The organism is Streptomyces sp. NPDC088554, from assembly GCF_044752945.1.
Classification (GTDB): domain Bacteria; phylum Actinomycetota; class Actinomycetes; order Streptomycetales; family Streptomycetaceae; genus Streptomyces.
Window position 1 is genome coordinate 1 of the sequence record NZ_JBIVMF010000032.1, and the last position, 57,671, is coordinate 57,671.

At 71.1% G+C, this 57,671-nt stretch carries 43 protein-coding genes, 6 tRNA genes, 1 pseudogene and 1 riboswitch; of the genes and pseudogenes, 23 read left to right on the forward strand and 27 right to left on the reverse strand.

The genetic code is table 11. The annotated features are described in order from the left end of the window. Positions 1-465: 465 nt before the first annotated feature. On the reverse strand, positions 466-1,032 hold the full coding sequence (locus tag ACIP8W_RS27945; RefSeq protein ID WP_401957473.1) for a MarR family winged helix-turn-helix transcriptional regulator: 567 nt from the start codon (positions 1,030-1,032) through the stop codon (positions 466-468). A 112-nt stretch (positions 1,033-1,144) separates the two neighbouring features. On the opposite strand from ACIP8W_RS27945, the gene ACIP8W_RS27950 reads away from it, so the two are divergent. Then, positions 1,145-2,437: an MFS transporter gene (locus tag ACIP8W_RS27950; protein WP_402148572.1), complete on the forward strand. Its 1,293-nt coding sequence runs from the start codon at positions 1,145-1,147 to the stop codon at positions 2,435-2,437. 36 nt (positions 2,438-2,473) lie between these two features. On the opposite strand, the gene ACIP8W_RS27955 is transcribed toward ACIP8W_RS27950, so the two are convergent. After that, on the reverse strand, positions 2,474-4,276 hold the full coding sequence (locus tag ACIP8W_RS27955; protein WP_401957475.1) for a SpoIIE family protein phosphatase: 1,803 nt from the start codon (positions 4,274-4,276) through the stop codon (positions 2,474-2,476). 229 nt (positions 4,277-4,505) lie between these two features. Then, complete coding sequence (locus ACIP8W_RS27960; RefSeq protein ID WP_401957558.1) at positions 4,506-5,984, reverse strand: NAD(P)/FAD-dependent oxidoreductase; 1,479 nt, start codon at positions 5,982-5,984, stop codon at positions 4,506-4,508. 337 nt (positions 5,985-6,321) lie between these two features. Between ACIP8W_RS27960 and ACIP8W_RS27965 the strand changes: the two genes are divergently transcribed. Continuing rightward, complete coding sequence (locus ACIP8W_RS27965; protein ID WP_402205129.1) at positions 6,322-7,254, forward strand: TetR/AcrR family transcriptional regulator; 933 nt, start codon at positions 6,322-6,324, stop codon at positions 7,252-7,254. Between the two features lie 223 nt (positions 7,255-7,477). Further along, a complete protein-coding gene (locus ACIP8W_RS27970; RefSeq protein WP_402205131.1) occupies positions 7,478-9,718 on the forward strand; it encodes a sigma-70 family RNA polymerase sigma factor in 2,241 nt (746 codons plus the stop codon). 16 nt (positions 9,719-9,734) lie between these two features. On the opposite strand, the gene ACIP8W_RS27975 is transcribed toward ACIP8W_RS27970, so the two are convergent. After that, positions 9,735-11,843, reverse strand: a complete 2,109-nt coding sequence (locus ACIP8W_RS27975; protein WP_402205133.1) for an asparagine synthase-related protein — start codon at positions 11,841-11,843, stop codon at positions 9,735-9,737. A gap of 690 nt (positions 11,844-12,533) precedes the next feature. On the opposite strand from ACIP8W_RS27975, the gene ACIP8W_RS27980 reads away from it, so the two are divergent. The 4 genes from ACIP8W_RS27980 (at position 12,534) to ACIP8W_RS27995 (ending at position 17,767) form a co-directional block, all read left to right on the forward strand. After that, complete coding sequence (locus tag ACIP8W_RS27980; RefSeq protein WP_401957485.1) at positions 12,534-14,045, forward strand: sporulation protein; 1,512 nt, start codon at positions 12,534-12,536, stop codon at positions 14,043-14,045. A gap of 136 nt (positions 14,046-14,181) precedes the next feature. Then, positions 14,182-15,399 carry an L-2-hydroxyglutarate oxidase gene (lhgO, locus tag ACIP8W_RS27985; RefSeq protein WP_402205135.1) on the forward strand — a complete coding sequence of 406 codons (1,218 nt, stop codon included), beginning with the start codon at positions 14,182-14,184 and terminating at the stop codon, positions 15,397-15,399. A gap of 102 nt (positions 15,400-15,501) precedes the next feature. Further along, the gene (gene trmB, locus ACIP8W_RS27990) at positions 15,502-16,260 is read left to right on the forward strand and encodes a tRNA (guanosine(46)-N7)-methyltransferase TrmB (protein ID WP_401957561.1); all 759 of its coding nucleotides are present in this window, start codon (positions 15,502-15,504) and stop codon (positions 16,258-16,260) included. Positions 16,261-16,423: 163 nt separating this feature from the next. Then, entirely contained in the window at positions 16,424-17,767 is a 1,344-nt protein-coding gene (locus tag ACIP8W_RS27995) for a PrsW family intramembrane metalloprotease (RefSeq protein ID WP_401957489.1), read from the forward strand. A gap of 6 nt (positions 17,768-17,773) precedes the next feature. Here the strand turns inward: ACIP8W_RS27995 and ACIP8W_RS28000 are convergent, their stop codons facing one another. The 8 genes from ACIP8W_RS28000 to ACIP8W_RS28035 all read right to left on the reverse strand — a co-directional run bounded on the left by ACIP8W_RS28000 (position 17,774) and on the right by ACIP8W_RS28035 (position 26,992). Continuing rightward, on the reverse strand, positions 17,774-18,718 hold the full coding sequence (locus tag ACIP8W_RS28000) for an aldo/keto reductase (RefSeq protein WP_401957491.1): 945 nt from the start codon (positions 18,716-18,718) through the stop codon (positions 17,774-17,776). Positions 18,719-18,770: 52 nt separating this feature from the next. Then, a complete protein-coding gene (locus ACIP8W_RS28005) occupies positions 18,771-19,226 on the reverse strand; it encodes a macro domain-containing protein (RefSeq protein ID WP_402148546.1) in 456 nt (151 codons plus the stop codon). A 196-nt stretch (positions 19,227-19,422) separates the two neighbouring features. Then, positions 19,423-20,487, reverse strand: coding sequence for a M23 family metallopeptidase (locus ACIP8W_RS28010; RefSeq protein WP_401957494.1), 1,065 nt, complete (start codon positions 20,485-20,487; stop codon positions 19,423-19,425). A gap of 11 nt (positions 20,488-20,498) precedes the next feature. Next, a riboswitch (cyclic di-AMP (ydaO/yuaA leader) is annotated at positions 20,499-20,654 on the reverse strand. Between the two features lie 323 nt (positions 20,655-20,977). Continuing rightward, a complete protein-coding gene (locus ACIP8W_RS28015) occupies positions 20,978-22,219 on the reverse strand; it encodes a PP2C family protein-serine/threonine phosphatase (RefSeq protein ID WP_401957496.1) in 1,242 nt (413 codons plus the stop codon). Positions 22,220-22,460: 241 nt separating this feature from the next. Further along, positions 22,461-22,534, reverse strand: a tRNA-Met gene (locus ACIP8W_RS28020). A 61-nt stretch (positions 22,535-22,595) separates the two neighbouring features. Continuing rightward, a complete protein-coding gene (locus ACIP8W_RS28025; RefSeq protein WP_401957499.1) occupies positions 22,596-22,769 on the reverse strand; it encodes a hypothetical protein in 174 nt (57 codons plus the stop codon). Positions 22,770-23,032: 263 nt separating this feature from the next. Continuing rightward, positions 23,033-25,981, reverse strand: a complete 2,949-nt coding sequence (locus ACIP8W_RS28030) for a SpoIIE family protein phosphatase (protein WP_401957501.1) — start codon at positions 25,979-25,981, stop codon at positions 23,033-23,035. Between the two features lie 48 nt (positions 25,982-26,029). After that, the gene (locus ACIP8W_RS28035) at positions 26,030-26,992 is read right to left on the reverse strand and encodes an SMP-30/gluconolactonase/LRE family protein (RefSeq protein ID WP_401957503.1); all 963 of its coding nucleotides are present in this window, start codon (positions 26,990-26,992) and stop codon (positions 26,030-26,032) included. Positions 26,993-27,154: 162 nt separating this feature from the next. Here ACIP8W_RS28035 and ACIP8W_RS28040 point away from each other — a divergent pair, with 162 nt between their 5' ends. Continuing rightward, the gene (locus ACIP8W_RS28040) at positions 27,155-27,745 is read left to right on the forward strand and encodes a TetR/AcrR family transcriptional regulator (protein WP_401957505.1); all 591 of its coding nucleotides are present in this window, start codon (positions 27,155-27,157) and stop codon (positions 27,743-27,745) included. Positions 27,746-27,885: 140 nt separating this feature from the next. After that, on the forward strand, positions 27,886-29,115 hold the full coding sequence (locus tag ACIP8W_RS28045) for a hypothetical protein (RefSeq protein ID WP_401957507.1): 1,230 nt from the start codon (positions 27,886-27,888) through the stop codon (positions 29,113-29,115). Positions 29,116-29,495: 380 nt separating this feature from the next. On the opposite strand, the gene ACIP8W_RS28050 is transcribed toward ACIP8W_RS28045, so the two are convergent. Continuing rightward, positions 29,496-29,924: a hypothetical protein gene (locus tag ACIP8W_RS28050; RefSeq protein ID WP_402205139.1), complete on the reverse strand. Its 429-nt coding sequence runs from the start codon at positions 29,922-29,924 to the stop codon at positions 29,496-29,498. Next, positions 29,921-30,283, reverse strand: coding sequence for a hypothetical protein (locus ACIP8W_RS28055; RefSeq protein WP_402205141.1), 363 nt, complete (start codon positions 30,281-30,283; stop codon positions 29,921-29,923). The genes ACIP8W_RS28050 and ACIP8W_RS28055 overlap by 4 nt, the downstream gene beginning before the upstream one ends. A gap of 275 nt (positions 30,284-30,558) precedes the next feature. Between ACIP8W_RS28055 and ACIP8W_RS28060 the strand changes: the two genes are divergently transcribed. Both ACIP8W_RS28060 and ACIP8W_RS28065 read left to right on the forward strand, forming a co-directional pair. Then, complete coding sequence (locus tag ACIP8W_RS28060) at positions 30,559-31,227, forward strand: HAD-IA family hydrolase (RefSeq protein ID WP_402205143.1); 669 nt, start codon at positions 30,559-30,561, stop codon at positions 31,225-31,227. A 264-nt stretch (positions 31,228-31,491) separates the two neighbouring features. Further along, positions 31,492-31,884, forward strand: a complete 393-nt coding sequence (locus ACIP8W_RS28065) for a GNAT family N-acetyltransferase (protein ID WP_402205174.1) — start codon at positions 31,492-31,494, stop codon at positions 31,882-31,884. A 45-nt stretch (positions 31,885-31,929) separates the two neighbouring features. Here the strand turns inward: ACIP8W_RS28065 and alaS are convergent, their stop codons facing one another. The 6 genes from alaS to ACIP8W_RS28095 all read right to left on the reverse strand — a co-directional run bounded on the left by alaS (position 31,930) and on the right by ACIP8W_RS28095 (position 38,377). Further along, the gene (alaS, locus tag ACIP8W_RS28070; RefSeq protein ID WP_402205145.1) at positions 31,930-34,584 is read right to left on the reverse strand and encodes an alanine--tRNA ligase; all 2,655 of its coding nucleotides are present in this window, start codon (positions 34,582-34,584) and stop codon (positions 31,930-31,932) included. Positions 34,585-34,826: 242 nt separating this feature from the next. Further along, the gene (locus ACIP8W_RS28075) at positions 34,827-35,480 is read right to left on the reverse strand and encodes an HAD family hydrolase (RefSeq protein ID WP_402205146.1); all 654 of its coding nucleotides are present in this window, start codon (positions 35,478-35,480) and stop codon (positions 34,827-34,829) included. Then, a complete protein-coding gene (locus ACIP8W_RS28080; protein ID WP_402205148.1) occupies positions 35,477-36,031 on the reverse strand; it encodes an orotate phosphoribosyltransferase in 555 nt (184 codons plus the stop codon). Before ACIP8W_RS28080 ends, ACIP8W_RS28075 begins: the two co-directional genes overlap by 4 nt. Then, positions 36,028-36,636 (reverse strand): LOG family protein, encoded by a 609-nt coding sequence (locus ACIP8W_RS28085; protein WP_402205150.1) that lies wholly within the window; start codon positions 36,634-36,636, stop codon positions 36,028-36,030. The genes ACIP8W_RS28080 and ACIP8W_RS28085 overlap by 4 nt, the downstream gene beginning before the upstream one ends. Continuing rightward, complete coding sequence (locus ACIP8W_RS28090; protein WP_402205152.1) at positions 36,633-37,505, reverse strand: hypothetical protein; 873 nt, start codon at positions 37,503-37,505, stop codon at positions 36,633-36,635. Before ACIP8W_RS28090 ends, ACIP8W_RS28085 begins: the two co-directional genes overlap by 4 nt. Positions 37,506-37,546: 41 nt before the next feature. Beyond that, positions 37,547-38,377 carry an aspartyl/asparaginyl beta-hydroxylase domain-containing protein gene (locus tag ACIP8W_RS28095; RefSeq protein WP_402205154.1) on the reverse strand — a complete coding sequence of 277 codons (831 nt, stop codon included), beginning with the start codon at positions 38,375-38,377 and terminating at the stop codon, positions 37,547-37,549. Between the two features lie 395 nt (positions 38,378-38,772). Here ACIP8W_RS28095 and ACIP8W_RS28100 point away from each other — a divergent pair, with 395 nt between their 5' ends. Then, a complete protein-coding gene (locus ACIP8W_RS28100; protein ID WP_402205156.1) occupies positions 38,773-40,182 on the forward strand; it encodes a hypothetical protein in 1,410 nt (469 codons plus the stop codon). A gap of 23 nt (positions 40,183-40,205) precedes the next feature. Beyond that, positions 40,206-40,814, forward strand: a complete 609-nt coding sequence (locus ACIP8W_RS28105; RefSeq protein ID WP_402205158.1) for a GNAT family N-acetyltransferase — start codon at positions 40,206-40,208, stop codon at positions 40,812-40,814. Between the two features lie 248 nt (positions 40,815-41,062). On the opposite strand, the pseudogene ACIP8W_RS28110 reads toward ACIP8W_RS28105, so the two are convergent. The 4 genes and pseudogenes from ACIP8W_RS28110 to ACIP8W_RS28125 form a co-directional block, all read right to left on the reverse strand. Next, positions 41,063-41,410 (reverse strand): annotated as a pseudogene (locus ACIP8W_RS28110) (hypothetical protein); the annotation flags it as partial. Positions 41,411-41,447: 37 nt separating this feature from the next. After that, a tRNA-Lys gene (locus tag ACIP8W_RS28115) sits at positions 41,448-41,521 on the reverse strand. A gap of 166 nt (positions 41,522-41,687) precedes the next feature. After that, positions 41,688-43,925: a DEAD/DEAH box helicase gene (locus tag ACIP8W_RS28120; protein ID WP_402205159.1), complete on the reverse strand. Its 2,238-nt coding sequence runs from the start codon at positions 43,923-43,925 to the stop codon at positions 41,688-41,690. A gap of 204 nt (positions 43,926-44,129) precedes the next feature. Beyond that, complete coding sequence (locus ACIP8W_RS28125; protein ID WP_402205161.1) at positions 44,130-44,819, reverse strand: hypothetical protein; 690 nt, start codon at positions 44,817-44,819, stop codon at positions 44,130-44,132. Positions 44,820-44,985: 166 nt separating this feature from the next. Between ACIP8W_RS28125 and ACIP8W_RS28130 the strand changes: the two genes are divergently transcribed. The 8 genes from ACIP8W_RS28130 to ACIP8W_RS28165 all read left to right on the forward strand — a co-directional run bounded on the left by ACIP8W_RS28130 (position 44,986) and on the right by ACIP8W_RS28165 (position 52,409). Beyond that, positions 44,986-45,336 carry a metallopeptidase family protein gene (locus ACIP8W_RS28130; protein WP_401957527.1) on the forward strand — a complete coding sequence of 117 codons (351 nt, stop codon included), beginning with the start codon at positions 44,986-44,988 and terminating at the stop codon, positions 45,334-45,336. 107 nt (positions 45,337-45,443) lie between these two features. Further along, positions 45,444-47,108 (forward strand): metallophosphoesterase, encoded by a 1,665-nt coding sequence (locus tag ACIP8W_RS28135; RefSeq protein ID WP_402205163.1) that lies wholly within the window; start codon positions 45,444-45,446, stop codon positions 47,106-47,108. A gap of 80 nt (positions 47,109-47,188) precedes the next feature. Beyond that, positions 47,189-47,261, forward strand: a tRNA-Glu gene (locus ACIP8W_RS28140). 39 nt (positions 47,262-47,300) lie between these two features. Then, positions 47,301-47,375 (forward strand) — tRNA-Asp (locus ACIP8W_RS28145). A 21-nt stretch (positions 47,376-47,396) separates the two neighbouring features. Then, positions 47,397-47,473: transfer RNA gene (locus ACIP8W_RS28150), tRNA-Phe, on the forward strand. A gap of 145 nt (positions 47,474-47,618) precedes the next feature. After that, the gene (gene hrpA, locus ACIP8W_RS28155) at positions 47,619-51,584 is read left to right on the forward strand and encodes an ATP-dependent RNA helicase HrpA (RefSeq protein ID WP_401957533.1); all 3,966 of its coding nucleotides are present in this window, start codon (positions 47,619-47,621) and stop codon (positions 51,582-51,584) included. 135 nt (positions 51,585-51,719) lie between these two features. After that, positions 51,720-51,794, forward strand: a tRNA-Asp gene (locus ACIP8W_RS28160). A gap of 414 nt (positions 51,795-52,208) precedes the next feature. After that, a complete protein-coding gene (locus ACIP8W_RS28165; RefSeq protein ID WP_401957535.1) occupies positions 52,209-52,409 on the forward strand; it encodes a DUF6274 family protein in 201 nt (66 codons plus the stop codon). Positions 52,410-52,831: 422 nt separating this feature from the next. Here the strand turns inward: ACIP8W_RS28165 and bldC are convergent, their stop codons facing one another. Continuing rightward, the gene (bldC, locus tag ACIP8W_RS28170) at positions 52,832-53,038 is read right to left on the reverse strand and encodes a developmental transcriptional regulator BldC (protein WP_003949541.1); all 207 of its coding nucleotides are present in this window, start codon (positions 53,036-53,038) and stop codon (positions 52,832-52,834) included. Between the two features lie 551 nt (positions 53,039-53,589). Then, positions 53,590-54,438: a hypothetical protein gene (locus ACIP8W_RS28175; RefSeq protein WP_402205166.1), complete on the reverse strand. Its 849-nt coding sequence runs from the start codon at positions 54,436-54,438 to the stop codon at positions 53,590-53,592. Between the two features lie 187 nt (positions 54,439-54,625). On the opposite strand from ACIP8W_RS28175, the gene ACIP8W_RS28180 reads away from it, so the two are divergent. Together ACIP8W_RS28180 and ACIP8W_RS28185 are read left to right on the forward strand one after the other, a co-directional pair. Beyond that, complete coding sequence (locus ACIP8W_RS28180) at positions 54,626-55,717, forward strand: Leu/Phe/Val dehydrogenase (protein WP_401957541.1); 1,092 nt, start codon at positions 54,626-54,628, stop codon at positions 55,715-55,717. Positions 55,718-56,017: 300 nt separating this feature from the next. After that, complete coding sequence (locus ACIP8W_RS28185) at positions 56,018-56,269, forward strand: DUF3073 domain-containing protein (RefSeq protein WP_401957542.1); 252 nt, start codon at positions 56,018-56,020, stop codon at positions 56,267-56,269. Positions 56,270-56,480: 211 nt separating this feature from the next. Here the strand turns inward: ACIP8W_RS28185 and purM are convergent, their stop codons facing one another. Next, a complete protein-coding gene (gene purM / locus ACIP8W_RS28190) occupies positions 56,481-57,551 on the reverse strand; it encodes a phosphoribosylformylglycinamidine cyclo-ligase (RefSeq protein WP_401957544.1) in 1,071 nt (356 codons plus the stop codon). Positions 57,552-57,671: the final 120 nt, after the last annotated feature.

The following is a 57,671-nucleotide window of genomic DNA, read 5'->3' on the forward strand; positions in this document are numbered from 1 at the left end:
TTTCCTCCGGGCTTTCCCTTCGGTGTTTCATTCTGTTCTGTCCCGCTGTCCTGCGTTTCCGACTCTATCAGACTCTTTCGTGTCCGATTCCCCGTTGGAGCGGGGCTTGCTTTCCAGTTCTTCGCTTTCGCGCTTTCCCTTTCCGGCGGTTCCGACTCTACCAGATCCTTTCGGTCCTGATTCCCAGTCAGAGTGGGCTGCCATCCGGGCTGTTGGGCCCTTCCGACGTCCCAAACCTTAGCGGATTTCGCAGGCGACTCATAATCGAGTGTTCGAAATCAATTTCGGCATGCCGAAATGAATCCCGACCCGGGAGATCATGCTTGGTTTGGGTGCCGCTGCTGCGGCAGAGTGGCTGTCTCGGAACCATGTCGGCTCCGTGACAACTCGAAGAACCTTACGGATCGAGCAGGGGCGTGTCAAACCGCCCTTGTCGCAGCTCAGAGGACGGGGTCGGGCCGCTGTCTAGGCCAGGTCCGTCAGGCGCCCGCCGGCGTCGGGCTGGGCGTGTTCCACCCGGCGGAGGAGGCGGACGAGCATCTCGCCGAGGACTCCGCGTTCGTCGCCGGAGAGGTCCTGGAGCAGTTCCTCCTCGAAGTCCGAGGCCATCCGCATCGCCGCCAGCCACTTCGTACGGCCCTCGTCCGTCAGCTCGACGATGACGCGGACCCTGTTCTTCTCGTCCCGGTCGCGCGTGACCAGGCCGTCGCCCGCCATGCGGTCGATGCGGTGGGTCATGGCGGCCGGGGTGAGGCCGAGGCGTTTGGCGAGTTCTCCGGGGCCCAGGCGGTAGGGGGCTCCCGAGACGACCAGGGTCTTGAGGACTTCCCATTCGGCGTTGCTGATACCGAGGTCGGAGACCTGCCTGCCGTACGCGACGTTCATACGACGGTTAAGCCGGCCGAGGGCCGAGACGATCTGTTCGACCTGGGGGTCGAGGTCACGGAACTCGCGCTGGTAGGCGGCGATCTGCTCGTTGAGGCTCGGCTCCTGGAGATCCGGCGGGCCGGGTTTCTCGGGGGTCTCGGACATCGGGGCAGTATGCCACGGGCTCTCCTGGCGTTGAAGTCCTTCGGTGTGTACTCTTCAGAGGTTAAGTTTTAGCTTTGAAGTGTTGAGGTCTGAGAAGTTGAGGCAGGTGAGTGTGTCCAGGGCGACGGGCGCCGCGATGCGCCGAATCCAGGCGGGGAACGCGCTGAGCGCGTTCGGGCTCGGGTTCACGGTTCCGTATCTCTATGTGTATGTGGCTCAGGTGCGGGACCTGGGCGCGGGTACGGCGGGGGCCGTGCTGGCGGTCTTCGCGATGGCCGCGCTGGTCGTGCTGCCGTTCACGGGCCGGGTCATCGACCGGCGCGGGCCGCTGCCCGTGCTGGTGGGGGGTGCGGTGCTGGCGGCCGTGGGGGCGCTCGCCATGGGTGTGTCGGCGAGCGTGGCGACCGCCGTGCTGTCCGCCGCGCTGCTGGGGGCCGGGACCGCGGTGGTGCAGCCCGCGCTGGCCACGATGATCGTGTGGTGCTCGACCCCGGCCACCCGGACGCGGGCGTTCGCGACGCAGTTCTTCCTGGCCAATCTGGGGCTGGGCGTCGGCGGGCTGATCGGCGGGCAGCTGGTGGACGAGGACAGACCGGGCAGTTTCACCCTGTTGTTCTCCATCGAGGCCGTGATGTTCCTGGTCCTGGCCGCCATCTCCGTCACCGTACGGCTGCCGCGTCCTTCCGCTGCCGTGGGTGCGGCTCCCCAGGAGGGGGCGCGGGGCGGGTTGCGGGCGTTGCTGCGGCATCGGGCGATGGTGCAGCTGTGTGTGCTGGGGTTCGTGTTGTTCTTCGCCTGTTACGGGCAGTTCGAGTCGGGGCTCGCCGCGTACGGCACCGAGGCCGCCGGGATCGGGCCCTCGACGCTGGGGATCGCGCTGGCAGCCAATACCGCGGTGATCGTGGTCGCGCAGTTCGTCGTACTGCGGCTGGTCGAGCCGCTCAGGCGCAGCCGGGTGATCGCGGCGGTCGGGCTGATCTGGGCCCTCGCATGGCTCGTCGCGGGGTACGCGGGGCTCGGGGACGGCAGCCGGACGATGGCGACGGCCGCGTTCGTATCGACGTACGCACTGTTCGGGCTGGGGGAGGCGATGCTGTCGCCGACCGTGGCGCCGCTGGTGGCCGATCTGGCGCCCGAGTCGATGGTCGGGCAGTACAACTCCGGGTTCGCCCTGGTGAAGCAGTTGGCGCTGGCGGTGGGTCCGGCGGTGGGCGGGCCGATGGGGGCGGCGCTGCACGGGCCGTACATCGTGACGTTCGTACTGTTCTCGCTCGGTATCACCGTGCTCGCGCTGCGGCTCGGGCGGCAGCTCACCCCCGTACAGGACCGGCCGTCGTTGCTCTCGGGCTCGCGGGTGGTGGCTCGGCATACGCCGGAGGCGGCTGTGCCTGAGCCTGTTCGTTGAACCGGAGCTGTTCGTCACATACGGGCAGTACGGAGGTCATGCGTGGGGCAGGGCGAATTCGCACCAGACCGCCTTGCCGCCGCCCGGAGTACGGCGGGAGCCCCAGGACGAGGCGATGGTCGCGATGATCGAGATGCCGCGCCCCGCCTCGTCCGCCGGTTCGGCGCGGCGCCTGCGCGGCAGGTGGTCGTCGCCGTCCGTCACCTCGATGATCAGCCGGCGGTCCGTGCGGCGCAGCCGCAGCCGCATCGGCGGGGTGCCGTGCTGGAGGGAGTTGGCGACCAGCTCGCTGGCGGCCAGGACGCCCAGATCGCGCAGCTCGACCGGGAAGCGCCAGGAGCTGAGGACGCCGGTCGCGAAGGCGCGGGCGCGCGGGGCCGCTTCGACGCCGCCGAGCAGGTCGAGCGCGGCGTTGTGGAACAGCTCCGCGTCCGGGCCCGTGCGGGCGGGGTGCTGGATGACGAGCACCGCGACATCGTCGTCATGGTCGTCGGTGACGCCGAGGGAGCGGATCAGCCGGTCGCAGACGACCTGGGGTGAGCCCTGCGCGCCGGACAGGGCGCGCGCCAGGGACTCGACGCCTTCGTCGATGTCCTCGCCGCGCCGCTCGACCAGGCCGTCCGTGTAGAAGACGGCGGTGGAGCCGGGCGGCAGGCCGATCGAGCCCGAGGTGTGCTGCCAGCCGCCGGTGCCGAGCGGCGGGCCCGTGGGGTCCTCGGCGCGCTCGACCGAGCCGTCCGCCGCGCGGACCAGGACGGGCAGATGGCCCGCCGACGCGTAGACGAGCCGGCCCTCGTTGGGGTCGTGGACCGCGTAGACGCAGGTGGCGATCTGGCTGGCGTCGATCTCGGCGGCGAGTCCGTCGAGGAGCTGGAGCACTTCGTGCGGCGGGAGGTCGAGCCGGGCGTAGGCGCGGACCGCCGTACGGAGCTGGCCCATGACGGCGGCGGCGCGGACGCCCCGGCCCATGACGTCGCCGATCACCAGGGCCGTACGTCCGGCGCCGAGCGTGATCACGTCGTACCAGTCGCCGCCGACCGCCGCGTCCTCGCCGCCTGGCCGGTAGGTCGCGGCGACCCGCAGGTCGTCCGGCTGCTCCAGCTCCTGCGGGAGGAGGGAGCGCTGGAGGGTGACGACGGTCCTGCGCTGCCGGCGCTCGCTGGCGCGCAGCCGCTCGGCCGCCTCCGCGTGGTCGGTGACGTCGGCGGCGTGAATGAGGATGCCCCGGGAGCCCCGGCAGTCGACGGGGGTGCAGGTGACGGTGTACGAGGAGCCCTCGCCTCGGGGGCTTTCGCCGCGGGTGGTCTCGCCTCGGGGGCTCTCGCCTCGGGGGGCGGGGTCGCCGCGCTGGGGGCTCTCGCCTGCCGCGCTCCGTTCGTCGTCCCGTACCGCCTGGACCTTGCGGGACTTGACCGTACGGGACTTGCCGCTGCGCAGGACCTGGTCGAGCAGCGGGAGCAGGCCCAGCTCGGCCAGCTCGGGGCAGCTCCCGGCCGCCGTCCCGCCGGGGGTCCTCGGGCCGAAGGCCGTCGCGTACGCCTCGTTCACATACGCCACGCGGTGCTCCGGGCCGTACACCAGCGCGACCAGCGCGGGCAGCTCGCCCAGGATGTCGCGGACGGAGAGGTCGAGGTCTTCGAGCGTGGGGATGCCGGGGGCGGGGGTGCCCGACGGGGGCATGCCCGGGGTGGGGACGCCGGGGGTGGCCGGGGTGTCCGTCACGGAGTCGCGCCGCTGTTCGTACTCACCACGGGCAGCGGGCACCGAACCGCGGGCCGTCCGCGCGGCGGCGCGGCGCTGTGTACCGGGGAGCCGGGCGCTCCAACGCGTGAAGTTCACGGATTCTCAGGCCTCATGGTGTCTGGGGGTGGTGCTTGCGGGTCGTCGGGCCGGGCTGTCGGTCCTCCGGCCCGCGCTGAACTGGGCCGGATCACTCTGCGCAGATATGAGCCCACCTATGGTCACACGTCCAGTGTGGCCGATCGCACTGACAACCGCCCCCGGCCGACCGCCCGGAGGGGGCTCGCGCGGTCGGGTTCCGGTGGCTTCGGGGGTTCTTCCGGTGGCGTCAGGGGTTCTTGGGGTCGCCGCCCGCGGCGAGTTCGAACTCGGCGCGCGGGTGTTCCAGTGAGCCGAGGGAGACGATCTCCCGTTTGAAGAGCCCGGAGAGGGTCCATTCCGCGAGGACGCGGGCCTTCCTGTTGAAGGTGGGGACACGGCTGAGGTGGTACGTACGGTGCATCAGCCAGGCCGGATAGCCCTTCAGCTTGCGGCCGTATACATGCGCCACGCCTTTGTGGAGTCCGAGGGAGGCGACCGAACCGACGTACTGGTGACGGTAGTCCTGGAGGGGTTCACCGCGCAGGGAAGCGAGGATGTTCCCGGCGAGAACCTTGGCCTGCCGGACGGCGTGCTGCGCGTTGGGCGCGCACTCCTTGCCGGGTTCGTCCGAGGTCAGATCGGGTACGGCGGCGGCGTCGCCCGCGCTCCAGGCGTGGTCGACGCCGTCGACGGAGAGCTTGGCCGTGCAGCTGAGCCGGCCGTGTTCATTACGGGGCAGGTCGCTCGCGGCGAGGATCGGGTGCGGCTTGACGCCCGCCGTCCATACGATCGTACGAGTAGGAAAACGGGCGCCGTCGCTCAGCGCGGCGACCCGGTCCTCGCAGGAGTCCAGCCGCGTGTCGAGCCGTACGTCGATATTGCGGGCGCGCAGCTCGCGCACCGCGTACCGGCCCATCTCTTCGCCGACCTCGGGGAGGATCCGGCCGGTGGCCTCGACGAGGATCCATTTCAGGTCCTCCGCCTTGATGTTGTGGTAGTACCGCGAGGCGTAGCGGGCCATGTCCTCCAGCTCGGCGAGCGCCTCGACACCCGCGTAGCCGCCGCCGACGAAGACGAAGGTCAGGGCGGCGGCGCGGATCACGGGGTCGCGGGTGGAGGAGGCGATGTCCATCTGCTCGATGACGTGGTTGCGCAGCCCGATGGCCTCCTCGACGGTCTTGAAACCGATGGCGTGCTCGGCGAGACCGGGGATCGGGAGAGTACGGGAGACGGAGCCGGGGGCGAGGACGAGTTCGTCGTACGTCAGCTCGACGGCGCCGTTGCCCTCCGCCTCGGAGCCGAGGGTCTTGAGCGTGACCGTGCGTTTGGCGTGGTCGATGGAGGTGGCCTCGCCGATGACGACCCGGCAGCCGGGCAGCACCCGGCGGAGCGGGACCACGACATGACGGGGTGAGATGTTTCCGGCGGCGGCCTCGGGGAGGAAGGGCTGATACGTCATATAGGGGTCCGGGGAGACGACGACGATCTCGATCTCGGCCTCGGCCCCGACCTCGTTGCTCTGCGGCCGGCTGCTCCGCGACTGGCTTTTCTGTGGGCCCCCGTTCCGCGGGTTCCACTTCCGCTTCCGGTTTCTGTTCCGGCTCTTCAGCTTCCGCTGGAGGCGCAGCGCCGTGTACATGCCGACGTAGCCGCCCCCGATCACCAGAATGCGCGCTCCGGGCGTGGGTGCGGGGGTCGTCCCCGGGGAGATCTCAGCCTTCACCATCCCATGACGCACCGGGCCGAGGAGTTTGTCCACAGGCACAACGCATTGTGTGACTGGAAGCGATCGGTGGCCGGCTGCGGGCAAAGGCGCGGGTATGGGCGGATGGTCGCAGGTCAGCGGGGGCTCGGAGGGTGTGGGGAGGGGTACTGATCGGGCGGCTCGCGGTCCTTGCTCCGATCGGGGGGCGCCCGATGCGGAACTACCCTCTTCTGAATTGCCCCGGGCTCAACTATGTTCGTAGTTCGTCGTGGTGTCGGGGGCCCCTTCGGCGGGACCGCGCACCCGGCTGTCAGGGCGGGGAGTCTCCGGGGGGAGACACCATTACGGGGGAACGCGTATGGACATTCAGGGTTCGCATGGGCACGCCGCTGTCGTCGCGGACGACGACGGACGGATGAGCGTGGGGACGAGCACGGGTACGGGCGTTGGTACAGGCGTTGGTACGGGCATGACGGGCGGCCCGGTCCCGGGCGGTCGCGCGGCGTCCTCGGCGTCCTCGGCTCACTCCGTGTCTTCCGCTGCGTCTTCCGCGCCGCTCCGGGTGGACGCGCAGCGCAATCTGGAGCATGTACTCCGGGCGGCTCGCGAGGTGTTCGGCGAGCTGGGGTACGGAGCGCCGATGGAGGATGTGGCGCGGCGGGCCCGGGTCGGGGTCGGCACGGTCTACCGGCGGTTCCCGAGCAAGGACGTGCTGGTCCGGCGGATAGCCGAGCAGGAGACGTCCCGGCTGACCGAGCAGGCGCGGACGGCGCTGGGCCAGGAGGACGAGCCGTGGTCGGCGCTCTCCCGCTTCCTGCGCACCTCGGTGGCGTCGGGCGCGGGGCGGCTGCTGCCTCCGCAGGTGCTGCGGGTGAGCGTGGACGCGGACGAGCCGGGCCCGGAGCGCGGGGCGGCGGACGGGACGCGGGTGCCGCAGCAGCGGCAGGCCGGGCAGCCCGATCTGCGGATGGTCGGACAGCAGTGGGGGGTGGTCCCGGGATCCGCCGCGGTGTCGGGACCGGGCACCGGTTCGGCCTCTTCCGCCTCTGGGCCGGGCGCTGTCGAAGGGCTGGACGCGCCGGGCACCGTCGAGTTGTTAGAGGTAGTGGGGCAGCTGGTGGAGCGGGCCCGTGGAGCGGGTGAGCTGCGCGGTGATGTGACAGTGGCCGATGTCCTGCTGGTGATAGCCACGGCCGCGCCCTCGCTGCCGGACCCCGCGCAGCAGGCCGCGGCTTCGGCTCGGCTGCTGGACATCCTGCTGGAGGGGCTCCGCTCCCGGTCGTCCGTCTGAGGCCGCTCACCCGTTCCGTGTCCGTCGAGACCGACCGTTCCGTCGAACGCGCTTGCCGCTGAACGTGGTTGGGCGTTACCCGAAAGGGTGAACGTTAAAGCCCTGGTCGGGGAAACCACCCCGGACGAGTGGTTGCCGGGCTCGAACGCTCCGGGCGCCGCGGTGGGCTGTGGCACTCTGGCCCGGTGTTGGGGTCACAGGGGTGCGTACGGGGGCTTCCGCGGTGAGCGGTGACGGACGGGACGAGCCACTCGGTGGTGGCGCCGATGGCGGTACGGGCGGTGGTACGGGCGACGGGGTGAGCGGCGGCGCGGACGGTTCGGCACCGGCCTCCCGGCAGGTGCCGAGCCAGGGCGGCCCCAAGGAGATCCCGAACGGCCCGGCGGGTGTCCCGGGTTGCGGTCCGGCGGGCGTTCCGGGCGGCGGCTCGACCAGTGTTCCTGCTGCCGGCGTTCCGGGCGGTGGTACGGGCGGTGTTCCGGGCGGTGGTACGGGCGGTGTTCCGGTGCAGAGCGGGCCCGGTGGCTCCGGCAGGCCGGGGGTCTTCCCCGAGGCGGGCGAGCCGGACAACAGCGTGCCGACGCAGCGGGAGCGGGCCGACACGCCCACCGCCGTATCCGCCGGCGCGACGGGCGCCGACCTGCCGACCGCCGACCTGCCGACCATCGAGCTGGCGGTCGTCCGGCCGTTGGCCGCCGTGGCGTCGTCCGCCGGGTCGTCCTCCGGGTCACCCTCCGACGAGCTGCCGCCCTCGGACGCCGAGCTGATCCAGCGCATGCGCGGCGGCGACGACAGCGCGTACGAGGAGCTGTTCCGCAGGCATTCGGCGGCGGTGCGCCGTTACGCGCGTACCTGCTGCCGGGACACGCACACCGCCGACGATCTGACCGCCGAGGTCTTCGCCCGTACCTTGCAGGCGGTACGGGGCGGGGCCGGGCCGGAGCAGGCGGTGCGGGCGTATCTGATGACGACCGTACGGCGCGTGGCCGCTTCCTGGACCAATTCCGCGAAGCGGGAGCAACTGGTGGACGACTTCGCGGTGTTCGCCGCGCAGGCCGCCGGGTCCTCCGAGGTCTCGGACGCGGACACGCTCGATCTGGGCGCGGACGTCCTCGCGATGCACGAGGCCGAGCGGTCCCTGGCCCTGCAGGCGTTCCGCAGTCTGCCCGAGCGCTGGCAGGCGGTGCTCTGGCACACCACCGTCGAGGAGGAGTCACCGAGCGAGGTGGCGCCGCTCTTCGGGCTGACCGCCAACGCCACGGCGGTGCTGGCCAGTCGGGCGCGCGAGGGGCTCAAGCAGGCGTACCTCCAGGCGCATGTGAGTTCCGCGCTCACCTCGGCGGGCGACTGCTCCCGCTACGCGGACCGGCTCGGGGCGTACGCGCGCGGCGGGCTGCGGATGCGTGCCGAGCGCGGGCTGCGCAAGCACCTGGAGGAGTGCGCCAAGTGCCGTCTCGCGGCGGGCGAGCTGGCCCAGGTCAACTCCGCGATCCCGGCGCTGCTGCCGGTCGCGGTGATCGGGTGGTTCGCCGCCGGGTACTCGCTCAAGGCGGCGGGGATCGTGGCGGGCGGTGTCGCGGGCGCGGCCGGTGCGGGCGCCGCCGCGGCGGCCACGGGCGCGGGTGCGGCTGGCGGCGCGGGTGCGGCCGGGGGCCTCGCCGCCGAGGGGCTCGGCGCGCCCGCGAAGGCCGGGGTCGGGGCGCTGGTGATCGCCGCGGCGGTCGCCGGGGTGGTCTGGGCGATGGCGGGCGACCCCGCGCCCGCGCCGAAGCCCGACGCGAAGCCGCCGGCCGTGCGGTCGGTCGTACCGCCGGAGCCGTCCTCCGAGGCACCGCGTCCGCCCGTACCGGAACCGGAGCCGCCCGCGCCGGTGCGTGTCGCGGAACCGGAGGTCCCGCGCAGGCCGACGCCCTCCGCCGCGCCGAGCCCCACGCCCACCAGGCCCGAGCCGTCGCCGTCCCCGAAGCCGACTCCCACCCCGACCCCGACGCCCACCCCGACCCCCGAGCCGCCGCCTCCGCCCCGGCCCGCCCCGGCCGACTACCAGGTGAGCGAGTTGCGGTACGGCGGCTTCGAGGACGGTTCCGAACCGGAGGTGCGCCTCGGCGGCGGCTTCCTCTGGCAGCGGCCGAGCGTGACGATCGGCGGCACCTCGTACGCCCCCGGTGTCACCATGCACGCCTCGACCTCGGTGACCATCGACCTGAACCGCGCGTGCTCCACCTACGCCGCCCTGGTCGGGGTGGACGATCTGGCGCTGGGGACGGGCTCCATGAGCTTCTCCGTGTACGGCGACGGGGCGCGGCTCTGGCAGTCGCCCGTACTGAGCACGGGTGAGGCGGCCGTGCCCGTACGGGTAGGGATCTCCGGGCAGCGGTCCATCCGCCTGGTCGTCGAGCCGCACACGCCGTTCGACGCGGTGGCCCTCGCGGACTGGGCCCAGTCCCGGATCAGCTGCGGCTGACCCCGGCCGCCGGGCGTCAGCGCAGGGTCGGTCGGGGGGGCACACCGCCCGCCACCGCCCGCTGGCGGGGGGCCGCGGTGCCTGTCCAGCAGGTGCCCCGGCGGGAGAGCAGGCGGCGGAGCCACAGTTCGGTGGAGACGAGGTCGGCGAGGCCGTCGAGGGGGACGGGTTCGCCTTCGGCGGCGGCGCGCAGGGCCTTGCGTACGACGCGGGCCTCGACGAGTCCCGCGTCGGCGAGCAGGGGCGCGTCGAAAAGGGTGATCAGCTCGCCGACGGCCGAGCGGAGGCCGACATGGGTGGTGGCGGCGGATCCGGCGCGGGAGGTGGCGCCCCAGCCGGCGGGCAGGTCGTGGATGCCGGTGCCCGACAGAACCGTACGGAGGACATCGGCGCGGGCGCCGGGCTGGACGCGCAGTGCTTCGGGGAGTTCGCGGCAGGCGCGGACGACCTGGTTGTCGAGGAAGGGCGCGTGGAGGCGCTGGCTGCGGATCTCGGCGGCCTGTTCGAAGACGCGGTGGTCGGCGGCGTGGCGGGCGAGGGCGGCGCGGGCGCGGGCCTCGCCGGGGCGCTGGACGGAGGTGGGGCGGGTCGCCGCCGTCATCAGCCGAACCGATACTTCGGCGAGCGCCTCCCCCGTCAGCCACCGGGCGGCCGGTCCGGGTCTGGACCAGGTGAGCGCGGCGAGCGAGGCGCTCAGCGGGCCGTTGGCCCCGGCGCGCCCGGCGTATCCCGTCCGGTTGGCCTCGGGCAGCCGCGCGGCGGCCTCTTCGAGTCCGGTGCGGTAGGCCGTACGGGCGAGCCGGCGCGCCGCCCGGTACACCGTGAACGGGATGAACACCGAGGACGCCGAGAATGTCTCGGCCCGGGTGAGCGCGGTGATCGGGTGCAGCAGATGGCGTCTGCGCCGGTCCAGCAGCAGGTCCGCCATGCGCGCCGGGTGCGCGTCGAGGACCTCGCGCGCGCCCGCGCCGGTGAAGTGGTCGGCGCTGCCCGCCGCCAGTCTGCGGCGGTGCCGTTCGGCGGTGACGAGGGAGGGGCCCGGCTCGTCGGTGAGCGGGCCGTCCAGTTCGGCGTACGGGAGGGCCTCCTCGCCCGCGGCGACGACGACGTGGTGCAGCCGGGGGTTGGCCGCGATGGCTCTGGCCCGTTCGAGTTCGGCCTCGTCGCGGCCGCCGGCCGACAGGTCGTTGAAGGTGACGGCGAGCAGCCGCTCCCCCGCGCCCGTGCCGTGCCCGAGGATCGTGCCCGGCGTGCCCGGCAGCCCGGCGGCGAGCAGGGCGAGCGTGCCCGACGCGCTGCCGCCCGACAGGTCGGCGCCGATGCCGGGGACCGGCCCGCCCCGGGCGGCGCGCCGCTCGGCGGGGCCCATGCCGGGGACGGGCCCGGGGTCGGGCGGCAGGGTCTCGGGGGAGTGGCGCGGGGCGTGCAGCCGGGCGCGTACGGCGTCGACGAGCGCGTCCCGTACGCCCTCGACGGCCCGGTCGGCGTCCTTCTCGGGGCCGGCGACGGCGAGCGAGGCGACCGGTTCGTACCCGGTGATCTCGCGCGAGCCCTCACGCAGGACCAGCGCGTGGCCCGGCGGGATGCGTTTGACGCCGTCGTACGGGGTGGAGTCGCGCAGCGCCTCCGGGGTCTCGGGGCAGGCGAGGAGCGCGGCCAGGTGCCCGATGTCGAGCTGGGCCTCGATGAGGTCGGCGAGCGGGAGGGCGGCGGTGGCGTACGCGGTTCCGTTGGCCCAGGGGGTGTAGAAGACGGGGCGCGCGCCCGCCAGGTCGCCCGCGACGGTGACCCGGCGGCCGATCTGCGCGACGGCGGTGTAGCTGCCGGACCAGGCGGTGAGGTGGCGCAACGCCCCGCCGCGGGCGGCGAACAGACCGACCCTCAGCTCGTCGTCGGTGGCCCCGCAGCAGCCGAGGACGGCGAGCCGGGTGAAGGGGTCGACGGTGACGATCCTGACCTCGTCGGGGCGCCAGTCGCCCACGGCCCACAGCGGATCCGGGTCGCCCCACAGGAGTTGTGAGCCGACCGGGTGCACGCTGCCGCTCTCGGCGTCCCCGACGGGACCGACCGCCCCGGCCGTACCGAACCGCGCGGCGATACTGCTCCAGCCCACCAACCAGCGCATCGCCGCCTCCACAGCCTGTGGATGAACCCCGTCCGGTACCGGACGGCCAACCGTCGCACGGCCGCCGACCGCCGACCGGCCCCAGCGGATCCCGGAGCGACCCCAGAAGATCAGGGAAGATCGGGAAGGATCAAGCTGGCACGCTCCGGCCGTACCCGTTCAGGACCATGCTGCCACGGCAACGGCGCGCGGGAGGGCCTACGGAAGCGTGGGCGAGAAGTCGAACGCGCCCCTGGCACTGGCCGTTCGGCGGAGATGCGGGCCGGCGCCCATAGGCAGCATTCAGCCAATCTCCGTGCTCTGCGCGGCGCTCGAACGCCTCCGCACGTTCAGCCCGGGAGGCTGGATCACACCTCCCGGACTGATCCACCGCCCGCGGGGATTGGAGCGGCGGGATCCCCCAGTCCACTGGTTCCAGTACGCAATGGACCGACCCACGCAGGTCTCATGGAAGCCCCGGCACTCCTTCCCGGCCAAGAGCGCACGGCCGGGCGCACGGCCACACACCCGGAGCACGAGGTGGCCTCCGACCGGCTCGGAGGGGTCCTGGAGGCGATCGTCGTACGGACAACAATCCCGCCATCCGGAAGTCCGCCCCTTAACGGCCTGGATGTGGCGAACTACGCTGGGTTTACGAATGCCGCGCGCCTATGCCGCGACGCGGCGGCCGTCTGTGTCGAGGGGTGGCGCATGTCCAGAGAGCAACGAGGGCCGAACGAAAAGCTCGGAACCGTTCTCGCCCTCGCGGGAATCAGCAACGCGGGCCTCGCCCGACGGGTCAACGACCTCGGGGCGCAGCGCGGACTGACACTTCGCTACGACAAGACCTCCGTGGCGCGGTGGGTCTCGAAGGGGATGGTTCCGCAGGGTGCGGCGCCCCATCTGATCGCCGCCGCCATAGGAGCCAAACTGGGACGCCCGGTCCCACTCCACGAGATCGGCCTCGCCGACGCCGATCCGGCGCCCGAGGTCGGGCTCGCCTTCCCGCGCGATGTCGGCGAGGCGGTGCGTACGGCGACGGAGCTGTACCGCCTCGATCTCGCGGGCCGGCGCGCGGGCAGTGGAGGCATCTGGCAGTCGCTGGCCGGATCCTTCGCAGTGAGCGCTTACGCGACGCCCGCCTCGCGCTGGCTGATAACCCCCGCCGACTCCTCGGTGGCGCGTGACGCGTCGGCCGCGGAGGCGGCGCGGGGGGCGCAGGGCGGAAATGGCGGGAACGGACCAGGAGGCGACGGTACGGGTACGGGCTCCGCCCCGGGGGCCGGCCCCGGGGACGTCTCGCCGCTCCGGGTGGGCCACAGCGACGTGGCCAAACTGCGGGAGGCGGCGGCCGACGCCCGGCGCTGGGACTCCAAGTACGGCGGCGGGGACTGGCGTTCGTCGATGGTCCCGGAGTGTCTGCGGGTCGACGCGGCCCCGCTGCTGCTCGGCGCGTACAGCGACGAGGTGGGCCGGGGGCTCTTCGGCGCCACCGCCGAACTGACCAGGCTGGCCGGCTGGATGGCCTTCGACACCGGCCAGCAGGAAGCCGCCCAGCGCTACTACATCCAGGCGCTGCGGCTGGCCCGCGCGGCGGCCGACGTGCCGCTGGGCGGTTACGTACTGGCGTCCATGTCGCTCCAGGCGACCTACCGGGGCTTCGCCGACGAGGGCGTCGACCTCGCCCAGGCGGCCCTGGAGCGCAACCGGGGACTGGCCACCGCCCGCACCATGAGCTTCTTCCGGCTGGTGGAGGCGCGCGCGCACGCCAAGGCGGGCGACGCGGTGGCCGCCGGGGCCTCCCTCAAGGCGGCGGAGGGCTGGCTGGAGCGGTCGCGGGAGGGCGACTCCGACCCGTCCTGGCTGGGCTTCTACTCGTACGACCGGTTCGCCGCCGACGCCGCCGAGTGCTACCGGGACCTGAAGGCACCGCGTCAGGTGCGCCGTTTCACGGAGCAGGCGCTGTCCAGGCCGACGGAGGAGTTCGTACGCTCGCACGGGTTGCGGCTGGTCGTGAGCGCGGTCGCCGAGCTGGAGTCGGGCAATCTCGACGCGGCGTGCGCGGCGGGCACCCGTGCGGTGGAGGTGGCGGGCCGGATCTCCTCGGCGCGTACGACCGAGTACGTACGGGATCTGCTGCACCGCCTGGAGCCGTACGGGGACGAGCCCCGGGTGGCGGAGCTGCGGGAGCGGGCGCGCCCGCTGCTGGTGGCGCCCGCGTAGCGGCCCGCGCGCGCGACGGCGTAACAGCCGACACCTGATCGGCATATGCCACAGGCCCTTCCCTCCCCGATACTCCGGTCCTGGTTCGACCGCGTTGTCAGTGGGCCAGTGCACTATCGGGGTGGGAGGTGGCGTGATGGGCGGACGTGCGGGGTTCGACTGCGAGGTACTGGTGATCGGCGGTGGGATCGTCGGTCTGTCGACGGCGTACGCGATCACGCGTGCCGCGCCCGGCACCCGGGTCGTCGTGCTGGAGAAGGAGCCGGGCCCCGCCCGGCACCAGACGGGGCACAACAGCGGAGTGATCCACAGCGGGATCTACTACCGGCCCGGCTCGCTCAAGGCGCGGTACGCGGTGCGCGGCGCCGCCGAGATGGTCGCGTTCTGCGCGGAGCACGGCATCGCGCACGAGGTCACGGGCAAGCTGATCGTCGCGACCGGCCGCGCCGAGCTGCCCCGGCTGCACGCCCTCGTCCAGCGCGGCAGGGAGAACGGCATCCCGGTGCGCGAGCTGGGCCCCGCCCAGATCATGGAGTACGAGCCGGAGGTGCGCGGCCTCGCGGCGATCCGGGTCGGGACGACGGGCGTGTGCGACTTCCCGGCGGTCGCCCGGCAGCTCGCGGAGTCGGCGCGGGCGGCGGGCGCCTCCGTGCGGTACGGGGCGAAGGTCACCGCGATCGACCGCCGCCCCTGGGGTGTCGCGGTCCGCACGGCGGCCGGGGAGACCGTCAGGGCGCGTGCCCTGGTCAACTGCGCGGGGCTGCACTGCGACCGGGTGGCCCGGCTGACGGGCGACGACCCGGGGATGCGGATCGTGCCGTTCCGGGGGGAGTACTACGAGCTGGCGCGGCCCGGTCTCGTCCGGGGGCTGGTCTATCCGGTGCCCGATCCGGCGTTCCCGTTCCTCGGCGTGCATCTGACCCGGTCCGTCGACGGCCGCGTGCACGTCGGGCCGAACGCGGTCCCGGCGCCGGCCCGCGAGGGGTACTCCTGGTCGGCGATACGCCCCACCGAGCTGGCCGCCACCCTCGGCTGGCCCGGCACCTGGCACCTCGCCCGCCGGCACTGGCGGTACGGGGCGGGCGAGCTGCACCGCTCGCTCTCCCGGCGCGCCTTCACCACCGCCGTACGGCGCCTGCTCCCCTCGGTCACCGGCGCGGACCTGCGCCCGGCGGCGGCCGGGGTCCGGGCCCAGGCCGTCCTGCGCGACGGCACCCTGGTGGACGACTTCCTGATCCGCCGGGCCCCCCGCACCGTCCACGTGCTGAACGCGCCGTCCCCGGCGGCCACGGCCGCCCTGCCGATCGGCCGCGAGGTGGCCCGGCAGGCGCTGGCGGCGCTGGCGGATCCGTAGAATCGGGTCATTGTGGCCGAGCACGAGCAGACCGAGCAGACCAAGAAGACCGGAATGACAGAACCCACCAGCACAACGGAGACGGCGGAGCCCGCCAGGGCGATGATCCGGCGCCCCGCCGGCAAGATGTTCCCCGAGGGCACCGGCCCCGCGGCCGACCCCGCCGGGTCGCACTTCGAGCGGCGCATCCGGAGCTTCCAGCCCCGCCGCAGCCGGGTGACCACCGGCCAGGCCGAGGCGCTGCGCCGCAGGTGGGCCGAGTGGGGCATGGACATCGACGGACAGCGGGTCCTCGACCCGGCGGAGCTGTTCGGCGGGCTGCCGGTGGTCCTGGAGATCGGTTTCGGGATGGGCGAGGCCACGGCGCTCATGGCCGCCGCCGACCCCGGGACGGGCATCCTCGCCGCCGATGTGCACACCCCCGGCCAGGGCAATCTGCTCCGGCTCGCGGAGAAGAACGGGCTGTCCAACATCCGGGTGGCCAACGGGGACGCGATCATCCTGCTCCGGGAGATGCTGCCGGCCGGCGGGCTGGCCGGGCTGCGGGTCTTCTTCCCCGACCCCTGGCCCAAGACGCGCCACCACAAACGGCGGCTGATCCAGCCCGAGTTCCTCACGCTGGCGGCGGACCGGATGGCGCCCGGGGCGGTGCTGCACTGCGCGACCGACTGGGAGCCGTACGCGGAACAGATGCTGGAGGAGCTGACCGCCCACCCCGGCTTCGAGAACACCCGCCCCGACGGCGGCTACGCGCCACGGCCGGAGTTCCGGCCGCTGACCCGGTTCGAGGGCCAGGGCCTGGACAAGGGCCATGCCGTACGCGACCTGCTGTTCCGCCGTGCCGACGGGGCTGCCGGGTGACCGGCGTGGGCAGAGCGGCCGGGTGACCGGCCGGCGGTGTCCCGGGCACCGGTGACCGGCCGGCGGTGTCCCCGAGGTGACCAGCATGATCCCCCGGGCGACCGGCCGATGGTGCCCCCGGGCACCATCGCCAGGTGTCAGTGCCCCTCGTTAGGGTCATCAGGTGTCCTCACCGTCCCCGCAACGCCTCGACCCACGTCCGGCGATCCCCGACTACGAGCAGCAGGAGCAGCTCGGTGAGCTGTGGACGGCCGTCCCCGAGCCCGCCCGCAGACGCTACCGGCCGCGCCGGGGGTTCTGGCGGCTGAGGGCCGTCCGGCTCGGGGCGGTGATCGCGGTGCTCACCCTGTGCGCCCTGACGATCCTCGCGCTCGTCCGGGAGGAGACCGGCACCGAGGGCTTCCTGGTCGGGCTCGGGCTGGCCGTCCTGCCCGTACCCCTGCTCATGGCGGCCTTCCGCTGGCTGGACCGGGTCGATCCGGGGCCCTGGCGGAATCTGCTGTTCGCCTTCGCCTGGGGCGCCTTCGCGGCGGCCCTCGTCGCGATCATCGCGAACTCCTTCGCGACCGAGTGGATAGCCACCGCCACCGCCGACCCGGTGAGCGCCGAGTCCCTCGGGGCCACGGTGATAGCTCCGGTCGTCGAGGAGAGCGCCAAGGCGGCGGCGATCCTGCTGATCTTCGTCTTCCGCAGGCGGACCTTCGGCGGGCTCGTCGACGGGGTCGTGGTCGCGGGCTTCAGCGCCACCGGCTTCGCCTTCACGGAGAACATCCTCTATCTGGGCAGCGCCTTCGGCGAGGACCAGCACGCGGGCAGCTCCGGCCTGGCGTCCGTCACCGCCGCGACCTTCTTCGTACGGGTCGTGATGTCGCCGTTCGCGCACCCGCTGTTCACCGTGCTGACCGGCCTCGGCTTCGGACTGGCCGCGATGGCGACCGGCCGCCAGAAGGCCCGCCGGGTCGCCTTCCCGCTGCTCGGCCTGGCCCTGGCCATGGGCATGCACGCGCTGTGGAACGGGTCGGCGTCGCTCTTCGGCCCGTTCGGCTTCTACGCGGTGTACGGCGGGTTCATGGTCCCCGCGTTCGGGCTGCTGACCTGGCTGGCGGTCTGGAGCCGCCAGCGCGAGCTGCGCACGCTCTCCACGGAGCTGCCCGCGTACGCGGCGGCGGGCTGGCTGGCCCCGGCCGCGCCCCAGGCGCTCTCCTCGATGCGGGCGCGCGCACTGGCGCGCGGCTACGCGGGCCGTACGTTCGGCCGGCGCGCCGCCAGATCGGTCGGGGAGTACGAGGCGTTCGCCACGTCCCTGGCGTTCCTGCGCCACCGGGCCCACCGAGGCGTGGTGGGCCCGGACTTCGTGGCGCGCGAGCGGGAGCTGCTGCACCACCTCTGGCAGCGCAAAGACATAGCCGGGCCCGCGCTCACCTACGCGGCGCGAGCCACGGGCCGGGTCTGGGCGCCACCGCCGTACATCGACTACGACGGCTACAACCCGTACCGGCAGTACTGACCCCGGTCAGGCGGACGCGGCGGTCAGCTCCGCCAGCTCCTCGGCCGTCAGCGTCAGCTCGGCCGCCGCGAGCAGCGCGGGCACCTGCGCGACGGACCGGGCGGACGCGAGCGGCGCGACCACGGTCGGCTGGGCCGCCAGCCACGCCAGCGCCACGGTCGCCACCTCGGCCCCCCGGGCCCCTGCGACCTTGTCCAGCGCGGCCAGGACCTTCCCGCCCCGCTCGCTCTCCAGATACTGCGCCGCGCCCGCGGAACGCGGGCTGTCGACGGCCGCCCCCGGCCGGTACTTGCCGGTCAGGAAGCCCGCGGCCAGCCCGAAGTACGGCACGGCGGAGAGCCCGTGACCCGCCACGGTGTCCTGGAGCGCGCCCTCGTAGGTGTCGCGGGAGACCAGGTTGTAGTGCGGCTGAAGCGCCACGTACCGGGCCAGCCCCTCGCTCTCCGAGAACGCGAGCGAGGCGTTCAGCCGCTCGGCGCTGATGTTGGACGCGGCGATGGCACGGACCTTCCCGTCCTTCACCAGCTGGTCGAGGGCGGTGATGATCTCCTCGACGGGAACGGTCTCGTCGTCGAAGTGCGTGTAGTAGAGGTCGATGTAATCCGTCCCCAGCCGACGCAGCGACGCCTCGGCGGCGGCCTCGATATTGCCCGCGGCGAGCCCCTTGAACCGCGGATGGGCCCCGACCTTCGTCGCGACGACCACCTCCCCGCGATTGCCGCGCGCGGCGATCCACTTGCCGAGAACGGTCTCGGACTCCCCGCCCTCGTGCCCCGGAGCCCAGGAGGAGTACGTATCGGCGGTATCCACGAAGTTCCCGCCCCCGGCCGCGTACGCGTCGAGCACGGCGAAGGACTCCGCCTCGTCGGCGGTCCAGCCGAAGACGTTGCCGCCGAGGTTGAGGGGGAAGACCTTGAGGTCGGAAGCACCAAGGGTGCGCAGCTCAGTCATGCGTCACCACAACCCGGAACGGGACCATCCTTATTCCGGTCGACCATTGCGGTCACCCGTCCGGCGCGTACACCCGTATCTCGACATCCGGCAGGTCCCCCAGGGCGGAGACGATCATCGGTTGAACGTCCGCCCAGTCCAGCCCGCCGAGGCCGCACCCCAGCGGAGGAACAGCGATGCTGCGGATCCCCGACTCGACAATGACCCGCCGCAGATCCTGAAGCCCCTGCCGCACGTCTTCCGGGCGGGACGCCGAGCGCCAGTGCCTCTTGGTCGGGAAGTTGACCACGTACCGGGGCGCGGCCGAAGCCCCCCGGTCGTACACGAACATCACCCCGGGCCGCACCTCGCCCGCCCGGCACGCCTGCGCGTACGCCTCGAAATTCTCCGGCCAGGCCCGCTTGAACTGCGAGGCGATGCCCTTCCCCATGACCCCGACCGTATTGACGGCGTTGACCAGGGCATCCACGTCCGCCGCCAGCAGGTCCCCCTCCGCATCGACGATCATGCCCACAGCCCCTTCTGCCGTCCGATGCCGACGACTCGGTCATACCAACCGGGTCCGACAACGCCGTACGGCCGCGAGGGCGCCGGCCGGGCGCGGTTCCTTCGGGCGCTCGTCGCCGAACTCCCGGCAGGGCGCCCGAGCACGTCCGCGCACGGGTCGGCGAAGTCCCGCTCCGGGTTACGGAGTTGAGTGACCGTCAGACGTTGATGCCCCGGCCGCTGAGCCAGCTCATCGGGTCGATGCCCGCGCCGCCCGCCGTGTGGACTTCGAGGTGGAGATGGGGTCCGGTCACATTGCCGGTCGCGCCGACGCGGCCGATGACGTCGCCGGTGGCGACCTTCTGGCCGGCGCTGACGGTCATCGAGGACTGGTGGGCGTACCAGATCTCCGTACCGTCATCCAGCTCCAGGACCGTGCGGTAGCCGAACGAGCCCGACCAGCCGGCCGACTTGATCGTGCCGCTGTGCACGGCCTTGATCGGGGTGCCGGTCGGAGCGGCGAAGTCCAGGCCCGTGTGCTGCCCGGAGGACCACAGGGAGCCGGCCTGGCCGAAGGTGGAGGTGATCGTGTACGAGGAGGTGGGGAGCGCGAAGCTCGACGCCAGCTTGGCGATGCGCTCCTGCTCGGCCTTGGCGTCGGCGGCGGCCTTGGCCTCCACCTTCGCCTGCTCGGCCTTCTCGTCGGCCTCGGCCTGCTGCTTCTTGGCCGCCTGCGCGGCCTTCTGGGCGGCGGCCTTCTCGGCTGCCGCCTTCTCCGTGGCGTCGGCCTCGGCCTGCTGCTGCTCGGCCTGCTGGATGATCCGGGCGCGCAGGGCCTCGCCCGCGTCGGTGGCGCCCTGCTCGGTGTCGGCGACCGTCAGCCCGGCGGTGGAGAGCGGGGCGCGGGCGAGCGCCTCCCGCTTCTTCTCCGCCTCGGCGGTGACGGCCTTCGCCTCCGAGTCCGCGTCCGACTCCGAAGAGCCCAGACCCGGCAGGGACTTGGCACCAGGAAGGTTGTCCGTGATGACATCGGGCAGGGATATGGAGACCGCGGGCTTCTCCTGCGCGGTGGCTATGCCGCCCGCGCCGACAGCCGCGATGACCCCGACGCCGAGGACCGTGGAGCTACGGGCCAGCCCGCGCTGCTTGGCGACACGGTGCCTGCCTCGTACGGGGCGAATGGATTCCTCCGTGGGATTCCACTCCCCGATGGACCGCTCGGGCTCACGGCCGAACGAACGGGTCTCAAGAGGTGCATCGAGGACAGGCTTGTTGGACGCCACTGAGGCGTGCTCCTTTCCTTCCTTCTCGCCTACCGGGTTAGCTGACGGGTTCGGAGCAGGAAGGTCTCCTACGGACACCTCGCCACCTGCGCCAGGCAGCGAAAACACCCGATTCACCCCAAATAATGGTTCCCCGGTTCCCTTGCGGGATTCGGCGCATGCGCACGCGGTGCCATCTCTTACGACGGCTGGGACGACCGCGCTGCGTTATCGAACGTTAATAGAGACCGGGGCTTTATTCCAAGCCGTTCCCGGTGATCGTTAACAACTTCGCAACGGACACACCGGGACACACGGCGGCGCAATCGGGCGAGTCGACCGGCAATTCGGGGGCTACGAACTTCTGACGAACCGTCAGTCTCTATGCGGAGCGATACCCCATGACTACCCGCAGTCGCAACTCGCCTTCAAAGCGCCTTCACATCGCCCTCACGAAACAACGGACGGATCAGGGTCCCGGCGAACGGCGCGCCCCGGCGCTACCCGGCCCTCACCGGACGATCGGCATCGTCCTGCGCCGCTCCGGCTGCCCCACCGAGGGCCGGACCACCGCCAGCAGCGCCATATCGTCCTGGTTCCCCCCGCCGGTATGCAGCCGTACGTCGTCGATCAGCGCCTGGAGCAGCTCCTCGGGCCCCGGGAAGATCCGCCCGTCGAGCCGCTCGCGCGGCGCGTAGAACACGCCCCTGGCGTCACGCGCCTCGGTGAGCCCGTCCGTGTAGAAGAGCAGCGTCGAGCCGGCCGGGTACGGCGCCTGCTCCGCCCGGTCCGGCCACACGCCCAGCTCGCTCATCCCCAGCGGCAGCGCGGGATCGTTCGGCGCCAGCACCCGTACGGCACCGTCGTCGCAGAGCAGCAGCGGCTCCGGATGGCCCCGGTTCAGCAGCCGGACCACGCTCTCGCCGTGCGGGATCTCGGCGAGTACGGCCGTGGTGAACCCCTCGAAGACATCGAGCCCCGCCCGTCGCGTCCCCTCCCGCAGCAGCGCGCGCTCCAGCCGCTGCGCGACCGCTTCGAGCGAACGCTCCTGCTCGGCCGCCTCCCGGAAGGACCCGATGAGCACGGCCACCGCCTCGACCGCCTCCAGCCCCTTCCCCCGCACGTCCCCGACGACCAGCCGCACCCCGTACGGCGTGTCCTGTACGGCGAACAGGTCCCCACCGATGAACGCGCCCTCCTGCGCCGCCTCGTACCGCGCCGCGATCCGCAGCCCCCCGATCCGCTCGGCGGGCCGGGGCAGCACCGCGCGCTGGGCGGTCTCGGCGATGACCCGGGCGGAGGCGAGACGCTCGCCGCTGCGTCTGACGACGCCGTTGATGTACAGCGCGAGTACGGAGACGACCAGCACCGTCAGAATCGAACTGAGCGTCGCCAGCGACATCAGCGAATCGGAGTCGATACTCGCCCCCACCAACGCGGCCAGCGCACCGGCCCCCACCACGGCCGTGCCGGTCAGCGTGTAGAAAGGCGCCGCGATCAACGGAGCCGCCGCGTAGAACGGGGCGGCGGTGACCCTTGTCGGGGTCACAAGGTCGAACACCGCCCCGAAGACCAGCACCAGCACGGGCAGGATCCGCACCAGCCCGCGTCCGGTACGGCCACGGCCACCGGAACCCCCGCCGGAATCCGGCGCCCCCCAGAAGCCCGCGCCCTCGGCAGCCCAGAAACCCGCGCCGCCGTCGGCCCTGCCGCGGCCGGTGACGCGGTACCCGAGCTTCCTCAGCTTCCCCACTCAGCGCTCTCCTGCCCGGTCACCCGGTCCCGCCCGGTCCACTCGCGGCTACGGACGGCACCGCGCCCTACCCAGGCTGGCCGCTGCCGCGCCCGGCGGCGACTCGCCATCGGCCGAGTGGGCTACGAACGCGCTACCGGGACGGCGCCCGCGCCCCGGGGCCCACGCACCAGGACCCGAGGTGCGGGCACGACGAAGGCCCGGATTCACAAGGAATCCGGGCCTTCGTTTTCTTCTTCAGTAGCGGGGACAGGATTTGAACCTGCGACCTCTGGGTTATGAGCCCAGCGAGCTACCGAGCTGCTCCACCCCGCGCCGTTGAATGCAACTCTACGGCATCCCGGGGACGGTCATGACCACTCCCGCCTGTCGGGCGCTAAGCCGCCTCGGCCACATCGGCCCGGACCGCCGACGCCCACTCCACCAGGAGGCACTGGTAGCGCTCCTGCTCCAGGGGCGTCAGGGAGCGGCCCGCGCGGGCCCACAGGGCGCGGATCTCCGCGTTGACCGCCTCGGCGGAGCGGATGGCGGTGGGGTGCGCGGGGCGCATGGGGTGTAAGGCGCCTCGGGCGCTGGAAGGGGAAGAAGAAACGGATGTGGAAGCGAACATAGGACCAAGGCTACGGCCAGCCACTGACAATCGGCAGAGAGTATCTCCGCGAGGGCCGCCCGGGGACCCGTCCGCGGCGCCCGCGCACCCAGAGCCACGTACCCAGGACCGACCACACCGAGCCGCCCCCACTGGAGAAGCCGGAGGCGTTCGTGGCGGCGGTGGTGGCGTTCCCCGTGGGCTCACGGGGACAGCCGACGGGCTCACTGGGGCCGGTCGTCCCCGTCCTCGTCCATGAACCCGCCGAGCACCTCCTCCAGCACCCCGTCCAGAGCTTCGTCCAGGACTTCGCCGAGCGCCTCGCCGGTCCCGTCCCCCGGTGGGTCCGCACCGGGCAGCGCCTGTTCGGTCCAGATGCACTTGCCGGTCGCCGTGTAGCGGGTGCCCCAGCGCTGGGAGAGCGCGGTGACCAGCCGCAGCCCGCGCCCTCCCTCGTCGGTCTCCAGCGCGCGGCGGATCCTCGGGGTGGTCAGGCTGCCGTCCGAGACCTCGCAGACCAGATCGGCGCCGTGCAGCAGCCGCAGCCGGACGGGGCCCTTGGCGTGCCGTACGACATTGCCCACCAACTCGCTGGCCAGCAGTTCCGTGGTGACCGACAGATCGTCGAGCCCCCAGGTCGAGAGCTGCTCCCGGACGTGTTTGCGCGCCTCCCCGGCCGCCTGCGGGGCCTCGGGGAGCGGCCAGGAGGCCATCCGGTCGGGGGTCAGCGCGTGGAGGCGTACGACGAGGAGCGCGGCGTCGTCGGCGGTCGGCTGGTCGGCGGGGAGCAGTCCGGCGGTGATCGTGTCGCAGAGGGCCTCCAGCTCCTTGCCCGCGTTCTGCGGGGCGGCCAGCAGCCGGGCCAGGTCGGCCATGCCCTCGTCGATCTCGCGCCGGGCCGACTCGACGAGCCCGTCGGTGTACATCACGAGGAGGCTCTCCGGAGGGATCGTCAGCTCGACCGTGTCGAACGGCGGCTCGGCCGCGCCCAGCGGCGGATCGGGGACCAGCTCGGGGAAGGTCACCGAGCCGTCGGGGTGGAGCACGGCGGGCGGGGGGTGGCCGGCGCGGGAGATGACGCAGGTGCCGGTGGTCGAGTCGTACAGCGCGTAGAGGCAGGTGGCGTACGAGTCCTCGCCCAGGCCGACGACGATCTCGTTGAGGTGGCCGAGGATCTCGTCGGGGGCGAGTTCGAGGTGGGCGAGGGTGTGGACGGCGGTGCGCAGCCGTCCCATGGTGACCGCCTGGGGCAGTCCGTGGCCCATCACGTCGCCGATGACGAGCGCGACCCGGCCCGCGGAGAGCGGGATGATGTCGTACCAGTCGCCGCCGACGTCCATGCCCTGCCCGGCGGGGAGGTAGCGGGCGGCGGCGGTGCAGGCGGCCAGGTCGGGGAGTTCCCGGGGGAGCAGGCCGCGTTGCAGCTCGCGGGAGCGGCTGTACTCGGCGTCGTACAGCCGGGCGCGGTCCAGGGCGTGGGCGACGAGGGCGCTGATCGCGTTCAGCAGGGTGCGTTCCTCGTCGGTGAGCCTGCGCGGCCGGTCGAAGGCGACGGCGCAGACGCCGAAGGTGTGGCCGGAGGTGGTCAGCGGCAGGAACGCCCACGCCTGTTTGCCCGCCTTGACGGGCCGATGGGCGAGTTCGGGGTAGCGGGCCGCGTACTCCTCCATGGAGGAGATGAACAGCGGGGCGCCGGTCAGGAGCGCGTCCCAGACGGGGTCGTCGGCGACGCGCGGCCGGCCGTTGATCGTTTCGAGGAAGTCGGCCGCGTAGCCGACCGACCCGACGTTGTACACCCGGTCGCCCTCGATGGCCTGGACGACGAGTCCGGCGGCGCCGAAGGGCGGCAGCACCCGCTGGGCGACCGCTTCCACCACGTCCCGGGAGGTCGTCGCGGCGGCGAGCGCCTCGGTCAGCTCGGCGATCCGGGCGGAGCGCTCGGCCGCGGCGCGCTCGGCGGCGGCCCGCTCGGCCTGGTGTCTGCGCCTCTCGGTGACATCCGTGAAGTAGAGGGTGAGGCCGTCCGGTACGGGGACGAGCCGCAGATGGTGACAGTGGCCGCGGAGCACGTTCTCCACGTCGAAGCTGACGGGGGTGTCCCTGGCCGCGGCCTCGCGGCAGCGGGCTTCCAGCCCCGCCAGGGCGTCCCGTGCGGAGGGCAGCTCCCACAGGACCCGACCGGACAGCTCCTCCTCGAAGCTGCCGAGCAGCCGTTCCGCCTCCAGGTTGGCGAAGGTGATCCGCCAGTCGTCGTCGACGCCCAGGAAACCGTCCGTCATATGGCGCAGAGCGCGGCTGAGGGAGTCCCTGGCGGTGCGCGACTCGTCGCTGTCCCAGCCCATACCGATCATCCGTACGGGTTCGCCGTCGTCGTCGAGTACGCAGGTGCCGCGCGACTGCGTCCAGCCGTACGTGCCGTCCGGGCGCCGTACGCGATACTCGGCCTCGAACGGGGTCCGGTCGTGGATGGCCTTCTCCACGGCGGCCAGCGTCCAGGCCAGATCGGCGGGGTGGACGACCTTCATCCAGCTCGCGACCACGGGGACGAAGTCCGCCGGGTCGGTCCCGTAGAGCGCCATGGCGCCCTCGTCCAGGGCCAGCTCGCCGGTACGGATGTTCCAGTCCCAGGAGCCGACCCGGATCTCCTTCAGCGCGTCCCGGATCCGTCCGGCGTCGGGCCCCTCCTGCACCGGGCGCGGGGGCGGCGCCTGCGCGCTCCGCTCCTCGGCCCAGGCGGCCACGTCCCGCAGGAAGCCCCACTGCTCGGGGGTCGGCTCGCCCGCCTCCCCGGCCAGTACGGTGAGCGCCCCGACCGTGCGGCCGCCCCGGGAGACCGGCACGGAGGCCCATCCGCTGCCGGGCCACTCCGTACCCGTACCGCTTGCGCCATGGGTGACGGTGGCGTCCATGGGCACCCACACCTGATGCCCCCGCCGCACCGCCGACGCCGGGGCGAGATCGCCCTCCTGGTCGACGGTCTCCCACTCCCGGGCCAGCCGGGGCGGCAGCCCGGCGGCCGACACCAGGCCCAGCGCCCGCGTCGGCCCCCGGAGATGTACGGCTGCGCCCAGCCCGCCCAGCTGGCCCATCGCGTGCTGGAGGGCCAGCCGGAAGACTTCACTCTCCGTAACGTCCTGATCCACTGAGGCAAGCAAAGCCAGCCGGGTTTTCATGACTTAATCGTACATATTGACCTTATGAGGCAATCCGCCCCACGCCGGTCACCTGGGGATGCCCACCACGGCGAACTCGGCGGTCTCCGGGGCGGCTATGCCGAAGCGGGCGTTGGGCAGGTAGAAACGGTTGCCGAACGACGCGATGGTGGTGGGGATGTCGAAGCGGGGGTCGGTACGCCGCTCCAGGAGCCGCCCCTTGGTGCCGTCCGCGTTCAGCCGGATGACGGCGACCGCGTTCAGCTGGTTCTGCACGACATGGAGGGTGCGGCCCTCGATGCGCATGCCGTCCCCGAACTCCACGTTGTCGCCGCCGAGGTCGACGGTGGTACCGATGCCGGTGGCGGGGTCGACGCGGTAGACGCGTCCGGTGTTGCTCTGCGCGACGAGCAGCGCCCGGCCGTCGGGGGAGCGGACGATGCCGTTGGCGTTGAAGCCCTCCTCGAAGGCGACATCGCCACCGAGCGGTACGGTCACCACGGCGTCCTGCGACGGCAGCCGGCCCCCGCGCCCGAGCGGGAGCTTGTACAGGACCGGGGAGACCGAGTCGGTGGCCCAGGCCGCGTCGGGCGTCAGCACGAAGTCGTTGACGAAGGTGGGGCCGTCGGTGAGCCGGTACCGGGCGAGCACCTTGCCACTGGCCGCGTCGATCACCCAGGCGATGCCCGCGTCACCGCCCGCCACGAAGAGCCGGCCGCGCCCGTCGAGGGCGATGCCGACCGCCGCCGTACCCGGACCGGGGGTGAGCAGCCTGCCCTCGCCGGTCACCAGGTCCAGCGCGCGGACGTCGCCGTTGGCCAGGGAGGTGACGTATGCGATGGGGGCGTCGCCGATCGCGATGCCCTCGGGGCGGAAGCCGGTGGGCAGCGCGATGGTGGCGGGGAAGCGGCCCGAGGACGCCCGGCGGGCGGCGGGCGCGGCGGTGGCGGCGGGGGCCGCGGCGACCCCGGCGACCACGAGCGCGCCTGCCGCGCCGGCCAGGGATGTGACGAAGCCTCGTCGGTTCTGCATGGGTGGGTGTCTCCTTCGCGACGGCGGACCGATCGGTCCCGGACCGATCGGTCTGATCATTCATGGGTTCGTACGCCATGTCAACGAAGGCCCGGCGAAGGCCAGTAGCATGGCGAGAAGTCTGATTTGGGCCGGTGGACAGCTGTGGGACAAAGGGGCGGCATGGCACGCAGATCGTCGCCGGACGCGAGGGAACGGATCCTCCGGGCCGCGGCCCGGCTGTTCGGCACGTACGGCGTACACGCCGTCGGTCTCCAGCAGGTCATCGACGAGGCCGGGTGCGGCAAGAGCCTCCTGTACCGCGAGTTCGGCAGCAAGGACGACCTGGTCGTGGCCCATCTGCGCCGGTACCGCGAGAACTGGGCGGACCTCATCGAGGCGGCGGGCCGGGAGGCCGGGGGCGACCCGGCCCGGCAGCTCGTCGCGATCGTCCGCTCCGTCGCGGAGCGGGCGACAGCGCCCGGGTACACGGGGTGCCCGGTGCACAAGGCGTACTCGGAGTTCCCCGACAAGGGACATCCGGTCTATCTCGCGTCGGTCGCCCACTTCGAGATGACCCGGACCCTCCTGCGCGGGATCGCCGAGCGCGCGGGCGCGGCCGACCCCTCGGCCCTGGCCGCCAGGCTGATGCTCATCATCGACGGGCTCAGCATGAACGCCACCGCGCTCGGCACCCCCGAGGCCGCCGTCCTGGCGGCCACGTCCTTCGCCGAGGACACGGTCCGTACCGCTCGGGCCCGAGAAGCCGCCTAGTCAGGTCGGGAGCTTGCGCCGTTCAGGTCGACTACGCGACACGACACGCTCCGCACCCACCGCGGGAACTCTTCCGCCCACCCCGCTCCCTGAAGATCGGGCCGGACAGGACACGCCTGTCCCCTCGGCACTCCCGAGGCATGGACCAGAGAACCGGAGCGGGAATGCTCTTCAGGAAGAACGCGTGGCGCGCCCTCGCGGCAGCCGCCACGACCGGCGGGCTGCTCATGGCAGCGGTCTCCGCCAACAGCTCGGCGGCGGCTGACGCCAGCGCGAAGCCGAGCGCGGCCGTGATGTCCGAGATCGGCCGTATCGCCACGGAACACCACGCCCTCGGGCTGTACGAGACCGACCGGGGAGCGGTGGTCATGCTCCCGAGCGGGACCGCTACCCGCGCTATCGCCACCGCCACCGAAAAGGTCGCGCCGGGCGTGGACGTCCAGTACAAGGTCAGCAAGTTCACGGCCTCGGACGTCGACCGCATCAAGAACAAGCTGACGGACCGCAAGTGGCACCCCGAGGCCGACAAGCACGGATTCACCGTCATGTACGACGCGGAAACGGACCGGGTGACCTTCGGTTCCACCGCTCCGGACGCGGTGAAGGCTGCCGCGCTCAAGACCGCTCCGGGCGATGTCGTGGCCACCTGGACCAAGGTCGAGCCCCTCATCAGCCGGTACGCCGACGCGCCGCCCTTCTTCGGCGGCGACCAGATCACCAGCCAGTGGGGCAACTGCACCTCGGGCGCGAACGTGCAGGACGCGCACGGCAAGCCCTTCGCCGTCACGGCCGCTCACTGCGGCGGGACCACCGACGACTTCAGGACCGGCGGCCGGTTCGGCTCCGCGGTCAGGGACTTCGGCGAATTGACCTCACGGGACGACAAGACCGACCTGGCCGTCATCGACAACGTGTCCTGCGGGAGGACGCTGAACGGACACCCGTGGTGCTTCGACAACAGCATCTACATCGGCGGCGCGGACCAGAACACCTTCACCAACCTCAAGGTCACCGGCAGCGCGGGAACGTTCCTCCAGCAGACGGGAATTGAGGTGAGCGGTGCCACCACCGGCCTCACCCGCGGATACACCGTCGTCAACAACGGCTCCGACGTCTGCTACGGCGGCGCCTTCCCCAAGAACACCTGCATCACGAACGGCCGTGGGATCACGCTGGCCAACCCGTGCTGCCTGGCCGGGCCGGGCGACTCCGGCGGGCCCGTCTTCTTCCAGCCCGTCAACTCGAGCAACACGACCATCGTGGGCACCGTCTCGGGCGGAATCACGCAGGCCGATGGGCGGAAGTTCCTCATGGTCAGCAAGTTCGCGAACGTCGTCCCGCTGGGCTACATCGGGGTCTACCGCAGGTGATCACGGTCAGCTGACGTACAGGATCGCCTGACGCACAGGATCACCCAGACACGGAAAGCGGCCCCGGCCCGGAAGACTCTTCCGGGCCGGGGCCGAGTGGTAGGCCCTGTGGGACTCGAACCCACGACCAACGGATCAAAAGACCTGGCCGGGTCCGACCGGGTGATGCCAGGTGGTGCCGCCCTGTCCAGGGACGCCTGGTCGGACGGGGTGAGCGATGCTGAGCGATCCGGCCGAAACCGGGCTGTGCCGCAACATCCGTTCACGCATCGCTCACGCGCGATGAGCCGTTGAACAGTCTTTCCCCTCGGGACGACACACCGTTGCCCCTCAGCCCGAGTCAGCAGCGGACTACGGCTTGTACACGCACTACCGGCGAGCTATCGGCTGGTCATGAAAATGGACATAGCCAGGACGGCACCCCCAAGAGCAACTGCACCCAGACGCAGCTTCCAGGTGACGGGATGGGTGATTGCTCGCCGAGCCACAGCCCAATGTCGATACAGCAAGTAGCCCGCTACATCGAGGAGGAGAGCGACACCACCCGCCAGCCAGATGTACAGCACGATGTCGTGATCAGGTCCCGCGAGCCTTGAGAAGAGTTCCTCGTCAAGAACTGACTGCGTCCACCATGCCGCCATTGGGCAGAACGCCCATGCCACCATGATTGCCGCCCAGATCTGCGAGGACATCGACGGCGGGTAGGGTGCCGAAGCAGTGGCACCAACCACATTCTGAGTTCCACCGAACACGGCAGGACCGAAGAAGACATTGTGGTGGACCTCTGGCACTTCAGGATTCTGGCTCACGTTCCACCGCCCATGTGGACGACCTGAGTACCGCCCATCTGGGTGGGCCCGTAGAACTGGTTGTCATAGATGTTCAGCCCGGGATGAGGCTGTGAGGCCCCCAGGGCATCCCGGAGCTGCCGCAAGAGGTGCTCATCGGACGCTGCGAGGCGGTGGACATGCTCATGCACGGCGCTACGCAATGTCGCCGTGTCCGTCCCACGAAGACGATCGAGATCTTCGATCCGTACACCTTCATCATTTCGTGAACGGTTCAAGATCACGCTCAGTCGCGGACGAGCAGATGCGTAGGCATCGCTGACAAGCAGTCCCGCAAGTGCTGTGGTAACGCTCTCAACCACAAAACCCCAGTCTGTCATGCATCCCCCTATCTCTTCGTGTACGTCAAGATTACGGAGGGCGATACGCGCTGTCAGGAAGACCGCTGAACAGCACCGATTCCTTCCGCGTTCTCCCTACGGTCGACTCACCGGCTGCGGGTCGGTCCACCCAGAAGCTGCACTTCGAACGAGAGCGTTGGCTTGCTCTCTGCGGACTGCATGAACCCACTGGTAGCGGCAGACCCTGTGGGCAGTCGTATCGCCGCGCGATAGCGTCGCCCAGAAGACCGACTGTGGAAGGGATCAAACGCCGGATGCCGCACAGCACGAAGGGCTCCAACGGGCACGAGCAGCGTGGCCTGATCCTCGACTTCGCCGGAGTGCTCACCGCCAGCCCCGTCGACGTCCACCGCGCCTGGTGTGTCTCCGAGGGGCTGGCGCCCGGAGCGTGGCACAGCACTCTCAACGATCACCCCGAAGGGCGCCGTCTCTACACGGCGTTGGAGATCGGCGAGACAGGGCAGGCCGAGTGGAATCAGAGCACGGCCGCTCTCCTCGGGAAGCACGTGGATCCCGTGAACCTGATGGGGCGGGCCTGGGCCGAGGTGCCTGCAGCTCGCCGGATGGTCGCACTCGCCCGCGCCGCGCGTGCGTCCGGCCATCGGCTGGCGTTGCTGTCCAACAGCTTCGGCCTCGATCCGTTCAACCCGTACGAACACGTCGGCATCTGGGACCTGTTCGACATCCACGTCGTGTCCGAGCTGGTGGGGCTGGCCAAGCCCGACCCAGCCATCTATCAGCTCACCCTCGAACTCATCGGCCTCCCGGCCGAGCGATGCGTTTTCGTGGATGATCACGCGATCAACCTCCCGCCGGCCGCCGAGCTGGGCATCACCACTGTCCACGCGTCGGACGAGGACACGGCCGTGGCCGAGCTGGAAGCAATCCTCGACGTGACGGGTGCGGGAGCCTCTCGCGGGTAGGGCGCCCCCATGTCGGGCCGAGCGCAGCCCCACGCCCTGTCGTCGTGCTGGCGGTCCAGCAGGCGGCATGTCCTTCTCCAGCCGATACTTGATCATGTGGATGGATCACCAGTGGTCAGGACTGTGCGGCTTGGCACTGGCGAACCGGTCGAGGTTCGACCGTTCGTCGAGGGTGATTCGGTCGCACAGCTGACGCGTCTGCTCCACCGTGCGTATTCCGATCATGCTGCCGAAGGCCGGATTTTCTTCGCCTCGTATCAGTCAGTGGAGGACACCACCTACAGGTTGGGCAGGGGCGAGTGCTGGCTGGCTCTGCGAGCGGGGGAACCCGTGGGCACCGTGACGGTGGCGGCTCCGCATGAGATTCCGGAGGGGTATCCGGCTCCAGCGGGGTCGGGGTCGTTCTGGCAGTTGGCTGTGGACCCTTCGGCCCGAGGAACGGGCCTTGGCCAGCGGCTGCTGAACTTGGCAGAGGAACGTATCGCCGCGCTCGGACCTTCTCGGGTGGTGATCGACACGTCGACCGAGGCGGTCGACCTGGTCGGCTGGTACCTACGGCGCGGTTACGTGCCGGTCGGGTCCTGGCGGTGGAGCGTGACGAACTACGAGAGCGTGGTGCTCCTGAAAAAGCTGGCGGCAGGCGGACACAGTCGGTGACACGGACTGCCGATGCCGCCACAAACGGCACCGGCAGTCGGTTGGCTACTGACCGAGGGCGCGGACGGCGTCCCGGGCGGCGACGGCGAGGGCCTCGTCCAGGGCCTCGGTGCGGCGGCCTCCGGCGCTGGCGATCGGGCCCTTGCCGCCAGCTCCGCCGCCGACCGTACGCGCGGCCGGGATGAGGATGTGGCTTGCGTCGATACCGGTGTCGTGCAGGCTACGGGTGACCGCGGCAGCCAGCAGGGCCTTGCTGTGGTGCTCGGTGCCGAGGACGACGACGGCGTGGCCGGCGTCGAGCAGGCCGGCGGTGTGCTGGGCGAGCGTGCGGAGTTCGTCCGGGCCGAGGCCGGGCACCTTCTCGGTGACGACCCGGCCGCCAGCGACCGCGCGGGCGGAGGCGGCGAGCTGCTGGGCGCGGTCTCGTAGCTCGGCCTCGTGAAGGCGGCCGAGTTCCCGCTCGGCGGAAGCGAGGGCGTCGAGGCGCTTGCGGAGGGCGTCAGGCGCGTCGTGGGGGCGGGTGCCGAGCAGGGATGAGAGTTCTTCGAGGAGGCGGTGCTCGGTGTCGTAGTAGTTGAGGGCGTCGCGGCCGGTGAGGGCTTCGATGCGGCGGAGGTTGGAGCCGATGGAGGTTTCGCCGAGGATGCGGACGGGGCCGGCGTTGGAGCCGTGGCCGATGTGGGTTCCGCCGCAGAGTTCGCGGGAGAAGTCGCCGATGTCGACGATGCGGACGTGGTCGCCGTACTTCTCGCCGAAGAGGGCGGTCGCTCCGGCGGCCTCGGCTTCGGCGCGCGTGGCGTGCCAGACGCGTACCTCGGGGTCGGCGAGGAGGCTGTCGTTGACGAGGGTCTCGATGGCGGCGAGCTGGGTGCGGTCGAGGGCAGAGAAGTGCGCGAAGTCGAAGCGGAGGCGGCCGGCGTCGACGAGGGAGCCGTGCTGGCGGGCGTGGTCGCCGAGGCTTCGGCGGAGCATGGCGTGCAGCACGTGGGTGGTGGAGTGGGAACGGGCGACGGCCTCACGACGGGCGCCGTCCACGCGGGCTTCGACCTGCTCTCCGGTGCGGATCTCGCCTTCGGCGACGCGGACGGTGTGGACATGGAAGCCCTCCAGGCCGGGCTTGGTGTCCAGGATCTCAAGGAGGGTGCCGCCAGCGGTCCGGATGGTGCCGGTGTCGCCGACCTGCCCGCCGGACTCGGCATAGAACGGGCTTCGGTCCAGCACCAGTTCGAGGGTGCTTCCCTGTTCGGCACCGGACACGACGGTGCCGTCGGAGACGAGACCGAGGACGGTGGCCTCGGCATCGAGGCGGTCGTAGCCGACGAAGTCGGTACGGCCGTGGCGGGCGGACAGTTCACGGTAGGCGTCCTGGCGGCGGAGCGCCTCGGCGGTCTTGGCCTTGCCGCCGGCCTTGGCGCGCCGTTGCTGTTCGGCGAGCAGGTCGGCGAAGCGGTCCTCGTCGACGGTCAGGCCGGCGTCGTGGGCGGCCTCGACGGTCAGCTCGACGGGGAAGCCGAAGGTGTCGTGCAGCTCGAAGGCAGTCTCCCCGGCCAGGGTCGTGGACCGGCTCTCGCGGCTGCGGGTGATGGCGGCGTTCAGCAGCCGGGTGCCCTGGGCGAGGGTGCGGGTGAAGGACTGCTCTTCGGCGGTGACGACCTGCTCGATGAGAGCTGCCTGGGCGGTCAGCTCGGGCCAGACCCCTCCGAGGTTGGCGATGACGCTGGCGGTTGTCGGGGCGAGGACGGTTTGGTCGATGCCGAGGAGGCGGGCGTGGCGGATCGCGCGGCGCATCAGGCGGCGCAGGACGTAGCCACGCCCGTCCTTGGCGGGCAGGACGCCGTCGGCGATCAGGTAGGCGATCGAGCGGGCGTGCTCGGCGACCACCTGGAAGGAGATCTTCTCCTCGCCGCTGCCGGGGTAGTCGCGGCCGGCGAGTTCCTGAACGGTCGTGAGCGTGGGGCTGAGGAGGTCGGTGCCGCACACGTTTTCGACTTCCTGGAGGATCGCGGCCAGGCGGTCGAGGCCGAGGCCGGTGTCGATGCTCTGCTGGGCGAGGTCGCCGAGGATCGGGAAGCCGCCCTTCTTGTCGCCCTCGCCGCGCTGGTACTGCATGAAGACTAGGTTCCAGATCTCCACGTAGCGCTCGCCGTCGACGGCCGGCCCGCCCTCGCGTCCGAAGGCCGGTCCCCGGTCGTAGTTGACCTCCGAGCAGGGACCACAGGGCCCGGGGACTCCCATGGACCAGAAGTTGTCCTCCATGCCCAGGCGCTGGATGCGCTCGGCAGGGACGCCGGTCTTGCGCCACAGATACTCGGCCTCGTCGTCGTCCTGATAGACGGTGATCCAGAGGCGGTCCTTCTCCAGGTTGAAGCCCTGGGTGAGGAGTTCCCAGGCGTAGGTGATGGCGTCGGCCTTGAAGTAGTCACCGAAGGAGAAGTTGCCCATCATCTCGAAGAACGTGGCGTGCCGGTTCGTGCGGCCGACGTTGTCGATGTCCGAGGTGCGGGCGCACTTCTGGATGGTCGTGGCGCGCGGGAACTCCGGGGCGACCTCGCCCAGGAAGTACGGCTTGAACTGGTTCATGCCGGCGTTGGCGAGCAACAGGGTCGGATCGGAGGGGATCAGCGGACTGGACGGGACCTGGCGGTGGCCGCGCGAGGCGAAGAAGTCCAGGAAGGTGGAGCGGATCTGCGTCGAGCGCATGGTGGTGTGGCCCTCACGGAAGAGTCGTGGAGAGATGGGGGTCGATCACACGCCGAGCCGGGCCGAGAACAGGGACTGAGAGGTTCTCAGTTCTCCAGCTCGACGCAGATAGCTCGCGCCCCCACGGTGTAGACCATGACTCCAGATCCGTTGTCTGAGGTGGCGCAGCCGACACCGGACGCAACGGCCCGCTGCGACTGCGCCACCCAGCGTAGCTGTCCTGGAGTCAAGATCGCTTGGCTTTATGCGCTCCGTCGCCCCGTGCCCGTCAGGGAGAGGAGCGTCCCGGCGAGGTCTTCGGCGTCGGGGAGCACGACGACGGCTCCGGCCCGGGTGAGCGTGGAGGGGGTGGAGAACCCCCAGCCGGAGCCGATCGGTGTCACGCCCGCTGCCCGGGCCGCGTGCATGTCGGACTCCATGTCACCGACGAACACGGCGTCGCCGGGTGACACATCGAGCTTGTCGAGGGCGAGTAGGAGGCCGTCGGGCGCGGGCTTCGGTGCCGCGTCCTCGTAGCAGACGACGACGTCGATCGGGTCGAGGACGGTGGGCGGCAGGAGCCAGTGGACCCGCTGGCGGCTTCGTAGGGTCACGATGCCGGTGGCGACGCCGGCTGCATGGAGCGCGGAGAGCGTGTCGGCGACGAACGGGAACACCTCGGCGGTGAGGGTGGCGGTGGCCGTCGCCGCGTCCCAGCCGTCCTGACTGATCACTCCGGTGTGTCCGAGTTCGGCGAGTACGTGTTCGCGTGGCGTGGTCGCGGCCCAGGTCGGCAGGTCGGCGATGGTGACACGTCGACCGAGGGCGGAGGTCGCGAAGCCGGCCAGGGTGGCGAGTTGGGTGTGGCGGCTGTCGACGAGGACGCCGTCGAGGTCGAACAGCACGGCCCGTTTCACGTGGAACCACCCCCTCGGGGTGCTTCCGGCAGGTCGGCCTCGGTGAGCAGGGCATGCAGGGTGACATTGTGTTCGGCCAGCAGCGTTCGCCCTCCGAGCGGGCGCTCGAGGACACACAGCGCGTCGCTGACCGGAGCACCCGCGATCCGCAGGATGCGGGCCATGGCGAGCAGTTGTCCGCCGGAGCGCACCACGTCGTCGACGAGGACGGTTCGACGGCCGGTGAAGGCGGCGCCTTCGATCTGCCGGCGGGAACCGTATCCCTTCGGTCGGCGGCGCAGGAAGACAGCGGGCAGGCCGGTGGCGGCGGACAGGGCGACGACGAGGGGGACGCCGCCGAGTTCGATGCCGGCGAGAAGCTGGGTGTCTCCGGGGACGAGGGGGACCATGGCGGCGGCGGTGTCGCGCAGCAGCTCGGGATCGGCGGCCAGGCGGTACTCGTCGAAGTAGCGGTCGAGCCTCGCGCCGTCGGCGAGGTGGAAGGGGGCGGTGACGAGGGCGGTCTCGGCGAGCCGGACGGTGAGGTCGGGCAGGCGTGTGCTGGTGGTCATGCTCCTCCGATCGGTGCCGTCTCAACCGTGTCGAGAGCGGCGAGGCGGTCGCGGAAGGCGGCGGCGGACTCGGCGGTGCTGAGGAAGCCGAGGGGCCGGGTCGGGGTTTCGTACAGCCACTCCTCCTCGCGCAGGAGGGTGAGCAGGCGCCGTGCGGAGGCCCCGGCGAGGAAGATCGGTACGGGCCGGACGGTGGTCGCGTAGTACATGGCGGCGGTCAGCTCGTGGAGGGTGCCGACGCCTCCGCCCATGGCGACGACGAGGTCGGCGTGGTCCAGGTAGTGGTTGAGCCGGGCGCCGAGGTCGGGAAGGTGGACGGACGTGGTGGTGTACAGGTTGAACGCGCCCCACTCGTCGTGCTTACCGATCAGGGTCACCGCGGTGACCAGGGCGCCTTCGGACGATGCGCCGCGCGCGGCGGCCTCCATCAGGCCGTTGTAGCCGCCGTGCAGGAGCTGGTAGCCCGCTCCCGCCAGAGCGCGGCCGATCTCCTCGGCCAGCCGCTTCTCGTCGTCGGAGGCGGGGCGGACCCCGCCGAAGAAGACCGCGGTCAGTCCCTCGCGGGCCCGGGCGGCGGCCGGGCCCGCCAGGTGGAGCGCGTTCACATCAGCTCCAGGTAGGTGCGGTACGCGGCGATGGCGTTCCCCAGGCCTCGCAGGGCTTCGGGGCAGGCCCGCCCGACCAGGGCGAGCGTCCGCTCGACAGCCGCGTCGACGTCGGCGGCGAGGGGGATGGCCGGTGCGCCGATCGCCGCCTCCAAGTCGCCGAGGCAGGCCCGGCCGATCGGGGTGACGGCGATCTCCTCGCGCAGCTGGTACCAGCCCCAGAACCGTGAGGTGGGTGCCAGAGCGGCCTTGATCAGGTCCTTCGTCGCGGTGTGGAGGCGGTGCCACTCGGAGTACGCGACGAACCGCTGGCCGCGCCTGATGCGCTTGTGCAGCAGGACTGCCAGGACCAGGTGCTCGATGAGCAGCTCGGTGCAGGTACGAGGTCGGGCGAGGAACTCGGCCGCGAACCGCTCGGCGACCGCCGTTCCCTCGGCCGGGACGAGCGTCGACTCGCGGTCGAGGAGTAAGGCGGTGGCGACCGTCGCCCGGAGGCGTGGGACGCGCGACGCGGGCATCAGGTAGAGGTCGATCTGGTGCAGGCGCCCCTCGTCCGGGACGAGGAAGACCATGCCGACACCGCCGAGGTCGGCGACGATCGTGTCGCGCCACCCGGGCAGCAGGGCGCCGGCCTCGGTGGACATCAGGTCGTCCAGGGCCTCGACGAACGGGGGCAGGTCGGCGTCCTGGACCCCGACGACGAAGTCGACGTCCGAGAGGCGGTCGGCCGTTCCATGGGCCAGCGACCCCCGCACCATCAGGTGCGTGACGGCCGGGGAGGTGGCCAGGATGTCGGCGAGCCGGGACAGCAGTGGGAGCTGGGACGGGCGGTTGGCGAAGGTGAGTTCGGCCAGGTGCAGGGTGGGCACGTGCGTCCTCCGATCGGATGTCGGTGTGTGAGCCGTGGCGGTCATGCCGTGAGGGCGAGGAGGCGGCGCTTGGCCGACGTCCAGCGCGTGGCGGCCTCCTCGTCGCCGAGCGAGGTGTGCAGCTCGGCGATCAGGTCGTAGACCGTCCCCTCAGGCAGGGCGTAGGCGTAGAAGAGTCGCAGCAGCATTCGCTCGGCCGCGTCCGTGTAGCCGAGACCGGCCATGCCACGGGCGGCCTGGAGCCGCTCGGCGAGCACCGCCACGTCGGCTGAGGGCAGCGGCTCGGCGGAGCCGGGGTGAAGCATGGGCCGGCGGGCGAGGCGCCGGTAGGCGTCGTCGGCGTACACGTCGGCGATCAGGTGGATCCGGTCCGGTCCGAGCAGGTTGCACACGCCGTGGGCGTACGTCGGTGTCAGCCGCCAGATCCGCCCGCCGGTCATGTGCACCTTGGTGCCGCCGGTGACGAGGAACGCCGATGTGTTGGTGTGCAGGGGGATGTGCAGCCGGTGCCGCTCGACCTGGTCGAGCTCGTCGTAGTCGCGGTGCTCCCACAGGAAGGCGTTGGCCTCCAGCCGGGCGAGCCGGACCCACATGTAGTTCAGGCCGAGTTCAGTCAGCAGGGCGGCGGTGGTCGGCATCTGCGACAGCAGGTCGGTCGGCCGGGCGGCGCAGTCGCCGATCGTCACGTCGGCGGCGTCGCCGGACGCGTTCATCAACGACGTCGTCAACCAGCCTCCCGACTGGTAGGCGCCGTACTCGGCCTTCCAGGGCGCCCGGGCCGTCAGGGCCTCGTGGCGCATCCGTTCCAGTTGAACGGAGTCGACGGCGTCGAGCTGGGCGATCTGCCCGGCAAGGGCGGTCAAGGTGTCCATCGGTTCCCTCCCGTCGCCAGCCCGCCCGTAAGCGGGCCGGCTGGCACGTGGTGCGGATGGGGGTGATCGGACGGAACCGCCGAGGCGGCCCCCGATCTCATGCTTCGTCGCCGGAGGTGCACGCACGGCGAAGTGGCGTTCAGCATGAGGGGGGACGGCGGGACATGGATACGACGTCACCACCGTCACGGAGCCGTCATCGCCGAACGGCCTGTGACCCGGCCGACGACGGTCCCTGACGGTCGCGCGTCATGACTGCCGTCATGGCCGCCGTCATCTTCGTCGGCGAGCCGCCGACGGGGTTTCCCTCCGATCGGACAGGGCTATCGTCGGGTGAAGACGAACGGGTACGGAGAGGATCTGCCGTGGCTGAAACTCCCACGCTCTTAAGGGTCTTGACGCTCCGGCGACACTGGCAGGTCTACGAGACCTTCCGCCTCCGGTTCGAAGCGACGGCGACGGCGATCGCCGACGACGAGAACGACGCGCGGCTCCGGGGCCTGTCGGTCTCGAAGCGGCAGTTCGAGCGCTGGTACGGCGGCGCCGTGAAGACCCGCCCCTACCCCGACCAGTGCAGGGTGCTGGAAGCAATGTTCGGCGTCGGCGTCGATCTCCTTCTCGCTCCCGCGCCGCAGGCCGTCGAACGGACCACGCCTGTGCCCGACCCCCCGCTCGTCATCCCGCCGTCACGGCCGACCCCTGTCCTCCTCCCCACCGAGCGGGCAGCGGCACTGCCTGTCGGCGGCCCGTTCAGCAGCGAGCCCCGCTTCGACGCGGGCACAACGGAATTGGAAAGGCAGGTCACGATGGCGGCTCGTCGTGCACTTCGGTTCACCGCGATGGCAGAAGGCAGCAGCATCGGCCCGGAGACCCTGGGCCAGATCCATGACGAAGTGCGGCGGCTCACTGCCGCGTACCCGAGGCTGGCGTTGCCGACGCTGCTCGGCGACCTGGTCGAGGTGCAGGACCTCACCTTCCGCCTCCTGGAGCACGGCCGCGTCAAGCCCCTGCAGGCCCGCGAGCTGTACCTGCTCGCCGGGATCACCTCCGGCATGCTCGCCAAGGCCAGCCACGACCTGGGCAACCCGAGCGCCGCGATGATGCAGGCCCGTACCGCCTTCGTGTGCGCCGACAACGCCGACCACCAGGCCATGCGCGCCTGGGTCCGTTCCCTCCAGTCGCTCATCTCCTACTGGGCCGGGCGCCCCGCCGAGGCGGCCGATTACGCCCTCCTCGGCCAGAGCGCGACCGGCGACGTCCGCGGCACGACCAGCGTCTGGCTGGCCTGTCTCTCCGCCCGTGCGCACGCCCTGATCGGCGACGCCGAGACCACCCGCACCGCCATCCAGCAGGCCGAGGCCGCCCGGGCGGCCGTCGAACCCGACGACCTCGACGCCTTCGGCGGCATCATGACCTTCCCGGTGCCCCGGCAGCTCTACTACGTTGCTGAGGCCACCGTGCACCTCGGTGAGGACCCCGTGCTCGGCGAGAGCCGTTCCGAGGCCGCCGTCAGCGCCTACCGGAACGCCTCCGAGGATGAGTGGGCCTTCGGCGACGAGGCCGGCGCGCAGACCGACCTCGCGCTCGCCCGCATCGCCCGGGGCGAGATCGAGGGTGCCATCGAGGCCGTGCGTCCCGTGCTCGACCTTCCCGTCGAACAGAGGAACTTCGGCATCACGAGCAGCGCCCAGCGCGTCCACGCCGCACTGCACGCCGACGGACGATGGAACACCGGCGCGGCGGCCGATCTGCGCGGGGAGATCGAAGCCTTCACCGCCACCCCGACCTCCGTCCTCGTCCGATGAACCCGCGGGTAGGCTCCGCGCCCATGACCCCTGTCCACCTGGCCGGCCTCCGCCTGGCCCTGCGTGAAGTCGAACCCGAGGACACCGGCGCGCTTCTGGCCGTCTACGGCGACCCCGAGGCAACACGGCACCTCAGCTTCGAACCCCGTACCCCCGAACAGGTCCAGGCGATCGTCGACCGGTCCATCGCCTCTGCCACGGACAGGCCGAGGACCGACTACTGCCTCGCCATCACCCGGCGTGGCGAGCACCGCCTGATCGGCTACGCGCGTCTGGCGACCGAACCGCAGCAAGCGGCCACGATCGGATTCGCTCTGCATCCGGCCGAGTGGGGCAAGGGCCTGGGCACCGAGACCGTCCACCTGCTGTGCGTGCTCGGCTTCCGGACGCTCGGCCTGCACCGCATCTGGGCAGCCCGCTCACCCCTCAACGAGGCGTCCGCGCGAACCCTTCTGCGGGCGGGCATGACCGAGGACGGCCGGATCCGCGACCACGTCTTCGTCCGCGGAGCGTGGCGGGACTCGATCACCTACTCGATCCTGGAGCACGAGTGGACCCCGCTCGACGGCATCGACACCGAAGGCCGCCCGCCCGCTGCCTCGCCCGACGCGAACCGCGGACAAGAGAGGTGAGCCGGTGATCACCGAGGCGGGCTTACCGCACCATCTGGTGATCCCCGGCATCGCCGAATCCGCGCGCGGCGGCCTGCCCGCCCCACCGGCCACCGACGACGGCAACGACTGGGTCGACGGGGTCTGCTGGCTCTGCTGCGGAGAGCAGTGGACCCGTGTCCTGTGGATCGGGCCAGCGAGCGTGGCTGGTGCCCAGGCACCGATGTACGCCTGTGCTCCCTGCATCGAGGAACTTCACCAGCGGGTCTGGCGATCCATCTTTCACCGTGATGAGCCTGTTCGGACGGCGCCGTGTGACGTATGCCGGCGGCGGCCACGATCCGGCGGGCGATGTCCGCCCACTGGGCGTCGGTCAGGATCGGATCCTCGGGCGCGGCGCGGACCGGGCAGTGCCACACCATGGTGGCCGGGGCCTTGTCGCCGAGCATCATCACGGGCTGGTCGAGCTGCGCGGCGAGCTGGTCCTCGAGGTCCTTGGGGTTGAGGTGGGGACTGCGGCCGGGGTCGGGGGCGAAGCCGTCCCGGGACGCCACCAGGTGGGGATCGGTCGGGAACGACGAAGCGCCCCGACCGGAGGAAACCGATCGAGGCGCCAAGTAGCAGGGCAGAGAGGTGACCCCACCCTGCTGTCGGTAGGCCGTGTGGGACTCGAACCCACAACCAACGGATTAAAAGTCCGCTGCTCTGACCAATTGAGCTAACGGCCCCCGGCACAACAGATACGAGCATAGCCCGCCCGGGGCAGTGTGCCGATCGGGTATCCCCGGTTGTGGGGATGTCGTGGGGGCCGGGCGGGAAAACCGCAGGGCCCGTGACCCACCTCGGGGGTGGGGCACGGGCCCTGCGGGCGTGTCAGTTCAGCGACGGCCGGTGTCAGCCGTTGCGCTTCCAGCGGGGCTTGTCGTCACGGCGGCCGAAGGAACCGGTGCCGGTGCCGGTGCTGCCACCGGCGCGGTGGGCCGCCGGGCGGTCGTGCGTACGGGCGCCGGACGCCGGGCGGTCGTCGCGGCGGTCACGGTTGACCGGACGGTCGCTGCTGCGGTGGTCGCGGCGCTCGAAGGGGCGGCCGCCACGGTCGTCACGGCGGTCGTCACGGTTGAAGCCACCGCTGCTCGGACGGTCGTCACGGTTGAAGCCACCGCTCGGACGGTCGTCACGACGGTCGCGGTTGAAGCCGCCCGTGCTCGGACGGTCGTCACGGCGCTGGAAACCACCACGGTCGCCACCGCGGTCGTCGCGACGGTCGCGGTTGAAGCCACCGGTGCTCGGACGGTCGTCACGGCGCTGGAAACCACCACGGTCGCCACCGCGGTCGTCGCGACGCTGGAAGCCACCGCGGTCGCCACCGCGGTCGCCGCCGCGGTCGTCCCGGCGGGTGAAGCTCGCCCGGTCGTCACGCGGCGTGTAACCCCGCGCGCCACCCCGGCCGCTGCGCTCGCCCCGGTCGTCCCTGCGGTCGTCGCGACGGTCGTCACGGCGGCCGTAGTTGCCCCGCTCGTCGCGCGGCGCCGACTGCTGCGGTACGGCAGCGGCGGCGGCAGCCGCCTCCGCCTCGCGCTCGGCCTCGGCGGCCACCTCGGCCACCGCGGCCTCCGGGTCGTCGCCCCGCTCGCGCGCGGCACGGGCGATGAGCCGGCCGGCCTCCTCGCGGAGCTCGACGGCGCGGCGCTGCGCGCGCTCCAGCTGCTTGGTCAGGTCGGCGGCCTCGCGCTCGGCCTGCTTGGCGGCGTTGTTCGCGGAGTCGGCCTGGACCTCCGTGAGCGAACGCGCGCCGGTGATCTCGGCGACCTCCGGGTCGAACGCGCCCGCTCCGCCGACCATGTGGCGCGTGGCGTCGACGCCCGCGTCCTCCATCAGCCGGAAGATCTGGCGGCGCTGGTGCGGAAGCGACAGCGACACGACGACCCCGGACTTGCCGGCGCGCGCCGTACGGCCCGAGCGGTGCAGGTAGTCCTTGTGGTCCCCGGCCGGGTCCACGTTCAGCACCAGGTCGATGCCGTCCACGTGGATACCGCGCGCGGCCACATCGGTGGCGACCAGCGCGTTGACCAGACCTTCCTTGAAGTCGGCCAGCGTCCGCGTCCGCGCGCCCTGCGTCATGCCGCCGTGCAGCGCGTCGGCCTTCACACCGGAGTCGCGCAGCTGCTCGGCGATACGGTCGGCGCCGAGCTGCGTCCGTACGAAGATGATCGTGCGGCCCTTGCGGGCGGCGATGGCCGCCGTCACCGGGGCCTTGTCCTTCGGCTTCACGACGAGCACGTGGTGCGTCATGGTCGTGACGTTGCCCTGGGCGCTGTCGACCTCGTGGCTGACCGGGTTGGTCAGGTAGCGCTTGACCAGCGAGCTGATCTCGTTCTCCATCGTGGCGGAGAAGAGCATGCGCTGACCGCCGGCCGGCACCAGGTCGAGCAGCTCGGTGACCTCGGGCATGAAGCCCAGGTCCGACATCTGGTCGGCCTCGTCGAGGATCGCGATCTGGACCTGCTCCAGCGAGCAGGCGCGACGGTTGATCAGGTCGCGCAGCCGGCCCGGGGTGGCGACGAGGACATCGACACCGCGCTCCAGGGCGTAGATCTGGTTGCTCATCGACGTACCGCCGCAGACGACCTTCATCTTCAGGCCGAGCACATCGCCGTACGGCTGGAGCGCGTCCGCGACCTGCATCGCCAGCTCGCGGGTCGGGGTGAGGATGATGCCGCGCGGCTTCTTCTTCTCGGTGTGACCACCGGAGAGCGAGGCCAGCAGCGGCAGACCGAAGGAGAGGGTCTTGCCGGAGCCGGTACGGCCACGGCCCAGGATGTCCTTGCCCGCCAGCGCGTCCGGGATGGTCGCGGCCTGGATCGGGAAGGGGGCGGTGACGCCGTTCTGCGCGAGCTTGCGGACGATGCCGTCGGGCAGGCCCAGGTCGCCGAAGGTGAGGCCGGGGGCCTCGGCGGAGTCGGAGTCCGCGGAGTCCGCGATCTCGGTGACCGTCTCGGTGTCGCTCTCGATGGCCGCTACGGCCTCGACGACGGCTTCGACGACGGCTTCGACGATCTCGGTGCTCTCGATGCTGTCGGCGTTCTCGACGCTCTCGGGCATGACGATGTTGTCAGTACTGGAAATGGACATGCGAAATGCGAAACCTTCCGGAGTCTCGGCACGCGCCCAAACTCCGTGATTCGCAAATCGACCGCCTCAATGCGGTCAGCCACGGCAAGGGAGAGTACGCGCCACGCGGCGCTCTTCTGTGTCGGCGCCGGGCAATGATCAAACGATCTACTACCATACGCACTCACCCCCCGATCTGGCAAACCGCCCCCCTCCGCACCCCGCTCACACCGGCCCCACCTGCGGTGATGCCTGCGGCTCCCGCCACGTCCCCGCCGCCTCGGCCGCCGCCAGCGTCCCCGTCCGCACATCCGCCGCCGGGGACGCGGACGGCTGGTCGACCGGCTTCGTCGGTTCCGGCTCGGGCTCCGGGCCCGGCGGCTCCGGCTGCTGGCTCGGCTGGACGGGCGTCGGCGCGGGACGCGTGGGCTCATGCGTCGGTACGGGATCCCCGCCGCCCGGCGGGGTGGGCTTCCCAGGCCCCTGGCCGGGGCCCCGCGTCACCTCGGGCTTCTCCACGGGCGCCGCCGGGGACGCCTGGGAACTGGCCTTCGGCGAGGCGCCCGCGGCCTTCTCCGGGTCCTTGCCGTCCGCCTCCGCGCCGTCCTCGCCCTTCGACGCCGGGCCCGCCCCGACGCGCTCCTCGCCGCCCTTGCCCGCGCCGCTCCGCCAGACATGGGGCATCCCGGACCCGACGCCCGTACCCGTGACCCCGTCCGGCTCGACCACGCCCGCGCGGCCGTCCGCCGTGTGCGAGGGCGCGGGTTCCCCGTCGTCACCGCCGACGCTCATACAGCCCGTGGAGGTCGCGACCGCCAGCGAGGTGACGAGCCAGACGGCGAGACGGCCGGGGCCGGACAGGCCGGACAGGGCGGACAGGGCGGACAGCGTGGGCAGGGCGGGGAACTGGCGCACGGGCGGCACCTCCGGTACGTACGAACAACGAGGAGCACCCCGCCGACGGCGAGGGAGAGGGGGACCGACCGGCGTATGGGGGGACGGCGGTCGGTCTTCACTGCTCAACTTCCTTTCCCCCGCCGGGGACACGCCCGGACGCCCGCTTCTCCTGGACAATGGCCGTGTGCTGGAAATGACACGCGAGACCTTCGAAGAGCTGGTGAGCCAGGCCCTCGATCAGATCCCCCAGGAGCTGACCCGGGTCATGGACAACGTCGCCGTCTTCGTCGAGGACGAACCCGACCCCTCCGACCCCGAGCTGCTGGGGCTGTACGAGGGGACCCCGCTCACCGACCGGGGCGAGTGGTACGCCGGGGTCCTGCCCGACCGCATTTCCATCTACATGGGGCCGACGCTGCGCTACTGCGAGAGCGCGGAGGACGTCGTGCACGAGGTCTCCGTGACCGTGGTGCACGAGATCGCCCACCACTTCGGCATCGACGACGAGCGGCTGCACGAACTCGGCTGGGGCTGAGCCCCCCGCCGGGCCTCCGCCGGGCCTCCGCCGGGGCCCGCCGCCCGTACCCCCGCCGATGGCCTACTCCAGGCATGCCCGCCGCCCGCGACGGGCATACGGGTCCAATGGCCCGTGCCCGTGACGTACCGCGCGCATCACCCGCATCACGTCCCGCTCCCCGTTACTTCCGTACCCTCCGCGCCGTCCTCCGTCCTCATCGCCCCGCGCCCACCAGCGCCCTCGTCGCCGCCCCGCACCCCGTCACCCGCGCGCTCGGGCTGATCGCCGTCGTCGTCGTGGGCGCCTGGCTCGGGCTGCTGATCGTCGGCAGCGTCCGCACCCCGGTCGGCCCGATGGACACCCGGATGACCCTGCGGCCGTCCCTGACCGGCGGCACCAAGATCAACGTCTCGCCGCTGGGCGCCCTGGAGCTGGACACCCACACCGCGCCGCTCCGCCTCGACGTGGACGTCGACCAGCTGGACCCGGTCCGCTCCACGGCGCTCGTGGCCCACCCGGAGCGCTTCGCCGGGCTCCAGACCGAGGTCGGCCACGACGTGAGGGCCGGCACCACCGAGCTGGCCGTACGGTCCGTCGTGGCCGTCGTCTCCGGCGCGACCGCCCTCGGGCTCGCCGTCTACCGCCGCCCCCGCCGCGCCCTGACCGCCGGCGGGCTCGCGCTCGCGCTGCTGGCCGCGTCGGGCATCGGCGCGTACGTCACCTGGAACCCGAAGTCGGTGCTGGAACCCCGCTTCTCCGGGCTGCTCTCCTCGGCCCCGCAGGTCGTCGGCAACGCGCGCTCGATCGTGACCGAGTTCGACGTCTACCAGAAGGAGCTGGCCCGGCTGGTCACCAATGTGACCAAGCTGTACGACGCGACCTCCACCCTCCCCACGTACCAGCCGGACCCGGGCACCCTCCGGGTGCTGCACGTCTCCGACATCCATCTCAACCCGGCGTCCTGGCACATCATCGGCTCGCTCGTGGACCAGTACGGGATCGACGTCATCATCGACTCCGGCGACACCATGGACCACGGCACCGCCGCCGAGAACACCTTCCTCGACCCGGTGGACGACCTGGACGCGCCCTACGTCTGGGTGCGCGGCAACCACGACTCCCGGCTCACCCAGGACTATCTGAAGCGCATGAAGAACGTCCGGGTCCTGGACGAGGGCAGCGCCGTGACCGTCGCCGGGCTGCGGGTGGCGGGCATCGGCGATCCGCAGTTCACCCCCGACCGCTCGGTGGCCGCGCCGGGTGACCCGGCCGAGCGCATGGCGGGCATCCGCTTCGCCTCCGCCCTCCGCGACCAGCGGCGGGCCGGCACCCCCGTGGACATCGCCGTCGCCCACAACCCGGTGGCGGCCCGGGAGACCGACGGGCTGGTCCCGCTCGCCCTGTCGGGTCATGTGCACCACCGCGCGACCGAGGTCCTGCCGTACGGCACCCGGCTGAAGGTCGAAGGCTCCACGGGCGGCGGCGGGCTGCGCGCCGTACAGAACGAGAAGCCCGAGAAGGTGCGCGCCTCGGTGCTCTATCTGGACCGTACGACCAAGCGCCTCCAGGCGTGGGACGAGATCACCCTGGGCGGGCTCGGCCTGACCACCGCCGAGGTCGGCCGCCACCTCCCGGAGGAGGTGGGCACCCCGGGCGGGGACCCGTCACCGAGTACGTCACCGAGTACGCCCCCGGGCACGTTCCCGAACGCCTCGCCGGACACGACTCCGGTCGCGGACACGAGCCCCTCCCCGGCCGCCCCCGCACCCGCTCCGACCCCCTCCCCGTAAACCGTTTTGGCGATAGCTCCCCGCATCCCATATGATTCGGACGTCCCCGACGCGCTGCAAAGCGCCCAGGCGGGCCCTTAGCCCTCATCGTCTAGTGGCCCAGGACGCCGCCCTTTCAAGGCGGTAGCACGGGTTCGAATCCCGTTGGGGGCACGCAACACTGTGTGCGAGACTTGTGCTCGCACATTGCTTGGTCCTGTGGAGCAGTTTGGAGTGCTCGCCACCCTGTCAAGGTGGAGGCCGCGGGTTCAAATCCCGTCAGGACCGCTTGCAGCCGCGAGGCTGCGTGGCTGGGTAGCTCAGTTGGTACGAGCGATCGCCTGAAAAGCGATAGGTCGCCGGTTCGATCCCGGCCCCAGCCACCACAGTCCGCGAGGACCGAAGCCCCCACCGGGATCCCTGGTCGGGGGCTTTTTCGTACGCTGCTCGCCCATGGTTCGCATGTCTTTTCGTACGACTGCGGAAATCGGGTCGCCGCCGCCGAGCCACGGGTGAGATCCTGGTTCCGGTATGTCTACTTCCTTCGCCGACCTCCAGACCCTGCTGGCCGACGTCTCCCTGCGCGACGCGCAACGACTCGGCCGCCGTCTCGAAGGCGCACGGCGCATCCGTAAACCCGAAGCACGCCAGGCCGTGCTGGACGAGATCGCCGTTCAGACCGGGAAGGCCGCTGAGCGGATCCGGGCCCGGGGGGCGCGGGTGCCCGCCGTCTCGTACCCCGAACAGCTGCCCGTCAGCCAGAAGAAGGACACGATCCTGGAGGCGATACGCGACCACCAGGTCGTGATCGTCGCCGGCGAGACCGGGTCCGGGAAGACCACCCAGATCCCCAAGATCTGTCTGGAGCTGGGGCGTGGCGTCCGGGGCATGATCGGGCACACCCAGCCCCGCCGGATCGCCGCCCGCACCGTCGCCGAGCGGGTCGCGGACGAGCTGGACACCCCGCTGGGCGAGGCGGTCGGCTGGAAGGTCCGCTTCACCGACCAGGTGAACCAGGACGCGACGTTCATCAAGCTGATGACCGACGGCATCCTGCTCGCCGAGGTCCAGACGGACCGCGAGCTGCTCGCGTACGACACGATCATCATCGACGAGGCCCACGAGCGCAGCCTCAACATCGACTTCCTGCTCGGCTATCTCGCCCAGCTCCTCCCCCGCCGCCCCGACCTCAAGGTCGTCATCACCTCCGCGACCATCGACCCGGAGCGCTTCTCGCGCCACTTCGGGGACGCGCCCATCGTGGAGGTCTCCGGCCGTACGTACCCGGTGGAGGTCCGCTACCGGCCGCTGCTGGAGGAGGGCGGCTCGGACGGCGACCGCGACCAGATCACCGCGATCGCCGACGCCGTCGAGGAGCTCCAGTACGAGGAGCCGGGCGACATCCTGGTCTTCCTCTCCGGTGAGCGGGAGATCCGCGACACCGCCGAGGCGCTCCAGAAGCTCCCGCACCGGAACACCGAGGTGCTGCCCCTCTACGCCCGGCTCTCGCACGCCGAGCAGAACCGGGTGTTCCAGCGGCACAGCGGGCGCCGGATCGTCCTCGCGACCAATGTCGCCGAGACCTCGCTGACCGTCCCCGGCATCAAGTACGTGATCGACCCGGGCAACGCCCGGATCTCCCGCTACAGCCACCGCACCAAGGTCCAGCGCCTGCCGATCGAGCGGATCTCCCAGGCCAGCGCCAACCAGCGCAAGGGCCGCTGCGGCCGTACGTCGGACGGGATCTGTATCCGGCTGTACGCCGAGGACGACTTCGAGGCGCGCCCGGAGTTCACGGACGCCGAGATCCTCCGGACGAACCTCGCCTCGGTCATCCTCCAGATGACGGCGGCCGGCCTCGGCGACATCGAGAAGTTCCCCTTCATCGACCCGCCGGACCACCGGAACATCCGTGACGGGGTCCAGCTGCTCCAGGAGCTGGGCGCGTTCGACTCGTCGCCCGCCGCGCAGAAGGATCCGAAAAAGAAGCTGACCCCGCTCGGCCGCAAGCTCTCGCAGCTCCCGGTGGACCCGCGGCTCGCCCGTATGGTCATCGAGGCCGACCGCAACGGCTGCGCGCGCGAGGTGATGGTGATCGCCGCCGCGCTCTCCATCCAGGACCCGCGCGAGCGGCCCGCCGAGAAGCAGGCCCAGGCCGACCAGCAGCACGCCCGCTTCAAGGACGAGACGTCGGACTTCCTCGCGTTCATCAACCTCTGGCGGTACGTACGGGAGCAGCAGAAGACGTTGTCGTCCTCGGCCTTCCGCCGTATGTGCAAGTCGGAGTATCTGAACTTCCTGCGGATCAGGGAGTGGCAGGACATCTATTCGCAACTGCGCACGGTTGCAAAGCAGATGGGCATCCATCTGAACGAGGAGGACGCGGGCGACCAGTCCATCCACGTGTCGCTGCTCTCGGGGCTGCTGTCCCACATCGGCATGAAGGACGTGAAGGACGCCGGGGCGGCGGGTGGGAAACCCACAGCGAAGAACGAGTATCTGGGCGCCCGCAGCGCGAAGTTCGCCGTCTTCCCCGGATCCGCGCTCTTCAAGAAGCCGCCGCGCTTCCTCATGTCCGCCGAGCTGGTCGAGACCTCCCGACTGTGGGCGCGGGTCAACGCGAAGGTCGAGCCCGAGTGGATCGAGCCGCTCGCCGGTCATCTCCTCAAGCGCACCTACAGCGAGCCGCACTGGGAGAAGGATCTGGCGGCGGTGGTGGCGTACGAGAAGGTGACGCTGTACGGGGTCCCCATCGTCGCCCAGCGCAAGGTGAATTTCGGCCGGATCGATCCCGAGGCGTCGCGGGAGCTGTTCATCCGCAACGCGCTGGTCGAGGGCGACTGGCGGACGCACCACCAGTTCTTCCATGACAATCGCAAACTCCTGGGCGAGGTCGAGGAGCTGGAGCACCGCGCCCGGCGCCGCGACATCCTCGTGGACGACGAGACGCTGTACGACTTCTACGACCAGCGGGTGCCCGACGAGGTGGTCTCCGGGGCGCACTTCGACTCCTGGTGGAAGGCGAAGCGCCGGGACGAGCCGGAGCTGCTCGACTTCGAACGGTCGATGCTGATCAACGAGAAGGCCGGGTCGGTCACCAAGGACGACTATCCGGACTCCTGGCGTCAGGGACCGCTCAAGTTCCGGGTGACGTACCAGTTCGAGCCGGGTGCGGACGCGGACGGCGTGACCGTCCACGTCCCTCTCCAGGTGCTCAACCAGGTCACCTCCGAGGGGTTCGACTGGCAGATCCCGGGGCTGCGCGAGGAGGTGGTCGTGGAGCTGATCCGCTCCCTGCCCAAGCCGGTACGCCGCCACTACGTGCCCGCGCCGAACTACGCGGGCGCCTTCCTGGACCGGGCCGTGCCCCTCCAGGAGCCGCTGCCGGTGACGCTGGCGCGGGAGTTGCAGCGGATGGTGGGCGTGCCCGTCGCGGCGGACGACTTCGACCTCTCCCGGGTCCCGGACCATCTGAAGATCACCTTCCGGGTCGTCGACGAGCGGCGCCGCAAGATCGCCGAGGACAAGGACCTGGACGCTCTCAAGCTCCGGCTCCGCCCCAAGGCCCGCCAGGCCCTCTCGCAGGCCGCCGCGGCGACCGCCGAGCGCGCGGGCGGGGAGACGATCGAGCGCGCGGGGCTGACCGACTGGACGATCGGGACGCTGGTACGGGTCTTCGAGACCCGGCGCGCCGGCCAGCCCGTCAAGGCGTACCCGGCCCTGGTCGACCAGGGCGCCACCGTCGCCGTACGCCTCTTCGACACCGAGGCCGAGCAGCAGCAGGCGATGTGGGCGGGGACGCGGCGGCTGATCCTGCTGAACATCCCGGTGAACCCGGCGAAGTTCGCCTCCGACAAGCTCACCAACCAGCACAAGCTGGCGCTCTCCCGCAATCCGCACGGCTCGGTGCAGGCGCTCTTCGAGGACTGCGCGACCGCCGCCGCCGACAAGCTGATCGCCGACCACGGGGGGCCGGCCTGGGACGAGGAATCGTTCCGGAAGCTGTACGACAAGGTCCGCGCCGACCTCGTGGACGCGACCGTCCGTACCGTGGACCAGGTCCAGCAGATCCTGGCCGCCTGGCAGGCCTGTGAGCGCCGTTTGAAGGCCACGGGCAGTCTGGTGCTGGTGCGGAACGTCCAGGACGTCAGGGACCAGCTCACGGCCCTCGTACCGGCCGGCTTCGTCACCCGTACGGGACTGCGCAGGCTGCCGGACCTGATGCGCTATCTGGTCGCGGCCGACCGGCGGCTCCAGCAGATGCCCACGGCCGTCCAGCGCGACACCACGCGGATGGAGAAGGTCCACGAGATGCGGGACGAGTACGCCTGGCTGCTCGAACAGCTCCCCCAGGGGCGGCCGGTACCGCGCGAGGTCCTGGACATCCGCTGGATGATCGAGGAGCTGCGGGTGAGCTACTTCGCGCACGCGCTGGGCACGGCGTACCCCGTCTCGGACAAGCGGATCGTGAAGGCGATCGACGCGGCGGCGCCGTGACGGGCCCGGTCCCGGGGGCCGGCACGACCGCCGCCGGAGCCCCTTCCCGGCCCTCTCTCGACGCCAGTTCGACCGCACCCTCCGAGCTGCTGTAGAGTTTCGTTTCGCAGCCGCCGCCAAGGGGCCGCGAAACCTGGTCCTGTGGAGCAGTTTGGAGTGCTCGCCACCCTGTCAAGGTGGAGGCCGCGGGTTCAAATCCCGTCAGGACCGCAGTAAAGAGAAAGTCCGTATCCGAAAGGATGCGGGCTTTTTCGTTGTGCCGTTGGGCGGTTGCCCCGTTCAGCCGTTACGCGGTCGCCCTGTTCGGCTCCTACGCGGTCGCCCCGGCCCGCCGCTGTGCCGCCCCGCTCTCCGCCGCCGGGCGCCCCGCCGCCGGGCTCCGTCCTTCCCCGGCGCTTCCCCCTCTTCCCTCCCGCTTGCCTCTCTTCCCTCCCGCTTGCCTGGCTTCCCTCCCGCTTCTCCGCCGCTTCCGTACTGCCCGAACAGGTAAGACCGCGGTAATGGCGCGACCAAATTCGCCACGCGCGGGCCCCGCCGCCTTGACTGCGCGCCTCCGCCCGGGGATACCTAGAACCAAGGCCCCCTGAACGTCATATCGCCGGGGCCGCACCGGGGGTGGTGTGCGTGACCGCGTCGACTACGGGACACAGGACCAGCGCGTTGCTGCGCGCCCATCTGGCGGCCGTCTCGGGCCATCCGCACCGGACGGGGTACTGCCAGGTCTGCCATCGTCTCCAGCGGCTCGCCATGGAATACGTACCGGCCGATGGGGTAGTCGACTTACCGGGCACACCCGACGACGACCAAACCCCTCCCGACGCCTGATCCTTGACCTCCCCGGGGCGTCCGCACGGTGTCCGTACACCGCCCGCGCCCCGCTCACGGGGTGTGACGCGAGTCACCAGCGAAGTTCGGAAAAGTGCAGCTCTTACACCTGACCTACACGGCACCAATTTAATATGTGCAATTGCACTGCCGATCAGGGCTCTCCGGAGGCGTCCGGCCGACCCTCCACACACAGCCTCAACAGGGTCGGGACAGAACCTTCACAGGGCACAAAAAAAGATCGCGCTGGACTCGGCGGAGCCCAGCGCGATCGACGACTTACCCGCAAAGCGAGGGCATGGGGCCTGTTGGGGCAGGATTCCCGTCGTATGGAGCTATGTGTCGGGACGACCGGGTTGGGGGCCCGGTAGAACCCAGTTCGTTGTGCCCTAAATGAGCCTTACTGAGCCCTGCTTGGTGGTTCAGGCCTCGCTGCGCTGCTGCGGAATACCCGCAAGCAGTGCGCGGACCTCAGCCTCGCGATACCGGCGATGCCCACCGAGCGTACGGATGGACGTGAGCTTGCCGGCCTTTGCCCAGCGCGTGACCGTCTTCGGGTCCACACGGAACATCGTGGCAACCTCAGCCGGGGTCAGCAGCGGCTCGGCATCAGGGGTGCGAGCGGTCATGAGCGGCCTCCTCGGGAGAACCGAACCTTCTCGGTTCTTTCCTCTAAATTCTGCACCTTGACCCGCGTTGCCCGAAATGGCGGACGCGGGCCGAGTCGGTTATAGGACGAACGGCTTGTCCTCGGCACTACAACTACACCATCCGTCCAGCCACGTCGGCCAAACCGATGGAATTGCCCTCTGAGGTGTTCATCAGCGGCGGAAGCCGATGGACCATGCCATAGCGGACAGTCACGTCACAGATACGATCAGTCACAGAGCGATCAGGAGTCACTGGACCCCCCACATAGAGTGCAATGCCGAGCATTCCGCCCATAGTTGGACGGAAGGAACCCTCCCCGGACTCCTTGTCCTATTTTGACACGAGGGTGGGCGATGGGCGCAAGAGCCCCGTTAGTGCGGTCCGTCACGCTTGGCGGCAATCGCCCGGATCGGGACCTACGCCCTGGTGCTCGGTACAAGTTTCGTTCAATTCTGTTCCGTGTCTGTTTCATGCTCGCACCAAGATCACCGCAGTCCGACCACCGGCCACCGCGGCGGCCCGCTCCGCCTCAGTTCGCGAACTGGCGGTCGCGGACCGCGCGCCACCGCTCCGTGAGCCGCCCGTACGCCTCTCCCGCCGCGTCGTCGTCGCCGTCCCGCAGCGCCGCGAGCGCCTCGCCCACATCGGCCGCCGAGCGGTCCTCGGCCAGCAGGGCGTCCGGCAGGGCGTGCGCCAGGCCGCCGTAGTCCAGTTCGACCAGTGAACGCGGGTGGAACTCCTCCAGCCACCGCCCCACGTCCACCAGCCCCTCGGCCAGCGGCCCGTCGCCCGCCGCGTCCCGCAGGGTCTTCAGCGCGCGGGCGAGCCGCCGTCTGGCCTGCGCCATCGGGGTCCGGTAGCGCAGCGCGGCCGGCTTCCCTCCGGGGGCGCCGGCCCTCTCGTACATCCGCTCCTCGTCGGCGAAGAGCGTGAACCAGCGCACCGGGACCTGCCAGAGCGCCGTCCTGATCCACGGCCGCGCGTCCGGGTTGAGGTCGCGCCAGTGGGCGTAGTCCGCCGTCGCCTGGTCGCGCACCACCTCCGGCAGGACCGCGTCCAGCAGGGGCGGCGGCAGCGTCCTGGGCAGCTCCTCCAGGGCCAGCCAGCCGCGCAGCCGGGTGCGCCACGGGCAGACGCAGACCACGCCGTCCACCACGGCGACGAAGGCGTCCGCGCTCTCGTGGACCGGGACGGCCACCGGCGGGGTCGGCAGCAAGTCGGCCAGGGAACGCCTCAGTTCGTCCTGTGCGGTCGGTACGCGCCCCCTTTTGGCGTACAGCTGCCAGTGCTCCCGCTCGGGCCGGGGAAAGGCCGCCAGCGGCTCGTACACCCGCAGGTAGGACGCGTAAGGGACAACCACAGAAGACTCCGCAGGCATGCCGCGCATCGTCCCACGCCGGTCACCCCCAAGGGGGTGATCCTCTTCACTGGGGCTGATCCCCACCCGCCTCAGGACTTACTCTCGTGCCCAACCGGGTCCCTCCCCCCACCCCCTGGAAGGCCCGCGCAGGGCCCCCGGGAGGGGGCTGTTACCCACCGCCGCCTCGTACTTGGGAGTCACCACCGTGACCGATGTCTCCGGCGCGCCGGTCGACGTACTGCACACCTTGTTCCGCTCGGAGCAGGGCGGCCACGAGCAGGTCGTGCTCTGCCAGGACCGCCCCAGCGGCCTCAAGGCCGTCATCGCCCTCCACTCCACCGCCCTCGGCCCCGGCCTGGGCGGCACCCGCTTCTACCCGTACGCCTCCGAGGAGGAGGCCGTCGCCGACGCGCTGAACCTCTCCCGGGGCATGTCGTACAAGAACGCCATGGCCGGGCTCGACCACGGCGGCGGCAAGGCCGTGATCATCGGCGACCCCGAGCAGCTCAAGAGCGAGGAGCTGCTGCTCGCGTACGGGCGGTTCGTGGCCTCGCTCGGTGGCCGGTATGTGACGGCCTGCGATGTGGGTACGTACGTCGCGGACATGGATGTCGTCGCGCGCGAGTGCCGCTGGACGACCGGCCGCTCGCCCGAGAACGGCGGCGCGGGCGACTCCTCCGTGCTGACCGCCTTCGGCGTCTTCCAGGGCATGCGGGCCAGCGCGCAGCACCAGTGGGGCGACCCGTCGCTGCGCGGCCGTACGGTCGGCATCGCGGGCGTCGGCAAGGTCGGCCACCACCTGGTGGAACACCTGCTCAAGGACGGCGCGCGCGTCGTGATCACGGATGTACGGGACGAGCCGGTGCGCCGGATCACCGACGCGCACCCGGAGGTCACCGCCGTCGCCGACACGGAGACCCTGATCCGCACCGAGGGCCTGGACATCTACGCCCCCTGCGCGCTCGGCGGCGCCCTGAGCGACGCGTCCGTGCCGGTCCTCACCGCCTCGATCGTCTGCGGAGCGGCCAACAACCAGCTCGCCCACCCGGGTGTCGAGAAGGACCTCGCGGACCGCCGGATCCTGTACGCGCCCGACTACGTGGTGAACGCGGGCGGGGTGATCCAGGTCGCCGACGAGCTGCACGGGTTCGACTTCGAACGGTGCCGCGCGAAGGCCGCGAAGATCTTCGACACCACACTCGGAATCTTCGCACGAGCAAATCAGGATGGCATTCCGCCGGCCGCGGCGGCCGACCGGATCGCGGAGCACAGGATGGCGGAAGCCCGCCACCGCTGATCCGGCGCGACCCGTCGAGGAGCCCGTCGAGGGCGCGCGGACGGCCGGGGAGACCAGACTCACTCCGGTCGGCGGGTCGGCGCGCCCAGAAGAGGTTAAAATCGCAGCTGACCAGGGAGGACAGGGCGCCTCCCCGGTCCTGCTCCGAGGCGCGTCATGCGGGCGGCGTACCGTATGGCCACGGAAGCAGGTACCGTTGAAGCCCTACGGACGGGTCTCTCCACGGAGAGCTCGTTCTGATTCATGAACGCGTGTCAAGACTCTGGGGCCGTCGAGCCCCGTCACCGAGGGGGTCGAGCCATGGGGCGCGGCCGGGCCAAGGCCAAGCAGACGAAGGTCGCCCGCCAGCTGAAGTACAACAGCGGCGGGACAGACCTGTCGCGTCTGGCCAATGAGCTGGGCGCATCGCCTTCGAGTCAGCCACCGAACGCAGAGCCGTTCGAGGACGACGACGAGGAAGATGACCCGTACGCACAGTACGCGGATCGATACAACAACGACGAGGACGAGGACGACCAGTCCGGACCCTCGGCGCAGCGCCGCGGCGCTTGACGTCCGTATCCCCCCGAGCGATGAACCGCCCGTCCGGCGGTAGCTCGCGTACGTAACGCAGTTTGCTTTCTTCAAGCGACATATTTTTATAGCGCTGGCTCATGTACCCGGTCCGGGCAGTACGTCCGGACCGGGTTCTGTGCTGTCCCGTGGCCTTCGGGCTCTCTTGTCCTCAGGTTCTCTTGTCCTCGGGGCGCCCCGAGGACAAGGGTCAGCTCGCGTAGTCGCCGACCATCGTCGCGCCCGTGGTGTGGTCGCCACGCTCGGTGATCTCGCCCGCGACCCAGGACTCCACGCCCCGGTCGGCGAGTGTGGTGAGCGCGGAGTCGACCGCGTCCGCCGGGACGACGGCGATCATGCCGACGCCCATGTTCAGCGTCTTCTCCAGCTCCGGGCGCTCCACCCGGCCGGCCTTGCCGACCACGTCGAACACCGCGCCGGGCGTCCAGGTCGAGCGGTCCACCGTGGCGTGCAGTCCGTCGGGGACGACCCTGGCCAGGTTGGCCGCGAGACCACCGCCGGTGACATGGCTGAAAGCATGCACATCGGTGGTCCTGGTGAGCGCCAGACAGTCCAGCGAATAGATCCGCGTGGGCTCCAGCAGCTCTTCGCCCAGGGTGCGGCCGAACTCCTCGACCTCCCGGTCCAGCGACCAGCCGGCCCGGTCGAAGACGACGTGCCGGACGAGTGAGTACCCGTTGGAGTGAAGCCCGGAGGACTCCATGGCGATCACCACGTCACCCGTACGGATACGATCCGCGCCCAGCAGCCGGTCCGCCTCGACCACGCCCGTACCGGCTCCGGCGACATCGAAGTCGTCCTCGCCCAGCAGCCCGGGGTGCTCGGCGGTCTCCCCGCCGATCAGGGCGCAGCCGGCCAGGACGCAGCCTTCGGCGATGCCCTTGACGATGGCTGCGACACGCTCGGGGTGGACCTTGCCGACACAGATGTAGTCGGTCATGAAGAGCGGCTCGGCGCCGCAGACGACCAGGTCGTCGACGACCATGCCGACGAGGTCGTGGCCGATCGTGTCGTACACGCCCATCTTGCGGGCGAGGTCGACCTTCGTACCGACACCGTCGGTGGCGGAGGCGAGCAGCGGACGCTCGTAGCGCTTGAGGGCGGAGGCGTCGAAGAGGCCGGCGAAACCGCCGATGCCACCGAGAACCTCGGGGCGCCGGGTCTTCTTCACCCACTCCTTCATCAGCTCGACCGCGCGGTCACCGGCTTCGATATCGACGCCCGCGGCTGCATAGCTGGCACCAGTAGTCGTTTCGGACATGGCTGGGTACTTTCTTGTCGGCTTCGGTCGTCGAACGATCGTCGAACGGTGGTCGAGCGATAGTGGAACGTCGGGAGTGGAATTTTTCGGGATCTCTTCGGGATCTCTTCGTCGATCGCT

What these genes read in the sequence shown, in the direction of transcription:
- ACIP8W_RS28135 (WP_402205163.1), top strand. Translation starts at nt 45,444, where the DNA reads ATGGCCCGTGCCCGTGACGTACCGCGCGCATCACCCGCATCACGTCCC.
- ACIP8W_RS28120 (WP_402205159.1), bottom strand. Translation starts at nt 43,925, where the DNA reads ATGTCCATTTCCAGTACTGACAACATCGTCATGCCCGAGAGCGTCGAG.
- ACIP8W_RS28055 (WP_402205141.1), bottom strand. Translation starts at nt 30,283, where the DNA reads ATGACAGACTGGGGTTTTGTGGTTGAGAGCGTTACCACAGCACTTGCG.
- ACIP8W_RS28025 (WP_401957499.1), bottom strand. Translation starts at nt 22,769, where the DNA reads ATGCGCCCCGCGCACCCCACCGCCATCCGCTCCGCCGAGGCGGTCAAC.
- alaS (WP_402205145.1), bottom strand. Translation starts at nt 34,584, where the DNA reads ATGCGCTCGACGCAGATCCGCTCCACCTTCCTGGACTTCTTCGCCTCG.
- ACIP8W_RS28045 (WP_401957507.1), top strand. Translation starts at nt 27,886, where the DNA reads ATGGACCAGAGAACCGGAGCGGGAATGCTCTTCAGGAAGAACGCGTGG.
- ACIP8W_RS27945 (WP_401957473.1), bottom strand. Translation starts at nt 1,032, where the DNA reads ATGTCCGAGACCCCCGAGAAACCCGGCCCGCCGGATCTCCAGGAGCCG.
- ACIP8W_RS28000 (WP_401957491.1), bottom strand. Translation starts at nt 18,718, where the DNA reads ATGACTGAGCTGCGCACCCTTGGTGCTTCCGACCTCAAGGTCTTCCCC.
- ACIP8W_RS28185 (WP_401957542.1), top strand. Translation starts at nt 56,018, where the DNA reads ATGGGGCGCGGCCGGGCCAAGGCCAAGCAGACGAAGGTCGCCCGCCAG.
- ACIP8W_RS28105 (WP_402205158.1), top strand. Translation starts at nt 40,206, where the DNA reads ATGACCCCTGTCCACCTGGCCGGCCTCCGCCTGGCCCTGCGTGAAGTC.
- purM (WP_401957544.1), bottom strand. Translation starts at nt 57,551, where the DNA reads ATGTCCGAAACGACTACTGGTGCCAGCTATGCAGCCGCGGGCGTCGAT.
- ACIP8W_RS28060 (WP_402205143.1), top strand. Translation starts at nt 30,559, where the DNA reads ATGCCGCACAGCACGAAGGGCTCCAACGGGCACGAGCAGCGTGGCCTG.
- ACIP8W_RS28005 (WP_402148546.1), bottom strand. Translation starts at nt 19,226, where the DNA reads ATGATCGTCGATGCGGAGGGGGACCTGCTGGCGGCGGACGTGGATGCC.
- ACIP8W_RS28035 (WP_401957503.1), bottom strand. Translation starts at nt 26,992, where the DNA reads ATGCAGAACCGACGAGGCTTCGTCACATCCCTGGCCGGCGCGGCAGGC.
- ACIP8W_RS27960 (WP_401957558.1), bottom strand. Translation starts at nt 5,984, where the DNA reads ATGGTGAAGGCTGAGATCTCCCCGGGGACGACCCCCGCACCCACGCCC.
- ACIP8W_RS27980 (WP_401957485.1), top strand. Translation starts at nt 12,534, where the DNA reads ATGTCCAGAGAGCAACGAGGGCCGAACGAAAAGCTCGGAACCGTTCTC.
- ACIP8W_RS28095 (WP_402205154.1), bottom strand. Translation starts at nt 38,377, where the DNA reads ATGGACACCTTGACCGCCCTTGCCGGGCAGATCGCCCAGCTCGACGCC.
- hrpA (WP_401957533.1), top strand. Translation starts at nt 47,619, where the DNA reads ATGTCTACTTCCTTCGCCGACCTCCAGACCCTGCTGGCCGACGTCTCC.
- ACIP8W_RS28030 (WP_401957501.1), bottom strand. Translation starts at nt 25,981, where the DNA reads ATGAAAACCCGGCTGGCTTTGCTTGCCTCAGTGGATCAGGACGTTACG.
- bldC (WP_003949541.1), bottom strand. Translation starts at nt 53,038, where the DNA reads ATGACCGCTCGCACCCCTGATGCCGAGCCGCTGCTGACCCCGGCTGAG.
- ACIP8W_RS27975 (WP_402205133.1), bottom strand. Translation starts at nt 11,843, where the DNA reads ATGCGCTGGTTGGTGGGCTGGAGCAGTATCGCCGCGCGGTTCGGTACG.
- ACIP8W_RS28080 (WP_402205148.1), bottom strand. Translation starts at nt 36,031, where the DNA reads ATGACCACCAGCACACGCCTGCCCGACCTCACCGTCCGGCTCGCCGAG.
- ACIP8W_RS27965 (WP_402205129.1), top strand. Translation starts at nt 6,322, where the DNA reads ATGGACATTCAGGGTTCGCATGGGCACGCCGCTGTCGTCGCGGACGAC.
- ACIP8W_RS28040 (WP_401957505.1), top strand. Translation starts at nt 27,155, where the DNA reads ATGGCACGCAGATCGTCGCCGGACGCGAGGGAACGGATCCTCCGGGCC.
- trmB (WP_401957561.1), top strand. Translation starts at nt 15,502, where the DNA reads ATGATCCGGCGCCCCGCCGGCAAGATGTTCCCCGAGGGCACCGGCCCC.
- ACIP8W_RS28175 (WP_402205166.1), bottom strand. Translation starts at nt 54,438, where the DNA reads ATGCCTGCGGAGTCTTCTGTGGTTGTCCCTTACGCGTCCTACCTGCGG.
- lhgO (WP_402205135.1), top strand. Translation starts at nt 14,182, where the DNA reads ATGGGCGGACGTGCGGGGTTCGACTGCGAGGTACTGGTGATCGGCGGT.